A 42,058-nucleotide genomic window follows, 5' to 3' on the forward strand; every position below is an offset into this window, starting at 1 on the left:
ACGCCCGACGCATCCTGTTGCACGCAGAAAGCGGCTATTTCTTGGCGGTATAAAGCAGCTTTTCGATGGTATCGAGGAACACACCCAACTGATTGCGCAGGCTTTCCGACTGATCGGCAAGACGACTGGCCATGTCGCGTGTGGTATCGGCAGCCTCCCCGGTACGCCCGGCCATATCGGAAACCACGGTGATATTGTCGGTGACTTCCTGTGCGCCGCTTGATGCCTGTTCGACATTGCGCGTGATGTTGGTCGACAAGTTCGCCTGAGTTTCGACATTGCCCGAAATCGTGTCCGAACGTGCCGCAAGATCATCGATCACACCTGCAATTTCGCGGATCGAGCCGACCGATTGTTCAATCGCGGTCTGAATGTCCTGAACCTTTTCCTCGATGCTTTCGGTTGCCTTGCTGGTCTGGTTGGCAAGTCCCTTGACCTCGTTGGCAACCACGGCAAAGCCCTTGCCGGCTTCACCGGCGCGCGCAGCCTCGATCGTCGCATTTAGCGCAAGCAAGTTGGTCTGAGCCGCGATGTCGCGGATAAAGCTGACCACTTCAACGATCTCGCCAGCAGCCGCTTCCAGCTGTCCGATACGACCATCGGTTTCCTGGGCAAGGCCGTTGGCACGATTGGCGATCTCAACCGATTCACGTGCCTGTTCGGACACATTGCGGATTGCCTCGTTCAGCTCTTCGGATGCGGCCGAAAGTTCGCTGACATTGGCCGCCGTCTGGCGGGCTGCCGCGGCAACGTTGGTTGAACGTGAACTGGTTTCATGGGCGATGGAATTGGCGTCGCCGGATGCCTCGGAAAGGGCGGATGCGGCATTGGCAATGTCATCAACCGCGGCAAAGGAACCGCTTTTGAATTCACCAAGAATGTCGGCAAACCCGGAAAGTTTCTGTTCAATCGAGGCACTTGCGGCATTAATCCGCTTGGCCGAAGACAGGTAATCCCCGACCAGCCCGGTTTCGACGATGCGCCGGTAATAACGGTTTTCGGAAACCGCCCCCATGGATGCCGCACTTTCGCGCAGGAACGCATCGTTGCGGTCAATCAGCCGGTTGATCGCAATAAACAGTTCGCGCATGTCAGGATGACTGTCGACATTGGTAATACGGGCTTCGTAATCACCATCGGCTGCGGCCAGGACCACGTCCAGTGCCTTTTTGATACCTGATTTTGAACTACCAAACAGCGACATTAGAACCTCAAACCTTGTGTTTCCGGGAACCGCTTTGCGATCCTCTAGAGACTTTGAATAAACTCGTCGTACGACATGCCCATATCAGAAAGCTTCTGTGACAAGGCCTCGGATGCGGCTTTCATGCCATCCTTGCGGTTGGGCAGGCTTTCCTCGATTTTGCGAAGTTCCGCATAGAGAGGAATGATCGTTTCGCTCAAAACCTTTGGATCGGGCACCCGGCGATTGGAATGATATCCAACCACCTTGTGATTGGCGTCAAAGGACGGCGTCACGTGGGCATAGACCCAATAATGATCCCCGTTTCTGGCCATATTCACGACATAGGCAAAAATCTCGTGACCGGATGAAATCCGGTCCCACATAAGCTTGAAAACGCTGCGCGGCATATCCGGATGTCGGATCAGCGCATGCGGCTTCCCCAAAACCTCACCTTCCGAATAATCAGAAAGGCGCAAAAACACCTCATTGGCGTAGGTAATATGCCCTTTGAGATCCGTCTTGCTGACGATCAACTCGTCCGGTTTGAAATGACGTTCCCGCCCGGACGGCTGAATGCCTGAAGGCTTGTCGCTCACCTTTTAAACCCCGATATTTTGTTTTTATTTCCATACGCACCTGCAATTGTAAGCTGCAGGCAGGATGCATTAATCGATTATCATGTAAAAATGATCGTGCGAAGCCAAATATTGGGTTTCCGCACGCTTCTTTCTCAGTAGCTAACAGACTAATCTGGAATTATTATTGGATAAAGTATTATCAGGATGATGAATATTCAACCTCTGCTTGTTATCATCCAAATTGCGCAGACCGACCTTTTGTAAACCGATGAGTTGCAGAAGCCTTGTGCAAAGAATTGCGATCACAAAGGTTGCGCCGGACATGAATTAATCACCTTTGCAGGTATTTCATGTATCATCGTTGCAAACGGGAACCGTCAGGGACACACCGATGTCGAAAGATCTTCGGAATTTTCCATATCGTGTCGTTATTCACGAGAAACATTCCGCCCAAGCTGTGCTGGACTGGCTCGACATCAATGTCATGAGCAAGAACTGGACGATGGGCATTCGGAATATCGAACTCCCGCGCGGCGACCAGAATGCCCCGATTGTCGATATGGTGATCTATTTCAATCGCCGCGAAGATATGGAACGCTTCCGCGACAAGTGGGCCGGTAAAACCCGCGAACACAAGGTCAAGCTGCATGGCTGGCGCGCAGCACTCTATGCCCTGCGGCATCCAAAAACCGAGATGATCGCTTATGAAAAGTCAGACGAACCAAGTCGGCCCAATCCCAAGAAGCCATCCTGACAAACCGTCATAAGAAAAGCCCCGCGCAAGCTAATGCACGGGGCTTCGTCATTTAACCGATCCGGATGGATCGGAAATCCGACTTATTTCGGCAGTTCGGCATCAATGCCTTTGATGTACCAGTCCATGCCAAGAAGCATTTCGTCGGTTGCATCTTCGCCTTCTTTAATGCGCAGTTCGCCCGCCTGATCATAGATCGGACCGGCAAACGGATGGATTTCACCCGAAGCAATTTTGGCTTCGGTTTCTTCGGCCAGTGCTTTCACGTCGTCAGGCATGTTGGTGTAGGGTGCCAACTCAACCATGCCGCTGTCGATACCACCCCAGGTGTCCTGGGATTCCCAAGTACCGTCCATAACTGCTTTGGCACGCGATACATAGTATTTGTCCCAGTTATCAACAATCGCGGTCAGCTGTGCCTTCGGAGCGAACTTGATCATGTCAGACGCCTGACCGAAACCAAGCACGCCACGGTTTTCAGCAACCTGAAGCGGTGCCGGGCTGTCGGTGTGCTGAACCATAATGTCTGCACCCTGGTCAATCAGGGCCTTGGCAGCATCGCCTTCCTTGCCCGGATCATACCAGGTGTTGGCCCAAACAACCTTGACCTGAACGTCCGGGTTGACCGACCACGCACCAAGCATAAAGGAGTTGATGCCACGGACAACTTCCGGGATCGGGAAGGAGCCGACATAACCAACGATGTTCGACTTGGTCATTTTACCGGCGATCACACCAGCAACATAACGGCCTTCATAGAAACGTGCGGCATAGGTGGACAGGTTGTCAGCACGCTTGTAACCGGTTGCATGTTCGAATTTGACATTCGGGAACTGCTTGGCAACTTTTTCGGTCGGGTTCATGAAACCGAACGAGGTGGTGAAGATCAGGTTGTGGCCGGTCTGGGCCATCTGACGGATCACGCGTTCAGCATCGGCACCTTCCGGCACGCTTTCGACATAGCTGGTCGATGCGGCATCGCCGAGTTCAGCTTCGATGGCCTGACGGCCAATGTCGTGACGGTAAGACCAGCCATGGTCACCAATCGGGCCGACATAGATAAAACCGGCCTTAACGTCTTCGGCCTGGGCTGCACCCATGCCGGTTGCGAGGGCACCAACAGCCGCAACGGCGGCAAGTGTGCGCTTCACGAGGCTTGCATTCATAGTTTCAGTCTCCCTGTTAGACACTCAATCAGGATTTATACGTAATTCCTGATCGCAATCAATGACGCGTTCCTGCACAAACCAAATCTCAGACAAACCGGCCAAGCCCTGCCCGGCTTGTGTGAGGTTTGGCAAGTACAGTCTTCCTCCCGTCGTCGGGCCGAAACATCATTTAACGTGTTCCGGTCCCGCAGTTAAGGCCACCAAAACCCTATTGGGCGGCCCTGAACGCCTGACCGATACAGGCCGGCGCATTCAGTCTGATTTTCGCACGGTCGCTTGAAATAATCACCAGCACGATCACAGTCGCCAGATACGGCAACATCGACATGAACTGGCTTGGCACATGAATGCCAGCCCCCTGCGCATGCAACTGCATTACAGAAATCAGGCCAAACATATAGGCCCCGGCAACCAGACGCCCCGGACGCCAGGTGGCAAACACCACCAGCGCCAGCGCGATCCAGCCACGACCGGCTGTCATGTTTTCCGCCCACATCGGCGTGTATGAAAGCGACAGATACGCGCCACCAAGGCCCGCCATCGCGCCGCCAAACATGGTGGCAAGATAGCGAATCTTGATCACCGAATAGCCAATCGCATGCGCCGAATGATGGGAATCCCCAACAGCCTTAAGAATGAGACCCGCACGCGATTTAGACAGGAACCACGCGATGCCAATCACAGCCGCGATTGACAGATAAACCAGAAAATCCTGCCCAAACAGGATCGGGCCGATGATCGGAATGGCACTGATGCCCGGGATCGAAAGGGCTGGCAGCGGATCAATCGCAAAGCCGACAAATCCAGATCCGACAAGTGCTGAAAAACCAACCCCGAAGATCGTAAGCGCAAGACCCGTCGCCACCTGATTGGCCATCAGCGTCAGGGTCAAAAATGCAAAGATCAGCGACATCAATGTGCCCGCCGCAACCGCAGCCAGAATACCAAGAGAAGCCGATCCGCTTGATGCCGTCACCGCAAAACCGGCAATCGCCCCAACCAGCATCATGCCTTCAACACCAAGGTTAAGCACACCGGATTTCTCGGTAATCAGTTCACCCGATGCCGCCAGCAAAAGCGGCGTGGAGGCGGTGATCACGGTCAAGATAAAGGGAACAATCCATTCCATTATGCGGTTCTCCCTTTTGCCGCGATGGAGCCGAAACGAATGCGGTATTTGGTCAAAACATCACTGGCCAGCAGGAAGAACAACAAGATCCCCTGGAAAAGCCCGGTCACAGCATTGGGCAGGCCGAGTGTAATTTGCGCCAGTTCGCCACCAAGATAGGTCAGGGCCATGATCAAACCGCCAAACAGAATGCCAACCGGATGCAAACGCCCAAGGAAGGCCACGATAATCGCGGTAAAGCCATAGCCCGGCGAGATCGATGGCTGAAGCTGCCCGATGGGGCCTGACACCTCAAACAAACCGGCCAGACCGGCCAGCGCACCGCCCAGAAGAAGGGTAAACCAGACCATGCGTTTTTGACGGAACCCGACATGGCGGGCGGCCTGCGGGGCCTTGCCGACAACACGTAGCTGGAACCCGATCACCGATTTTGACAGCAACAACCAACCGGCAATCACGACGAACACGGCAACGGCCGTACCAAGATGCACACGCGATCCTTCAAAAATGATCGGAAGCAAACCGGCATCCGGGAACGGACGGGATTCCGGGAAGTTGAAGCCTTCCGGGTTACGCCAAGGACCATGCACCAGGAAGCTTAGAAACAGCGTTGCAACATAGGTCAGCATCAGGCTGGTCAGAATTTCATTGGCGTTAAAGCGCGTGCGCAGCAATGCCGGGATCGCCCCCCAAAACGCACCGCCCAGCGCGCCCAGCACAAACATGGCCGGCAGCAAAAGCACGCTTTCGCTGTCATGGAAATAAAGTGCCAGCCCCCCGCCGAAAATCGCCCCCATGGTCAACTGGCCTTCAGCCCCGATGTTCCAGACATTGGCCCGGAACCCCATGGCAAGACCGACCGCAATGATGACAAGCGGGGTCGCCTTCACAAACAGCTCGGAGATGCCATAGCTGTTATTGATCGGCAGAATGAAGAACGTATAAAGCGCGTCAAACGGGTTCTTGCCCATAAAGGCAAAGATGATCCCGCCGACGACAAGCGTCATAAGGATTGCCAGAACCGGCGACAGATAAACCATCGCCTGTGAATGCTGGCGACGGGGTTCAAGCCTGACCAACGCGACCTCCCTCTACTTGCGTGTTGTTCGCCGGGGTCGCGTTGCCTTCAAGATCATGAAGCCCCCCCATCAACAGACCAATTTCCTCGATGCTGACATCGGCCATCGGACGCGGTTTGGACATTTTGCCCTCCGCCATCACAACCACCGAGTCACAGATGGCATAAATCTCGTCCAGGTCCTGCGAAATCACCAGAACGGCCGTGCCCTTGGCCGCCAGATCCAGCAATGCCTGATGAATGGCACTGGCCGCCCCGGCATCAACGCCCCAGGTCGGCTGGGAAATCACCAGAACACCCGGGTCCTGCAAAATCTCGCGCCCGACGATAAATTTCTGAAGGTTACCGCCCGAAAGCGATCCGGCCTCTGCCCCCGAACCGGTGGTACGCACATCAAAAGTCTTGATGATGTTATCGGCAAACGACTTGGTCGGGACTTCGCGGATCAACCCACGGGCCGAAAGCGCCATCCGCCGGAATGCGGTCAAAAACCCGTTTTCCGACAGGCTCATGTCCGGTACAGCACCATGTCCGTTGCGTTCTTCGGGAACAAACGTCGCGCCCAGACGACGGCGGCGGCGCGGGCCGAAATGCGCAACCGACTTGCCATCGATCTTGATACTGTCCGGGGCCGCTTGCTGTTCGGTTTCACCGGCAAGGGCACGGAACAGTTCGTTCTGACCGTTCCCGGCAACCCCGGCAACGCCCATGATTTCACCACCGCGGACCTCAAGATTAATGCCCTTAAGGTCGGTGCCAAACTGTTCATCGCTTTCAAGCGACAGATTGGAAACCGCAAGCCGCACATCGCCAAATTCGCGGGATTTACCCCGATCCGGCGCGGTCAGTTTCTGGCCGATCATCATTTCGGCCATCGATTTTGCGGTTTCTTCGCGCGGGTCACAACCGCCAACAACCTTGCCACCGCGCAGCACAGTCGCCTTCTGGCACAGGGCCTTCACTTCATGCAGTTTGTGGCTGATATAAAGGATCGCACAGCCTTCATCGGCCAAACGACGCAGCGTCTCAAACAGCTTTTCGACTTCTTGCGGTGTCAGGACCGAGGTCGGCTCGTCCAGGATCAGAAGTTTCGGGTTCTGCAACAGACAACGCACAATCTCGATGCGCTGACGCTCCCCAACCGACAGCGTGTAAACATGACGATCCGGATCAAGCGGCAGGCCATAGGTTTTTTCGACCTCAAGCACCTGCTTGCGCAGCGCATCCATATCGCGCACGTCATTCATCGCCAGCGCAATGTTTTCAAGAACCGTCATGGTTTCAAACAGCGAGAAATGCTGGAACACCAGACCGATCCCCATTTCGCGCGCATCATGCGGGCTTGCGATCGTGACCGGCTTGCCTTCCCAGATCAGCTCACCCTCATCGGCCTGCAGCACGCCATAGATGATTTTGACAAGCGTACTTTTGCCAGCACCGTTTTCCCCCAACAGCGCATGGATTTCACCAGGCTCGATACGGAAACTGATATCGTCATTGGCCAGACAGCCCGGAAAGGCCTTGGTCACGCCGCGCACTTCCAATTGCGCAGGCCCACCAGCCCCCTTCACGGTATTTGCCCCGGCTTCACCGGTCGTTGACGTCACTGTTGCCACCCCCATTTAGCGATATGTCTTGCATCCAGCACGCGGTTTTACCGCATAACGCATTGCAGTCAAACGGTCTCAATATTCGATCTTGTCGGCTTTGGCATCCCAGGCGGCAAAAACTTCGCGCGCTTCGGGCAAATCGACATGCACAATTGGCAATGAACGATCTTCGATCGGCTTTGCCACCTCATCATACAGAAACTGATCATCAAATCCGATGGCAGCAGCATCTTGGCGGCCATTGGCATAATAGATCTTGTCAAGGCGGGCCCAATAGATCGCAGACAGGCACATCGGGCAAGGTTCGCAACTGGTATAGATTTCACAGCCCGACAGATTGAACGTGCCAAGCTTGGCACAGGCCGCGCGAATGGCGCTGACCTCGGCATGCGCCGTCGGGTCGTTCTGGGATGTCACATTGTTCCATCCTTCTGCAATCACTTCGCCATTACGAACAATGATTGCCCCGAACGGACCACCGCATCCCTCATCCATCTTTTGCCGCGACAAATCCACGGCATGGCGCATATGGCCCTTGGCGTCACACACAGCCAATCTCTCCTCTACGAAACCTCTGGTCCGGTTGCCCGAACCGCCTGACAGGCCGTCATTGCGCGGCCCTTTATCATTAATGCCACCTTCAATGAAGGTGTTTCACTCAACCTAACCCGTCTGATGCGGATTTTGGCGTTTGCGTCTGCGCCATCTGTGCTTCGCGCACCGATAACACCTGTGCGGCAACCGATGCCGCGATCACCACCGGCTGTTTGCCGGTAATGCCTTGAATTCCAATCGGAGTGGTCAAACGACCGATTTCAACCGGGCTCAACCCCCGATCAGAAAGACGTCGGATAAAGCGTGCACGCTTGGTTTGGCTACCGATCATGCCAACAAAACCAAGATCATCGCGCACCAAAGCCGCCCGGCAGATCTCGAAATCAAGCGCATGGTTGTGCGTTAAGATCAAAACATGCGCCCCGGCCGGGATATCAGCGACCTCAGTCTCGGGCTTATCACTTTGACAAACCTGAACGTTTTCGCCTTCAACACCTGCCAGAAACTCATCACGCGAATCGATCAGGTGAATATCAAACGGAAGCGGCGCCAAGGCCTGCACAACCGCCTTGCCAACATGCCCGGCACCAAAAATCCACATTGGCGTGCGCGCGTCATCAAGGCGCAAACAAAGCGTTTCCACCCCGTTTAACGTAACAATCCCGCCACGCGCGCTCCCAAAACTGCCTGATAACATCTTGGCATGCGCGCCACTTACGCGCCCGATGTCGCTGCAATCGGTCGGTACGGTCACCCAATGGCCATCGGCACGGATTGGTGCGGTTTCGATTTCTTGCAAAACCGTGCGCAGCGTTTCTTTCTCCACACCGCGCAACAGATGAAAACCAACCTCGACCGAGCCACCACAACATTGTCCAAGACCGGGACCAAGCGGAAACCGGGCGATCTCGGCAACGGCCATCTTGTCAGCACCCGCGTCAAAACCTTCGCGCACCCGGCGTGTGACCTGATGTTCAAGGTTGCCTCCACCAATCGTGCCCGAAATCGCATCCGGCGTAATCAGCATAAAGGCGCCGACTTCCCGCGGTGTCGATCCGCGAATGGCCGCAACACTGACCAGCATCACCGGACCTGGTTCGGACAACAGCCTGATATGATCGCGCCGCGACAGGGTCATGACCTATTCCCCCGCCATTGAATGGGCTGCATCGGCCGAATGCGCGTTCTCGATCATGCGCTTGGCGCAATCGGCCACGGCATGCAAAACCGCCTCGGGCGTTGCCGGGGAATCAAGGGCCGGGACAACCTTGTGATTGGCAACCGATGCCACCGCATCGGCAATCGCCCGATGCACGGAAATCGCCAGCATCAAGGGTGGCTCACCAACCGCCTTGGACCGGTGAATGGTTTTTTCAACGTTTCGTCCGGACGACCACAGCTCCATGCGGAAATCTTCCGGTCGATCCGAACATGCAGGGATTTTATAGGTCGACGGCGCATGGGTGCGCAGACTGCCCTTGTCGTCCCACCAAAGTTCCTCGGAGGTCAGCCAGCCCATCCCCTGAATGAAGCCACCCTCAATCTGGCCAAGATCAATCGCCGGGTTCAGCGACCGTCCGACATCATGAATGATATCAACGCGCGTGACCTTGTATTCGCCGGTCAGGGTATCAATCAAAACTTCGGAACACGCCATGCCATAGGCAAAGTAATAAAACGGCCGTCCCGATGCGCTTTCGCGGTCATAATGAATTTTCGGTGTGGCGTAATAGCCCGTGGCCGACAGCGACACGCGCGCCAGATAGGCCTGCTTGATCAGATCGGCAAAGGCCAGCTCTTCCTTGTCGCCGACAATGATCTTGCCCGGCACAAAGCGCACCGCACTTTCCGCCACACCATATTTCTCGGCGGCAAAGGCAATCAGCCGGTTCTTGATCGTCATCGCCGCATCACGTGACGCCATGCCGTTCATATCCGCCCCGCTGGAGGCCGCGGTTGCAGATGTGTTGGGGACCTTGCCGGTGTTGGTGGGCGTGATCTTGATCTGATCGAGATCGATCTGGAATTCCTCGGCCACGACCTGGGCGACCTTGATAAACAGGCCCTGCCCCATCTCGGTCCCGCCATGGTTCAGATGCACCGACCCATCCTGATAAACATGGATCAGCGCACCCGCCTGGTTCAGGAAGGTGGTGGTAAAGGAAATCCCGAATTTCACCGGCGTCAGCGAGAGCCCCTTTTTCAAAACCGGGCTTTCGGCATTGAACGCCGTAATCTCGTTGCGGCGCTTGCGATAGTCGCTGGCTTTCAGGATATCGTCGGTCAGCTCCGAAAGGACATTGTCTTCGACCACCATGTGGTATGGCGTCGTGTTGCGATCCTTGGTGTCGTAATAGTTGGCAATGCGCACATCCAACGGATCACGCCCGACAGTCATGGCGATCTCATCAATGATGCGTTCAATCGCGACCATGCCCTGCGGCCCGCCAAAACCACGAAACGCCGTATTGGACACAAGATTGGTTTTGCAGCGGTACGACCGGATTTCGACGTCGCCAAGGTAATAGGCATTGTCGGTATGGAACATCGCCCGATCGGCAATCGCGGCTGACAAATCAGCCGAAAAGCCGCAGTTGGCCGCGTATTGAAGATCAAGGCCGCAAATCCGCCCGTCATCATCAAAGCCGACATCGTAATCGACAATGAAATCATGGCGCTTGCCGGTCATGACCATGTCGTCATCACGATCCAGACGGAACTTGGCTGGACGTCCGGTTTTGGTTGCAACGATGGCGGCCAGTGCCGCCCATTGCATCGCCTGCGTTTCCTTGCCGCCAAAGCCCCCGCCCATGCGGCGCACCTCGACCGTGACCGCGTTGGCCGGACGGCCCAGCACATTGGCAATATTATGCTGCACTTCCGATGGATGCTGGGTGGAGCAATGCAGCAACACATCACCATCCTCACCCGGAATGGCAAAGCTGATATGGCCTTCAAGGTAAAAATGGTCCTGCCCGCCAATCTCCATCCGCCCGGCATGGCGATGTTTGGCGCGTGCCAATGCCGATTTGGCATCGCCCTGCTTCATCACATGCGGCGGTGCGACGAAAAGCTGCTTTTCCAGCGCCACGGCAACATCCAGAACCGCTGGCAGTTCTTCATATTCAATCTCGGCCAACTTGGCGGCCGCGCGCGCCTGTGCCCGGGTTTCCGCCGCCACGCAAAAGACCGGCTGGCCATAAAACTGCACGATGCCATCGGGCAGAACCGGTTCATCATGGGTATGCGCTGGCGAAACGTCATTGACGCCGGGGATATCATCGGCGGTCAGAACACACACCACACCGGGGGCAGAGCGGACCTTGGACAGATCCATTTTGGTGATCTTGCCATGTGCGATGCTTGATGCGCCCGGTGCAAGATGAAGCGTTCCAAACGGCTCGTTGATGTCATCAATATAAACCGCCTCACCCGCCACATGTTTCGGGCCGCTGTCATGTTTGGGACTGGATCGCACACCACCGCTCAGTCCCGCGGTCGGTGCAATCACCTCGTCCATATCGGCTTTCAAAGCTTGATCAGACATGGGCCGCCTCCTTGCCAACAAGGCGGGTGGCAACGTCCGGCGCATTGGTTTCGATAAACAGCTTGGTTAAAAGGTTCTGCGCCACCAGCATGCGATATTCCTTCGATGCCCGCATATCGGTCATCGGTTCAAACTCGCTGGCCAATGCCATTTGGGCCGCATTAAGGTTGGCTTCATTCCAATCCTTGCCGACCAGGGCCGCTTCGCACTTTTTCGCACGCATCGGTGTGCCTGCCATGCCGCCAAAGGCTGCACGGAATTCCGAAACCTTGCCATCATCAATCTTGATCGCAAAGGCCCCGAGAACGGCGGTGATATCCTGATCAAACCGTTTGGAGATTTTATAAGCCTTGAACACCAATCCGCTGTGCGGTTTGGGCACAATCACGCTTTCAACAAACTCGCCCGCTACCCGGTCCTGTTTGCCATAGGTGATAAAGAATTCTTCGAGCGGCACTTCACGACGCACATCGCCCATGCGCAGCACGATCTTGGCCCCCAGGGCAATCAAGGCTGGCGGCGTATCGCCAATCGGCGATCCGTTGGCAATATTGCCACCCACGGTCCCGGCATTGCGGATTTGTCTTGAGCCAATCCGGCGCACCAATTCACCAACATCGGCGGCCACCCGACCCAGCGCCGCGTGCGCCCGGCTATAGGTCACACCGGCCCCGATAATCAGCGCATCTTCGGTTTCATAAACCGATTGGATATCGGCAACGTCGCCAATGTAAATGATCGGATCCAGACGCTTGAGCATCTTGGTCACCCAAAGACCAACATCCGTCCCCCCGGCCAGAACCGTGGCATCCGGGTGCGCCACCAAAAGGGCGGCCAATTCATCAGACGTGCGCGGTGCGAAATAACGCCCGGCGGGATGTTCAAGCGCCAGCGTGCCTTCGCCTTCGACCATCGCAGTCAATTTGGCGGCAATATCCGCCCGGCGTTTTTGCTCCACGCTATCATTGGCAGCGACACCACCGGCCTTGCGCGCGGCCTCGATAATCGGGCCATAGCCGGTGCAACGACACAGGTTCCCGGCAAGCGCATCATTGATCGTACCACGGTCATCCTCGCCACCATCCAGCCACAGCTGATACAGGCTCATGACAAAGCCCGGCGTGCAGAAACCGCATTGCGATCCGTGGGTATCGACCATCGCCTGCTGCACCGGATGCAGGGTACCGTCCGTCGATTTAAGATGCTCCACCGTCAAAAGCTGCTTGCCATCAAGGGTTGGCACGAACTGGATGCAGGCATTGACCGTGCGATACGCCATGCCGCCCTTGCCATCCGGTTCGCCCAGCACAACCGTGCAGGCCCCGCAATCACCCTCGGCACAGCCTTCCTTGGTTCCGGACTTGCGCTCGGCCAGGCGCAGATATTCAAGAACCGTCATCTGCGGATCAATATCGCGCAGCCTGCGTTCCTCGTCGCCGAGCAAAAAACGGATATCAGAACGGAAGGATCCGGTCGCACTTGCCATGTCTGTCCTCAGCTACCGCGATAGGTGGAATAGCCGAACGGCGACAGCAACAGCGGCACATGGTAATGCGCCTGCCCATCAGAAATGCCGAACCGGATCACGACCTGATCGAGGAATTTCGGATCGGGAAGCTCCGTACCGCTGGCATCAAAGTAATCACCGGCATGGAAAACAAGCTGATACTGGCCGGGTTTGAAAGAGGCCCCCTCAAGCATCGGGCCTTCGGTGCGGCCATCGGCATTGGTCACGGCTTCGGCAACCATGTCATCATGGCCGTTGCCAAAGCGATGCAGCTCAATGCGGATTCCGGCGGCCGGGCAGCCTTTTGCCGTATCCAGTACATGGGTGGTCAGTCGTCCCATGCCGGGCCTCCTCTCTGAATGTACGATCTCTATTCATTTTCGGTGGTCTCTCGCTTCTCCCCGTGGTCGGCATTCTGTTTGTGTTTTTGTGCCGAACCATTTTTTAAGCGATTTAAAAAGGGTCGCATTAGGACCCACCCTCGGGAAAGAGGGGATAACGTGAAACTATATCAACAAATCTTTGAAAAACGAAGACAACAGTTTCAGGCATTATGAACGGAAACACAGGAAAAACGCCGTGAAAGACCGCGAAAAACGTGGCCCCGATCTGATCCCGTCCAGGAACATTATCAAAACAGCCTTGATAGTGCGGCACGTCGTTGGCCCAGCATCCGCAGGTTTCTTTCTTGCTGCGCTGCGGCCGATGGTTAATGCTACACCAAACAGGCCCGACAACAAAGCCGGGCGTACGGGATCAATCCCACAGAATTCAGGAGAAGGTTCGCATGAACGACCAGACATATGCGCGTGATTTGATTGGTTATGGTGAAAACCCGCCCAAGGCCAACTGGCCGAACAAGGCGCGCGTTGCTGTTCAGTTCGTGCTGAATTACGAAGAAGGCGGCGAAAACTGCATCCTGCATGGCGATCGCGCGTCCGAAGCCTTCCTGTCGGAAATCATCGGTGCTGACATGCGCGAAGGTGTCCGCCATATGAGCATGGAGTCGATCTATGAATATGGCTCGCGCGTTGGCGTCTGGCGCATTCTGAACCTGTTTCGCGAACGTCAGATCCCGATTACCATCTTTGCCGTTGCCATGGCGCTGGCCCGCCATCCCAGGGTCGGCGAAGTCGCCATGAAGGACGGTCACGAGATCTGCTCGCACGGCTATCGCTGGATTGATTATCAATACATACCAGAAGATCAGGAACGCGAACACCTTCACAAGGCGATCGAGATCATCAAAAACGTCACCGGCGAACGTCCGCTGGGTTGGTATACCGGCCGCACCAGCCCCAACACCCGCCGTCTGGTGGCTGAGGAAGGTGGCTTCCTCTATGACGCCGATGATTACAGTGACGAACTCCCGTTCTGGAGCACCCAGACAGAAACCCCGCACCTGATCGTGCCCTACACCCTTGATGCCAACGACATGCGCTTTGCCGCCATGCAGGGCTTCAATTCCGGCGAACAGTATTTCCAATATCTCAAGGACAGCTTCGACACCCTTTATGAAGAAGGAACCGAAACCCCGCGCATGATGTCGATCGGCCTGCATTGCCGTCTGGTCGGGCGTCCGGGCCGTTTCGCAGCGCTCAAGCGCTTTGTCGATTATGTCCAGAGCCACGATAATGTCTGGTTTGCCCGCCGGATTGATATCGCCCGTCACTGGCGCGAACATCACCCGTTTGGCGGCGAATAAATAAACACAAGGTCCCAATGACAGAAACCACCCAATCCCTGTTTGAAACCCGCCCGCCCAGCACACTCGCCGAGAGCGCGTTCGTGTCGCTTTATGGCTGGGTTTACGAACATTCTCCGTGGGTCGCCCATCAGCTTTATGAACGCGGCATCGCCAAAAACCTCGATGACCCTGCGGCCCTTGCCGATGCCATGGCGGCCATCGTCAATGGCGCGGTTGATGACGACAAACTCTCGCTTCTGCGCGCCCACCCCGATCTTGCGGGCAAGCTTGCGCTGGCCGATTTGACCGAGTCATCACAAAGCGAACAAAAGGGTGCCGGGCTTGATCAATGCACACAAGGTGAACTTGCCCGCTTTACCGAACTTAATGATCTCTATAAACAGAAGTTCGGCTTTCCGTTCATCTTTGCCGTCAAGGGTTTCCATCGCACCGATATTCTCGAAGCGTTCGAGCGGCGCGTGAAAAACGACCCGGAAACCGAATTCAATGAGGCGATCGCACAGGTTCACCGCATTGCCAAATTGCGGCTCGAAGCGCTGTAGGGTTAACCACAGCACCACGAGCAGCAAACACCTGTGACCGCCAGATAATAAACGACCATTTCAGGATAAAAAGACCATGAGCCATCAGGAAAACACCGACGCACCGGAATTTGCACGGCGCTTTGTCAATCTGGCCGACGAACGTCTGGGCGCAGAAGCAATCTTTGCGACCGACGACTTCTTCGCCGACAAGCAGCGCATGCTGCAAACCGCCGACGCGGTGTTTTATCCTGACCGCTATGACGATCACGGCAAATGGATGGATGGCTGGGAAAGCCGCCGCAAACGGGTCGAAGGCCATGATTATTGCGTGGTCCGTCTGGCAACATCGGGCCGCATTTACGGTGTCGATATCGATACCAGCCACTTCACCGGCAACTTCCCGCCGGCCGCATCGCTTGAAGGCTGCTATTGCCCAAGTGGCGATCCGACCGGCGACACCAAATGGCATGAAATCGTTGCTCCCATGGGCCTTGGTGCCAGTGCGCATCACTATGCCGACGTCACGTCGGAGGCGATCTATACCCATGTGCGCCTGCATATCTATCCCGATGGGGGTGTCGCACGTCTGCGCGTTTATGGTCGTCCGAACCGCGACTGGACGGAAATGGCTGCCAAGGGCGAACAGGTCGATCTGGCCGCCATGATCAATGGCGGTGTGGTTGTTGGCTGGTCGGATGCCCATTACGGCAACCCGAATGCCATTCTGGCCCCGGGTCGCGGGGTTAATATGGGCGATGGCTGGGAAACCCGTCGTCGTCGCGAACCGGGCAATGAATGGCTGATTGTCGAACTGGGCCACCCGGGCGAAATCGAAAAAATCATCGTCGACACCTGCCACTTCAAGGGCAACTATCCCGACCGCGTTTCCATTCAGGGTGCGTTTGTCGACGGCGAAAAGGACAAGTCGCTGCGTGCACGTTCGATGTTCTGGTCGACCATCCTGCCTGAAAGCAAAATGCAGGCAGACCATATCCACGAATTCGATACATCCGCACTTACCGTCAATGGTCCGGTGACCCACCTTCGTGTCAACTCGATCCCCGATGGCGGCATCAGCCGTTTGCGCATTCTCGGAAAACCGACCAAGTAACGGGGCAGGGTCATGCAGCTTCCCATCGAATATCTGACCCCTGATGCCTTCGCCCCGTTTGGCGAGGTGATCTCGACCACCACCGCACGCGATACCTACAAGATCAATCAGGGCACAACGACCCGGTTTCATGATATCTCGCGCGTTGATGTCGGGGATGAGGGCGGCGCCCCGATCATCAGCATCTTTCGCGGCACGCCGCGTCCAAAGCCTATTGAAATCAAGATGATGGAACGCCACCCGCTGGGCTCGCAGGCCTTCATCCCGCTTGCGGGTCAGAAGTTCCTGATTGTCGTCGCGTCGGGCACTGAAACGCCAAAACCCGAAGACCTGCGCGCGTTTCTTTCTGATGGCACACAAGGTGTTACCTACGCCAAAAACGTCTGGCATCACCCGTTGCTCGTGCTTGAAGAAGACAGCGATTTTCTGATCGTGGATCGCAGCGGTCCCGGCAACAACCTCAATGAAGTCGACCTGCCGCTGGTCGATGGCGAGGTCATCACCCTTGATTGGGCATAACCCGCCTTAAGCAGAAATCAGACAAAGACCTTGCAGGTAGCTGTGCAAATCGGCGCTGTTACCTGCAACATACCCTGCCCCGGCATCGCGCAGAATGTCGGCATCCGCATCGCTGCGATGCGCCCCGCCCAAAAACCCGACAGACTGCATGCCTGCTGCCTTGGCTGCCACGATGCCGGATGGGCTGTCTTCGATCACCAGACAATGTCCTGGCATCCAGCCGCACGAACTGGCCGCCAGCAGGAAAACGTCCGGTGCCGGTTTGCCGCGCGCCACTTGCTCTGCGGAAAACACCCGATCTTCGAAGAAGCCTTCAAGACTTGTAAGACGCAAACATTTATCGAGCCGCGCCAGATCACTGCCCGACGCCAAGGCAATCGGCACTGACAGCTTGGTCAAAAGGTCCGGAATACCGGCAATCGCCCGGAGATGGGTCTCAAAGGTTCGGGCCAGCTCCGCTTCGCACCGTTCCTGATAGGAAACTGCATCAATATCGGCAGAAAACCGGGTATTGAGCGCGGCAATCATCTCGCCATAGGTCACGCCGCCAAAATCACGCGCCAATTCGCTTGCCGTGATCTTAACGCCATAATCTGGCAACAGCTTTTCGTCGACAGCAAAAGACAAAATCTCGCTATCGATCAGAACACCGTCACAATCAAAGATGATGTGCTGGATCATGCAAACCTACTGCGCCGGGGCCGCCGCCCCGCCATTCAGGTCCAATGCCAACAAGCGCTTCTGAATGGTCTGCGACAGAACCGGGCCAGCCCCCGCCTCCAATGCGCGCTGGTAGGCCGCGCGGGCCATTTCAGTCTTGCCCATCGCCAGCGCATTATCGGCGAAATGCGCGATATGCTCGGCTGTTGGCATTGCCTTGTTGGCACGGATAAAGACTTCTTCGGCTTCCTGATAACGGCCTTGTCGATACAGGATCAGGCCATAGGTATCGAGCGCACCGGCATCATCCGGGGCCACCTGCAAGGCTTGCTTTGACAGGCGTTCGGCTTCCTGCAGGTTTTCGCCCCGCACCGCATAATGATAGGCCAGCCAGTTCGCCGCCCCCATATTGCCCTGCCCTGCCGCCTGATAGGCCTCGGCCGTCATGGTATCGCGGTAAGATGTGATCACGCTTTCAATCGCACTTTGATCAAGCCCATCCACCCAGGTCAGCCCGACCCGCACCGCCTTGCACCCTTGTGCATTGGCCTGCTGGCACATGGCAACCGCTTCCTCGACTGCGCCAATCACCGTGGCATTCGGCCCGGCGGCATATTCCTTGCCCGCCGCATCGCGCGCCATGGCCTTGAAATCAATCATCGCCCGATAACGGTCATCAACCTTTTGCTCGGTGGGCGCAGCAAACATATCCTGCGCCTCCCACTTCGGCGCAGTTTCCCCACAGGCGGCAAGACCCAAAAGCAAACCCAAACCAAGAAAAGGCGCAAAAGCACGAACAGATGAAATAACGCGATGGGACAAGGCGAACGTTCCCTGCTTGATGAAAACCAGACCAGAACCTTAGCGGTTTTGCGTAAGACAGATATTAACAAAGCACGACAAATTCACAGCCGGAACTTGACATGAATACTACTGGGTAGCACCATCTATCCAACAAAGGAGAACATCAATGACCGTGAAGTCGTCTATTTCTCTGACAGATAGCCAAAACGCCTTTGCCCGCGAACTGGTCGCACAGGGAAAATATCCCAGTGTTAGCGCCGTGCTGCAGCAGGGCCTTGAGTTACTGCGCCATAAATCCGAAACCGATTCTCTTGAGACCGAGGCGCTTAGACAGATCATTACAGCGCGGCGCGAAGGTAAGTTCGTCTCGAACACAGAGATGAAAAACCAGATTTCAGCAATCGCGACCAAGAAACGTGCATCGCATGACCTATGAGGTCATCTATTCGGCAGATGCCGAACGTGACTTTGACCTGATTTTCGACTTTCTGTTTGAAAGCTATGTCGGCTTTGGTGAAAACCCCGACAGTGCCGTTTCCCACGCTCAGCAGCGCCTTCTCGATATTCATAGCGACATCGAAAAACTCGGCAACACCCCTTTTTGCGGCACCTTGCATGACGCAATATTACCCGGACTTCGTCACGTAACACTCGGCCGCGCCATTGTCTGGTTTGACGTGCCTGAGGACGCACAAACAGTCCGCATCCTCGCCATCTTCTTTGGCGGTCAGGATCACGTACGCCATATGCTTGCCAGACTGTTACAATAGTCAGATTTCAAAAGAAAAAGCCGCCGGGATCATCAATCCTCGGCGGCTTTAACAAGCTGGCGTCAAACGCCAATATCAGGGCAACAAGCCTGCGGCTTTACGCGCGGCGTTCTGCGATCATCTTTTTGATTTCGGTGATCGCAAGCGCCGGGTTCAGGCCTTTCGGGCAGGTGTTGGTGCAGTTCATGATCGTGTGGCAACGATACAGGCGGAACGGATCTTCGAGTGCGTCGAGACGTTCACCGGTATATTCGTCACGCGAATCTGCCAACCAGCGATATGCCTGCAACAGAACAGCCGGGCCGAGGTAACGGTCGGAGTTCCACCAATAAGACGGGCACGCAGTCGAGCAGGAGAAGCACAGAATGCATTCCCAAAGACCATCAAGCTTCGCACGTTCTTCACGCGACTGCAGACGTTCGCCATCCGGCGGGGTCGGGCTGTCGGCCTTAAGCCACGGCTCGATCGAGGCGAGCTGCGCATAAGGCTGGGACAGATCCGGCACCAGATCCTTGACCACCGGCATATGCGGCAGCGGATAGATCTTGACTTCGCCCTTGATGTCTTCGATCGGCTTGAGACACGCAAGCGTGTTACGGCCATCGATGTTCATCGCGCACGAACCGCAAATGCCTTCACGGCAAGAACGGCGGAAAGTAAGCGTCGCGTCGATCTCGTTCTTGATCTTGATCAGCGCGTCGAGAACCATCGGCCCGCACTTGTCGAGGTCGATGTCATAGGTGTCGGTACGCGGGTTGTCGCCACTGTCCGGGTCAAAACGGTAAATCTTGAACGCACGGACATTCTTCGCGTCAGCCGGCGCAGAGAACGTTTTGCCCTCTTTGACGACCGAATTGGCGGGAAGATTGAATTCTACCATCTCTCAAATCCTCTCTTGCCGCGCCTTAATAGACGCGCTCTTTCGGCTCGATATACGACACTTCATCGGTAAGGGTGAAGTTGTTGACCGGACGATAGGTCAGATCAACGCCATAGCCCTTCTCGGTGTCGACCGTCGCAATCGTGTGCTTCATCCAGACTTCGTCATCACGTTTCGGGAAATCTTCGTGGGCATGTGCACCACGCGATTCATGACGCGCTTCTGCCGAATTCATGGTTGCAGCGGCACAGGTCATCAGGTTCTCAAGCTCGAGAGTCTCGACCAGGTCCGAGTTCCAGATGAGGGAGCGATCCGAAACACCGACGTCGGGAAGCGTCTTGGCGGTTTCAGAGAGCTTGTCCTTGCCTTCTTTAAGGATTTCCGAGGTCCGGAACACGCCGCAGTTACCCTGCATAACGCGCTGCATTTCCAGACGGATATCAGCCGTCGGACGCGAACCTTTTGCCCAACGCAGACGGTCAAAGCGTGCAATCGCCTCGTCGCCATCGGTGGTTTTAAGCTCCTTGAAGGATGCCTTGGAATCGACCACTTCAGCGGCATGCATGCCGCAGGCACGGCCAAACACAACAAGATCAAGCAGCGAGTTCGTACCCAGACGGTTTGCACCGTGAACCGAAACGCAGGCTGCTTCACCAGCGGCCATCAGGCCCGGAACAATCGCGTTCGGGTCTTTGGCGGTCGGGCGCAGAACCTCGCCCTTATAGTTGGTCGGGATACCGCCCATGTTGTAATGGACCGTCGGCAGGACCGGGATCGGTTCCTTGGTCGCATCAACACCGGCAAAGATTTTCGCGGTTTCGGTAATACCCGGCAGACGTTCCCACAGCACTTCCGAACCAAGATGTTCAAGGTGCAGGTGGATGTATTCGCCGTGTTCGCCAACACCACGACCGTCACGGATTTCCTGTGCCATACCACGCGACACAACGTCACGCGATGCAAGGTCCTTAACGGTCGGCGCATAACGTTCCATGAAACGCTCGCCTTCGGAGTTGGTCAGATAACCACCTTCACCACGGGCACCCTCGGTAATCAGGCAGCCTGAACCGTAAATGCCGGTCGGGTGGAACTGAACGAATTCCATATCCTGAAGGCCAAGGCCCGCACGGGCCACCATGCCATGACCGTCACCGGTGCAAGTATGGGCCGAGGTGCAGCTAAAGAACGCACGGCCATAACCGCCAGATGCCAGAATGACCATCTTGGCGTTAAAGCGATGCAGCTCACCGGTATCGAGATCCCAGGCCACCAGACCTTTGCACGAACCGTCTTTGTCCATGATCAGATCAAGGGCGATATATTCGACAAAGAATTCCGCTTTGTGCTTCAGGCACTGCTGATAGAGCGTGTGCAGCATGGCGTGACCGGTACGGTCAGCTGCGGCACATGCACGTTCAACCGGCGCCTTACCGTGGTCACGGGTGTGGCCACCGAACGGACGCTGATAGATTTTGCCATCTTCGGTCCGCGAGAACGGCATGCCGTAATGTTCAAGTTCATGAACCGCCGGAACGGCGTTACGGCACATATATTCGATCGCGTCCTGGTCACCGAGCCAGTCCGAACCCTTGACGGTGTCATACATATGCCACTGCCAGTGATCCTCGGACATGTTGCCAAGCGATGCACCGATACCGCCCTGGGCAGCAACGGTGTGCGAACGGGTCGGGAAGACCTTGGTGATACATGCGGTTTTAAGGCCGGCTTCAACCGTACCCAGTGTCGCGCGCAAACCCGCGCCACCCGCACCCATAACAACGACGTCGTAGTTATGGTCGATAATTTTATAAGATTCACTCATTGGCTCAGGCTCCGGCAAAAACGATACGCAGGACTGATACGATGGCCGCCACAGACAAGAACGCTGCGACCGCCTTGATCAGCATCAGCGAGATCACTTCTGCTTTACGGTTATGCACATAATCTTCGATCACAACCTGCAGGCCGTGCGTGAAATGCACGGCAACGCTGACGATCATCAGGATCATCATGGTTGAATGGAAATACGAGCTCAACCAAGCGTGAACGGCATCGTAATTCGCCGTGTGCCCGGCAAGTATAGAAACAATGAACCAGATGCCGAGCGGAAGGTTTGCAGCAGCCGTAACGCGCTGGGTCCACCAGTGCGAAGAGCCACTTTTGGCAGAACCGAGACCGCGGACACGGCCCAGATCGGATTGCATCTTCATGACAAGTTGTCCCCTCTTGCCCGGCCTTAGGCCAGACCGATGATCCAGGTGAGAATGGTCAGCACGACTGCCGCGCCAAGGACGATCGGGTTGCCTTTGGCAGCACCCTCATTCGTCAGGCCGCGACCGGTATCCCAGACAAGGTGACGGATCCCGTTGCAGGCGTGGTAATAAAACGCCGCCGTCCAACCGAACAGCAGCAGCAGACCAAACCACGAGGTGAAAAATCCGTGATAGCCGTTAAAGGCTTCACGACCAGCGCCGGCACCAATCAGCCAGGACGCCAAAAATACGAAACCAATGGCAAGGCCGACACCCATCACGCGGAAGGAGATGGACATCTTTGCCGTCATCGGAAGCCGGTACACCTGCAAGTGCGGAGACAGCGGCCGATTGGCTTTGCTCATAGCGGAATTGCCTCTTCTCAAAGTAGCTGGCGGGAAAGCAGGGTTTATTTACCCATGCAGCGGGTTTGAGTCAATCTGAACCCCTTTGTAAACCAAAGAAATCAGTGACAAAACGCCTCAACTGCCTCCGTTAAACTACGTAGGTTGACCTCTCAGACACCGTAAACACCCTGCGGGAAGGGCGCTGCGAAGGACACGGGCCCTTCACACACGGCGTAACGTGCTTTTAGCAATCGCACAATTAGACCTTCTTACGCAAGGAAACAGACTTGCGATCAGGTCCAACTCAAAGAGACATGAGGATTATTTCCCCCGCGATCAACTCTGGACCAGCATGTTTACAACCATCTGATCGTTTTCGGGCTGGTCAATCCAGAACGGCCTGAAGGTAATCTGGTGAAAAATCCGTCCGCACTTCGCACCACAGCAATTTGTGGTCCGACATTTGGTGTTTGCGATAGTACCGTTTGAAATAATTGATCTTCTGATCGCGGTCCCGCAGATCACCGTCACTGTTGCGGTCAAATTGCGTCCCCCAGACATCATCAAGATAATGTTCTGCATCCGCGTCACGATAGACGACATCAAACATGTCAAACACGCCAGATCGCAACAGCCGGAACCGATCATCCGCCAGCCGAAAAGCAATCTGGTCATAATGCTTGTTGCCTGTCAGGTTCGATGGCAACTCCTTGATGGGGGCAGGAACGATAAATCCGGCACTCTCCAGTGCCTCCATCGTTTTATGCTCTGGCGAGACGATGTTGAAATCACCAAGCAGGATATAATTGGCAGCCTTGCCATGGGCTTCCTGTTCGCGCACCTGCCGTGCTTTGAGGAATGACGCAATTTCGCGAATTTCATCGCGTCGCTGGGCCATCTCCGCGCTGGTGTCGGATGCATTGCCGTAAAAGATATGCACAGTGCAAAGCTTGAACCGAAACCATCCTGACTGAAACGCCACCGCAAACGGCGTGCGGGCAAATTGCACGTGATCCTTTTGCGTCTCGGAACTTCCGGGAATGGCGATCTCCTGGCCTTTGGGCAGTACAATTTCACCAGCCTCACGGCGGAACCAGACTTTTGATTTGCGATAAGCGAACGCCAGTCGCTCGCTATTCCCCGGCCCGCCTTCGGTGGTATCCGTCACAATATAATCCCACGCACCACCAAGGTGATCGCGCATCAGCGCGTCTAGCGCATCAAGGTTGTCATTCACCTCTTGAATGGCGACCAGATCGAAATGATCGATGATTTCAGCGATATACATCATCGACTCGGTCTCACGGGTATAGGCCCCGCCATTGCCAAAATGCATCAAGTTCCAGGTCGCAAAACGCAGGCTCTGTGTTTCGGCCTCTGCACCCTCGATAATTTCCGATTTCAGGCGCGCCTTAAGACGCAGCAACGCTTCGGCCACAAAGCGTCGATGCACAGCGGGTTCGATATCCTGGATGGGCTTAACATTGGTCATCGCAAATCTGCCTGATCGTTCAAGGTGAATAAGAAAGCTTACCTTATTCAACCTTGAATTAAAGTGACAGTTTGCAAAACAACCTTAATGTGATCCGCCGGGTCAGCGCGGGATCAGCACCGTGTAGTCAAAATCAAGCAACACATCAGACTGATACTTGCCATCCGCGTCTTTCAGCGGGAAGTCACTCGCCTGACGATCGCGCACCGCCACCAGACGCAGGCGAAGCGCGCCCAGATCACGGCGACCGGGCAGCTCAAACTTGCCCAGAACTTCCGACCAGGCAAAAATCGTATCCCCGGCAAAGGCCGGATTGGCGTGCGCACCGGCATTGATCGCGGCAATCCGGAACGCATTGCCAAGCCCGTTGAATGAAAGGGCACGGCACAGCGAAATGATATGCCCGCCATAAATCAGACGTTTGCCAAACCGACCGCCATTGGCCGCGACCTGATCGAAATGGACCTTGGCGGTGTTTTGATAAAGCCTTGTTGCGATCTGATGTTCGGCCTCTTCAAGGGTCATGCCATCGACATGATCGATCTTTTCGCCGACATAATAGTCATCCCAACGATGCGGTGATCCGGAAAGCTCGGTCGAATAGCCCGATACATCAAGTCCAACCGGGATCTGAAATGCCTCGGGCGCGACCACGCCGGGCAATTCCGGCAGGACCGTTTCCGGGGCCGGGGCACTCTCATCGCGTTTGCGCACCATGACCCAGCGATTGTAATTAAGCACCATCTCGCCGCGCTGATTGCGGCCGACGGAATTGACATACACCACACCGGTCTTGCCGTTGGAATTTTCCTTGATCCCGGTCACGGTCGAAACCGAACTGACCGTATCGCCGGGATAGACCGGAACACCAAACACGCCCCCGGCATAGCCCAGATTGGCCACCGCATTCAGCGACACATCGGGCACCGTCTTGCCAAACACCATGTGAAAGGCCAGCAAGTCATCGACGGGCGCGGCCTTATAGCCGATGCTTTGGGCAAACTCGTCAGACGACTGCACGGCAAAGCGCGGGCCATACAGCCCGGTATAAAGCGCCACATCCCCGCTTGTGATTGTGCGCGGGGTGGCATGGCGGATTTCCTGTCCGATCTGGAAATCCTCAAAATAATTGCCCGGGTTGGTCTTTGACATTCGATTGCCTCCCTGAAAGGCCGGATTTTCTGTAAAATACCGGTGCGCGCCAGTTTGGCTGTCTTGAATGCAGCCATTTTCGTTACTTGGCGCGACCTGTTTTGTCTGATGCTGTTGCGGCCCTCAGGCGGCGTCCATTTCCGCAATCAAATCGGCCATCGCGACCAGCTTCTTGGCCGACACCACATGCAGATTTTCAATCAGCTTGCCATCGACCACGACAACACCCTTGCCTGCGGCACTGGCTTCTTCATGGGCAGCAATGATTTTACGCGCCCATTCGATCTCGGCCTCTGCCGGGGCAAAGGCTTCATTGGCCGCTGCAATGGTTTTGGGATGAATAAGCGTCTTGCCGTCAAAGCCAAACGCGCGCCCCTGCTTGCAGGATGCAGCAAACCCGGCATCGTCGGACAGATCAAGATGCACACCATCAAGGATCGCAAGCCCATAGGCCCGCGCCGCCAACAGGCACAGACCAAGGCTGGTCACCATCGGCAGCCGGTCCGGGGTATGCGCACAGTTCAGATCCTTGGCAAGATCCGACGTTCCCATGACAAACCCGCCCAGACGCGGGTGCGCCCCGGCAATTTCCTTGGCATTAAGCATCGCAAGCGGGGTTTCCATCATGCACCAGATGGTCATGCCTGCGTGCGCGCCTTCGGCCTCCATGATATTGGCAACCTGGCGCACCGTATCGGCACTTTCGACCTTCGGCAGCAGAATGGCATCCGCCGATGTTTTGGATGCCGCAACAATGTCGGCATAGCCCCACGGCGTGTTCAGGCCATTGGTCCTGATCTGGATTTCGCGTTTGCCATAGCCGCCTTCGGCCAGCGCGCTTACAATCTGACCCCGCGCGCTATCCTTGGCATCGGGTGCCACCGCATCCTCAAGATCCAGAATAAGCCCGTCGGCCGGAAGGCTTCTGCCCTTTTCAAGGGCACGGGCGTTCGATCCCGGCATATACAAAACAGAGCGGCGCGGACGTGGGGCAGCAGCCATCAGGAATCTCCCGTTTGATAATATTCGTACAATATTTGATATTTATTTTTACGAAAATTACCCAAACTCGCTTTTCACTGCAAGCCACTTTTTGCGGTGCGGCATAGTGAGCCCGCCGCAGGCAGGGAATCATTAGCAACGCAGCAAGGTGTCCCTATTCCGGCTTGCCGAACAAACCGGTCATCAGCATGCTGGTGACTGATGGCACTTCATTGAGCGCCCGGCCATTGGCGAGAAACACCACCACCGTGTCCTGCTCCGGGAACCAGGAGAACTCCGCGGAATAGCCAAAATAGATCCCGTCATGGCCCCAGACCGAGCCCCAGTCGCTTGAGCCGATCATAAGCCCATAGCCATAAGACCCATCACCGGCAAAAACGGTATCGGTCGTTGCCCGCTCGATCGCGTTCGGCCCCAACAGCACACCCTCAACAAAAAGCGCACGGGCAAATTTGACCAAGTCCTCGGTCGTGGAAATCACCCCGCCATCGGCCAGTTGATCGCCGACATCGTAATCGGTGACGTCTTCAAGCTGACCGTCGCCATTGGCATCATCAAAGCCCCGGGCCAGTGATGCGGGCCGCGGATACCGGCCAAAGGATGTATTGATCATCTCGGCCGGTTCAAAAATCCGGCGGTTAAACACTGCCTCGATATGGTCACCCTCGACCGCCTCGATCATCACGCCAAGCAGGATGAAGTTGCTGTTCGAGGCAGCATAATTTGTGCCCGGCGCGAAATAGGCTTCCCGATCGGCAATCAACGGCAACAACTCGACATTGCGCCAGCCATGCTGCGGGTCGCGTCCGACCAGCTCGAAAAAGAACTCGCCATCAAGGTAATCGGGAATGCCCGAACTGTTGCGCAGCAAATCACGAATGGTCGCACGATCGGCATTGGCAATGCGGTCGCGGAAGGCCTCGGGCAGGTATTTACCAATCGGATCGGCCAGATCAATTCGCTTCTCGGATGCCAGTTGCAGGGTCACAACCGCTGTCATCATCTTGGTCAGCGATCCGATATAAAACTGCCGATCCCGCGTCATGCCGGTTTCGGGCCGGACACTGGCATAACCGGTCGCAGCATAGCGCACATTGCCTTCGCCATAGCCAATCGCCACCACCGCGCCGGGAAGACCAGCATGCTCGACATATTGATGCAGGAATTTTTCCAGCGGGTCAGATGGCGCGTCCTTGGTGCTTGCGCTTTGCGCCCATGCGGGATGGCTCGCGGACATGACAAATGCCACCGCCAATATCGCCATCGCACATGCGGGAATACGCCAGAATGCCGGGTTCAAATCGCTTTACTCATCCTGTCCAACCACGCCCAGCTTCGGGCAAATTGCTTTCCGCCCGGTTAATCCGGACTTTCCGAGAGCTTTGATATCCATGCCCTCAGCGACGCCTCAAGATCATTGGTGCGGACCGTTACCGGGCTTTCACCCGCTTCGTCATAAACCGGCGCGATCTCGGTCGTGTCCGGCCCGACATTTATGATGTAGGCATTCATCGCCATTTCCCAAGAGGGTTCAAGGCCTTGGCGCACCCGACCAACCCGCAAAAGCACCTCACTCGCCCATTGGTCCGCGCGCCCGATATCCATCACAAGACAAGCCGCAATCCGGTCATGCCCCGGATCATCAGTCACCTTGCCCGGCCAGTCGGGCAGCGGAAAATCACCGGCGGTCATTATAAAAAACTTTCATCACCTGCTGCTTGCTCCCCTTGCTCAATACAGCGGAAAGGCCGTGTTGATATTGCCCGCATTCGCCCCGTGACTGAGTGTGGCAAAGGCGATGTAAAACCGAACGTCTTCCGACGGGCCAACGCAGTATCCCGCCCCCGCCACCGATCCGCCTTCGGGTCGGTTAAACCCGCAAGATGCCCAATGCGGCGCGCCGGTCGGGCAGGCAACCTGATGGTCATAGGCATAAATAATCGATTTCTCGACCTCGGCCTGACTGCATGTGTCGGGGTACATGGTCGAAAATTTTGATGGGTTGGGTCCAGAGGGGTTCACCAGTGTGATGGTCGCGCCGTAAACACCGCTGGCATTTGGCGCCTGGGTTATTTTTACGTCGGCAACGCTGGCCGGATTGATGCCATCCGGGCGAGAATGAAAACCCTTGGCCCGATTGCCATCGACCTCACCGCAAAAGACATGCTCGATATTGATCGGCGGTGTGGTGTTACTCCAGTGCGGCTCGGCAGGGCAGGCAACCTGTGCCTGCGCGAACGCAATCGCCGGCAACACCATCCCGACAAAAAAGCAGAGGCAAAACCGTAAAAGCCCAGTCATCAAAGACCTCCTTCCCAGCACACCAAATCAAAGCTGCGAAAATTCAAGCCCGATCCGAAGGGCCAGCACACTGGCCGGCTCAAAGCGCATCGGCACCCCGCCAAGCTTCCCGCCATGCCACTGCGCCTTGGTCAGGACAAACGCCCCAAGTGGCAGGGCATGACTGCCCCGGAAATTGACCAGGGCGCGGATTTCCTTGGGCTTGCGGATTGCTTCATCGCGCCACAGGCAGTGATAGGCAAAAAGTGGCGTACCGGAGCGACGATCAAGGAAGACAAACGGCACCTCATATTGCCCCCAGCGCGCGTAATACAGGCTTTCCATCCCGACACTTGACGTCAGGAACTGGGTCTGGATCGCGGTTTCCGCCAGTCGTGTGATGGTGGCACTATCAGATGCCCGAACGCCAATCAAACCGGTGCGCAAGCCCGGATGAATAAGGTGCACCTTGAACGCCACTGCGCGCTGAAACGGTTTGGCGTCCTGATCCACACGTTCCAGACGGCGCACCAGCCAGGCACTTTCAAGATATTCAAGATACCGCCGAAGCGTGTTCTTGGCGATATCAAGCTCGCGCGCCAGCCCCTCGATCGAAAATTCCGAACCGGTGTTATAGGCCAGAAGCGCAAACAACCGATGCAAATCCGACGGGCTTGAAATGCCATGCAGGCCCGGCAAATCGGAATGAAGCGACCGGTGGATCGCCCCGGCCTCGCCATTGGCGGCATGAAAACCGCCTTCGTTGATATAGTCCTCAAACAGATCATTCAGTTCAATCAACCCGTCCGGCACATCGGCGGTATAGCGCCCTACATTGGGCGTTTCGGGCAAGACATCACTGGGTGCGATGCCTTTTTGCTCAAGATATTCGGCAAAGCTGAAAGGCGGTAAAAACAGGCTTTGGATATATTCCGCATTATCGCCCGCAGGTGCGAGCGCACTAACCGCTACCACGCGCAACATCGGGTCGGCGGCGAGCAACTTGATCAGGCTGGCCTCCCAGTCGCGCTGATAGGACACCTCGTCAATAAACAGCCAAAGCGGATGATCGGCCGAAATACCGCGCATGGAGCGCAGCAACTTCGGCAAACGCGGCAGATCAACTTCAAGAAACAGCGGATGTTCAAGCGAGATATAGCAAACATGGCGTCTGGGCGTGTCGGCATTCAAAAGCTCTGCAACGGCCTGGCGCATCATCACGGTCTTGCCGACCCCGCGCGGGCCCGTCAGAACAACCGCCTTCTGGCCGTCATTCTTTTCGATCGCCGCCCAAAATCGCTTGAAAAACGCCCGCTGCGGCAGGCCTTGCACCTGATCATCGGTAACGCCATCCCACCACGGGTTATCAAGCATCAAACGATGCAGAAAATCCTGTTCGCCGGGATGCTCGATCATGGTCGTCATATGGTGCTCCCCAAAAGCTGCCTGCCCTATAGCGCACTATATGGGCAATTTTTCCGACTTTGCCGGAAAAACCTTTAAATTAGGTATAGTGATAAACGCTATTTGGGGGTTTTGCCGCAAGGAACTGCAAACAAAAGAAAAACCGGACCTCCTGAGAAGTCCGGTTTGATGTTTGACGACGGTTCTTCGGGTCAAGACCCGTGCTAACGCGAGGGGGGATTCGGGGTAGCTGTTAAAACCGCCGTCAATCTCGTCAAAATGCTCGGCTCGTGCTTAGGCCTTCGGCCCATCCGTTTTGGTATCGTCCGGCTTGCTGTCTTCATCGGCCTTACCGGCTTCGTCATCCTCTTTCATCTTTTTGAATTCGGATGCCATGTGGTAATCGCCAGATGCGACAAAGCCTTCCATCGAACCGGTGCGCCGTTCCAGATCGTCAAACTGCTCGCGCAGGTCTTCCATCCAGCTTTCTTCATAATCAACACCAACTGTCGGCCGCTCGTTTGCGGCATCGGCCGTGCTGTTGTTCTGGCGGGCGGCACGTCCGGCCGATGTGCTTTGACCGGCACCGCGTACTTTACCGCGCAGAGCATCAAACCACTGCGGATGATGCACATAGGCCCATGCCAGACCAAACAACATCACGCCGACCGGGAAGCTGAAGATCAGAACCAGAATGAAGGCGATCAGCACCCCTTTGCGCGGAATGCCAAAGGCTTCTGAAATGCCGCGCGTGGTCCGGCCGATCACACCATGACGCCTGGAACCGTCCGGGTTGTGCCGTGAGCCACACCCACAGCGCGAGCGTCTTTTGTGACTGCGCCCAAAACCGTCTCCGGCAGTAGCTTGCTGAGCAGTCATATCCTGTTCCTCCATTCGGCAACCTCGGCATCTAACAGGCGTTCAAGTGTTTCGACACGCGTTTCGAGTCGCTTTGCCCGTTGTTTCAGACCGGCCACCGCTTCCTTTTCGCGGGCTGTCTGTTCCGGGCTTTGCGGGCGTTGCTCGGCCTTCATGCGTTTCCAAACCGTGATGTAATGAAACACCACCCAAACCGGGCCAACAACGGCGATCAAAACGATAAGAGGTACGGCAATCGCCCACATATTCGACATCTCGTTCTTTCAAGCAGGTTCACACGTCGAAACACGAAAACCCGTTACTTATTTGTCTTTTTTCGCGTCGCTTTTCACGCGTGCTTTCAGTTCCTTAAGATCATCCTCGATCCCGAGCTCGGCCTCAAGGTCTTCGAACTGTTCCTCAAGGCTCTGTCCGCGACCAAGGTCCCAAGAGTCCGCACTCGCTTCAAGTTCGTCAATCCGGCGCTCCATCTGCTCATAGCGCAGAAGTGCTTCGTCGATCTGACCGGAATGCAGCTTTTCTTTCATTTTGACACGCTTTTCAGCCGTCTGCATGCGGATTTCAACCGTACGCTGTTTCGCCTTGGCTTCGTTCAGCTTGTTCTGAAGCTTATTGAGGTCCTCGTCATACTTGCCAAGGGTTTCCTCGATCACTTCCAGCTCCCGCTCAAGCACAAGGCTCTGATCGGCCAGACGACGGCGCGCCATCAGTGCGCCCTTGGCCAGATCATCACGGCCCTTGGAAACGGCAAACTCTGCCTTGGTGTCCCATTCGACCTGACCGTCATGAAGTTTCTTGAGCTTGCGCTCGACTTCCTTCTTATCCGCAATCGCCTTGACGGCGGCGGAACGCACCTCAACCAAGGTGTCTTCCATTTCCTGGATCATCAACCGCACCATTTTCTCCGGATCTTCGGCACGATCCAGAAGCGAGTTGATGTTGGCATTTACGATATCGGACAAACGCGAAAACACGCCCATTGTCTGATCTCCTTAATTAATCGGGGGACGCTACAAATTCTGCACTCTGTATTTCAAATGCCGTGCCAGTTTTGAAATCCCCTAAAATCAATGATTTAATCAATCATCAGACTTTTTGTTTAACTTTTATCGCGACAATATTGTCGTTTTTCGATAACGTTTTTCGCGAAATGGATAGCTTGCAACCGATATTGGGTGAAGACCCCGTTTTTCTAGCCGCCCTTGAACATGTTTCACGTCTGGCGCCGATTGAGCGACCGTGTCTGGTGATTGGCGAACGCGGCTCGGGCAAGGAACTGATTGCCGCCCGCCTGCATTACCTGTCGCGCCGCTGGGGTGGACCACTAATCAAGGTCAACTGCGCCGCCCTGTCTGAAACCCTGCTTGATACCGAACTTTTCGGACACGAAGCCGGGGCGTTTACCGGGGCGACCAAACGCCATATCGGGCGGTTCGAACGTGCGCACGGCGGCACCATCATCCTGGACGAAATCGCCACCGCCAGTCCGGTGGTGCAGGAAAAGCTTCTGCGTGTGGTGGAGTATGGTGAGATCGAGCGTGTCGGCGGCTCGGAAGTCATCGAAGTCGACACCCGCGTCATTGGTGTGACAAATGAAAATCTGCGCGAACTGGCCAAAACCAACAGGTTCCGCGCCGACCTGCTTGATCGCCTCGCCTTTGACGTGATCGCTGTCCCGCCGCTTCGGCAAAGGTCTGATGATATCCTGTTACTCGCCGAACAGTTCGCTCTTGAGATGACAAAACGCCTTGGACGCAGCGTCTTTCCGGGCTTCTCGCGCAATGCCGCCGAACAATTGCTTCGCTACCCTTGGCCCGGCAACATCCGCGAGCTGCGCAACGCGGTTGAACGCAGCATCTACCTGTCCGAGGACGCCGAAACCCCGCTGGCCCACATCACCATCGATCCGTTCGAGGATATCTGGTCCGAGACCGACCGCGACACGCCGACACCTGTGCCAGAAGCCGCCACGCCGGAACCAGACACAAATATCGACTTCAAAACACAGGTCGCCAATTTCGAAATCAAACTGCTTGAACAGGCCCTGCGCCAAAACGCCAACAACCAGACCGAGGCCGCCAAGGCGCTTGATCTGAACTATCACCAGTTTCGCAGGTTACTGGAAAAGCACGGACTTCTGCCCGGGCGTCAGGATTAAGGCCGATGTATCAGCCAAGAACACCGAACTATCGCAAAAGCGATCCGGTGATGCGATGGAACCTGCTGGACCGGGTGTTCTTTGCCTGTGGTGCCTGCCACATACTCGCCCACGCCTTTATCAAGCGATACAGCGCGATTGGCGATTTTACGGCACTTTGGCTTCACCCGAAAAAACAACCATCCGGGCAATCACATTGTCGTCGCCCACGATGACTGGGTGTTTGATTATCATGGCTACAGCAAGCGTACAGCATTCATCAGCCATTGCATCCGCCGGGCCAGACAGCGTTGGCCGGACTGGGACGTCGAAATCAAAGAAATCCCGCACGACGTTTTGATTTCCGAACCCAAGTCGCGCCAGATCGATGGATTATGGCTTCGCGAACCCAAACAGTTCCTGCATGACGCCCTGCCACGCGCGGAACGCTTCCTTGAACGCTTTGCCCCGCCACCGATCTAACAATCAGCCGACGCGCACCCTCGTCAATCGGCCAATGCGCGCGCAATCACCATCCGCTGGATATCAGACGTGCCTTCATAGATCTGGCACACCCGCACATCGCGATAGATGCGCTCGACCGGGAAGTCCTTGAGGTAGCCGTATCCGCCATGGATCTGGATCGCGGCCGAGCAGACTTCCTCGGCGATTTCGGAGGCAAACATCTTGGCCATACAGGCCTCGGTCAGACACGGCTTGTGATCATCGCGCAAGGCAGCGGCGCGATGGACAAGCAACCGGGCAGCATCGATCTTGGTGGCCATATCGGCCAGACGAAACGCCACTGCCTGATGTTCAATGATTTTCTTGCCGAAGGTTTCGCGTTCGTTGGCATAATCCTTGGCGGCCTCGAACGCCGCACGCGCCATGCCAACCGACTGGGCAGCAATGCCGATCCGCCCGCCTTCAAGGTTGGCGAGTGCAATCTTGTAGCCCTGCCCTTCCTCGCCCAGCATGTTCTCGGCTGGCACCCGACATTCAACAAACGTGATCTGGCAGGTGTCAGAGGCATTCTGACCAAGCTTTTCCTCAACCCGGGAAACAACATATCCCGGCGTGTCGGTCGGTACGATAAAGGCGGAAATGCCACGCTTGCCCGCATCCGGATCGGTGACGGCAAAGACGATGGCGACATCGCCCTCGGACCCCGATGTGATGAATTGCTTGGCGCCATTCAGAACCCAGTGATCGCCATCGCGAACCGCCCGGGTGCGCAGCGCACTGGCATCTGATCCCGCTTGCGGTTCGGTCAGGCAGAACGCCCCGATCTTTTCACCGCGCGCCATCGGGATCAGAAATTCCTGCTTTTGCGCCTCGGTGCCGAATTTCAGGATCGGCATGCAGCCAACAGAGTTATGCACCGACATGATGGTCGAGGTCGCCCCGTCACCAGCGGCAATTTCTTCAAGTGCCAGCGCATAGGCGACATGATCCATGCCCGCCCCGCCATATTCATCGGGCACCAGCATGCCCAAAAAGCCAAGCTCGCCGAGCCCTGCGATGGCTTCCGCCGGGAAGGTATGGTGGATGTCCCATTTTGCGGCATTGGGTTTGAGTTCGTTTTCGGCGAACTCGCGCGCGGTATCGCGCACCATGATCTGATGTTCTTCCAACCGCATGACGGCCACCCTCCCACTTTACGTTTCATGGGCGATGTCCGGTCCTGCGATCAGAAGATCGTTTTCATCAGACCGGGCTTACTCTTCGCCCTGAACAAATTTGTCCTGCGCGGCATCAAAGCGCCACAGGATCCCTTCTTTCATGCCGTACCACCAGCCATGCAGCTTGAGGTCACCGGCCTCGACCCGTTCCTTGATGAACGGGAACGACATCAGGTTTTGCAGCGAGTTACGGATCGAATGACGCGATACCTTGTCGACATCCGGGCCATGTTCGAGACAACATTTCGAAATGCTGACCCACTCGCCGATAAAGTCGCGGTCCGGCACCTTGCCCGCTTCGCCGTGCTCGACCAGAGCCTCCATGCCACCGCACGCCGAATGGCCCAGAATGACGATGTCCCTGACCTTCAGATCACGCACCGCAAATTCGATCGCCGACGACGTCCCGTGGTAATTCTCATCGGGCTCATAGGGCGGGACAAGGTTTGCCACGTTACGGATGACAAACATTTCGCCCGGTTCGGCATTGGTCAGGATGGCGGGATCAACGCGGGAATCAGAACAGGCAATCAGAAGAACTTCCGGTCGCTGGCCCATATTGACCAGGTCCTCGACGCGTTCCGGGCGCTGATCATAATACATCGCCTTAAAGCTCTTGAACCCGGCAAGCATCCGATCAACGGTTGGCTTTGACATCTCGCGAAGTCCCCTATTCTGTCATAACGCTGTCGACAAAATAGGACCAAATTGCCCAAGTTGATAGCCCCCATTCCAACCTTTTGAACCGTTCTAAACGTGCGATCTCCTTTGTTTCGCAGACAACCAAACCCTGACGTTCCTAGAAACGATCCGCGCGCAGCACCTGACAGTCACTGATTGTGACAACGCCGATATGACGATCCACCACCTCGAACGCGGCCTCAAGCATCCGGTCAAGCTTCTCAGGACGGATGATGCAGATCACCTGAACCATGCCGCCGCCCCGCGACACGGTATCATCGCGGCTCCAGCTGCCTGACCGACCCGATCCGCCAAGTACTGGCAGCACGGAAAAGCCGGTAACCCCCGCCCCCTCAAGCGCCTGACGCAGGCGGCTTTCCATAATGGCTTCGATAATGATCGCCACGCGTTTGGCATCATGCTTTTCCATGGGATTAACCTCCGTGAACGGCGCTGGCCATCGCAAGATAAAGCGGAATGCCAAGCGTCAGGTTGAAGGGGAACGTCACGCCAAGCGACAGCGTAAGATAGACCGACGGATTGGCCTCTGGCAGGGCGACACGCATGGCCGCAGGCACCGCGATATAACTTGCCGAGGCGGCCAGAACCATCAACAACACTGCCCCACCAAGCGACAGGCCGATAATCAGCGCAAACGCCAGTCCAAGGCACGAACCAATCACCGGCATCAACATCCCGAAAACAAGCGGTCCCGGACGCAGCACCGCACGCCCCTGCTTAAGGCCACGCCCGGCAACCAGCCCCATATCCAGCAGGAACAGGCACAGGACCCCCTGGAAGGGCGAAACAATCAGGGCTTCGATCTTGGCCATGCCTTCGGCACCGGTGATCCAGCCGATAAAGAAACTGCCGACCAGCAGGACGATGGAACCATTGAGCAGGATTTCACGGATCAACGCGCCATCCATCCGGCCCTTGCCACCCGATGACACCAGCAGCAGGGCCGAGAAGATGGCAGGTGCCTCCATCGCGGCAGCCACCGCAACCATGTAACCCTCTGCAACGATGCCCGAACTTTGCAGGACCGAGGTTGCCGCGACAAAGGTCACGATCGAGATCGAGCCATAATGCCCTGCGACCGCAGCGGCATCTGTTCTGCTAAGTTGCGAGATCCAGCGCAAAAGCGCAAAGGCAATGAAGGGCAAGACAAAGGACAGGATCACGCCCGCCATCAGGGTCATGCCAAGTGTCAGGTCTATCCCGTTATTTGAGACCGCCACCCCTCCCTTGAAGCCAATGGCAAACAGAAGATAAAGCGAAATGCCTTTGGCGACGGCTTCCGGGATCGTCAGATCCGATCGCGCAAGGGCAGCCCCCACCCCCAGAACAAAGAAAAGAACGATGGGCGACAGAAGATTTTGCGCCGCCAGGCTCAACACATCTTGCATGGCTGTCCCTTGACTATGATACCCCGGTGTTGGTGTCGCGCAAGCAGCCGCGCCCCTGCGCCAAAACCGCAATTCCGATAGCAGGATCACGGTTTTCTGTCATCAGAAAGCCGAACGGTCTGATCACAGGGGCGTAACTTCGTTCACATAATTTACCAAAAACTTAAAGCAGCTCGATGGCAACCGCCGTGGCCTCACCGCCACCAATGCAAAGCGACGCCACACCCTTGGTCCCGCCATGAGTTTTAAGCGCATGGATCAGGGTTACGAGTAACCGCGCACCGGTGGCACCTATCGGATGGCCGAGTGCACAGGCACCGCCATGGACATTGACCTTGCCGTGATCAAGTTCCAAGTCACGGATGGCGGCCATGGCGACCACGGCAAAGGCTTCGTTGATTTCCCAAAGATCGACATCGTCCTTGGACCAGTTGGCTTTCGCCAGCACCTTTTTGATCGCGTCAATCGGGGCCGTCGTGAACCAGCAGGGTTCCTGGGCGTGGGTCGACTGACCAACGATTTTGGCAAGCGGCTTAAGCCCGCGCTTTTCGGCTTCCGACGCGCGCATCATCACAAGGGCCGCAGCGCCATCAGAAATCGATGCCGAATGTGCAGCCGTGACCGTGCCATCCTTGGCAAAGGCCGGACGCAGGGTCGGGATTTTTTCAGGCCTCGCCTTGGGTGGCTGTTCATCGGCGTCAATCGTGACTTCGCCCTTGCGGGTGTTAAAGGTCACCGGGGTAATTTCATCGGCAAAATGGCCGGACGTGGCGGCATTCTGCGCCCGCGTCAGCGAGGTAATGGCATAGTCATCCTGCTCTTTGCGGGTAAAGCCGTATTTTTCGGCTGTCGCCTCGGCAAAGGTGCCCATCGAACGGCCCTTGTCATAGGCATCTTCCAGGCCATCGAGCGCCATATGGTCATAAACCATGTCATGACCATATTTGTGGCCCGACCGCATTTTCGGAAGCAGGAACGGCGCATTGGTCATACTTTCCATGCCACCGACCACCATGACATTGGCGCCACCGGCGACCAGCGTATCATGGGCAAACATCACGGCCTTCATGCCCGATCCGCACATCTTGTTGATTGTGGTCGCCCCCGCCGCACGCGGGATGCCTGCATGCCAGGCAGCCTGACGCGCGGGTGCCTGCCCCTGACCGGCGGGCAGTACATTGCCCATGATGACTTCATCAATATCATCGGCGCTCATACCGCCGCGCTCAAGCGCTGCCTTGATGGCAACACCGCCCAGCTCGGCGGCGGTCACGCTGGCAAAATCCCCCTGCAGGCCGCCCATTGCGGTGCGGGCACAGGAAACAATGACGATCGGATCAGAAGTGCTCATGGTATGGGTCCGTTTGTTCGTGGGACGAAGTTTCGGGTTTCAGCTCAGAACTCAGGCGGTTTCGCCAAACAGTTCGCGGCCAATCAGCATGCGGCGGATTTCACTGGTCCCCGCACCGATTTCATAAAGCTTGGCATCGCGCAGCAAACGGCCGGTCGGATATTCATTGATATAGCCATTGCCGCCCAGCGTCTGAATGGCTTCAAGCGCCATCCAGGTTGCCTTTTCGGCAGCATAGAGGATCACACCCGCCGCATCCTTGCGCGATGTTTCCCCGCGATCGCACGCCTTGGCGACTTCGTAAACATAGGCACGACACGCATTCATCGTGGTGTACATATCGGCGATCTTGCCCTGCATCAGCTGGAACTCGCCAATCGCCTTACCGAACTGTTTGCGTTCATGAATATAGGGCACGACCACATCCATGCAGGCGCGCATGATCCCGGTGGGACCAGCAGCCAGAACCGCGCGTTCGTAATCAAGGCCGCTCATCAAAACCCGCACACCGCCATTAAGCTGGCCCAGAATGTTTTCCTCGGGCACTTCGCAATCCTGGAATACGAGTTCGCAGGTGTTGGAACCCCGCATCCCCAGCTTGTCGAGCTTTTGTGCCGTCGAGAAACCCTTGAACGTCTTTTCAATGATAAAGGCGGTAATGCCCTTGGGCCCGGCATCGGGATCGGTTTTGGCATAGACGACCAGAGTATGGGCATCAGGGCCGTTGGTGATCCACATCTTGTTGCCATTAAGGATAAAGCGATCGCCCTTTTTCTCGGCCTTAAGCTTCATCGACACAACGTCCGATCCTGCGCCCGGCTCGCTCATCGCCAGCGCCCCGATATGTTCGCCGCTCATCAGTTTGGGCAGGTATTTGGCCTTTTGCTCGGGCGTGGCGTTGCGTTTGATCTGGTTGACGCACAGGTTGGAATGCGCGCCATAGGACAGCGCGACCGAGGCCGAAGCACGGCTGATTTCTTCCATGGCGATCACGTGCTCAAGATAGCCCAGGCCGGTGCCGCCGTCTTCTTCGGACACGGTCATGCCCAGCAGGCCAAGATCACCGAATTTGCGCCACAGATCGTTGGGGAACTGGTTGCTGGCATCAATCTCGGCCGCGCGCGGGGCGATTTCGGCCTCGGCAAAAGACGAGACGGTTTCGCGGATTGCCTCCGCGGTTTCGCCAAGATCGAATTTCAGTCCGGGGAAGTCGAAAAATGCCATGTTACTATTCCTGCCCTGCGCAATTTGGTTATTTGATAAAAGTGAATAATCAGCCCGATTATGCGGCGCTGGTGAGTAATTCCGGCGGAAGCTTCATCACCTTGAGCGTCTGAAGCGAGGTCGCACAGAGGACCGTTTCAGTATTCCTCATACCAAAGACATCGATACGGGTGACAATGATCGACCGACCGCGTGAAACCACCTCGCCAACCGCACGCAACTGATCGCCCATGCCCGGTGCAACGATGTTAAGTTTGTATTCAATCGTCAGCATGCCCTGATCGGCCTCGACCAAACTCCAACCGGCAAAACCCCCGGCGATATCGGCGAGCCCGGCGATCAGACCGCCATGAAAATAGCCGTTATGCTGCAACAAATCAGGGCGTGTTGGCACAATCACCTCGACCCGGCCCGGCTTGACATCAGAAACCTCGGCCCCGATCGACAGATTGTAGGGCTGCTGGGCGAAACGCCGGCGCACTTCGGCGACGTAATCGGGATTTTGCGGTTCAAACGAGGCCATGTCGCGATCCTGTGATGAAACCGGCGCGATGAGGATCAAACACACCGGGATATAACGCGACTCTGTTGTAGTTGACGTTAACGTTAACGTCAAATTAAATCCGCATAGCTATACCGGTTTTTTGATGCGCCGGGCAGCATCGCGACCAAATCGCCGTGGAGCTGCGGATATTCGACGGGTTCGGATTGCAGTTCGCGCGCTGGACGTGGAAAAGCCCCATGATTTCAGCGGCATAGATTAAATATGAGCAATCCTCACATTTTTAGTGTCGCAATTATCGGGACAGTTTGTTCACGGTGCGACAGAGGCATCCCGCGTGTGGCGCGGCGACAAGCTCCGGCTGGTCTGACCCTAGTTTGTCTGACCCCAGTTTGCCTGACCCGAGTTGGTTTGACCCTGGTTGGTCTGGCCCCAGTTGGCCTGACACCTAGCTTGTCTGGCCTCAGTTAGTCTGGCCCAGTTGGTCTGGCTCTAGCTTGTCTGACCTTAGTTGGTCTGGGCTCAGTTGGTCTGGTCGCCCCATTCCCGGATGCTGGCTTCGAGCATTTCGGTCATCACATTGCGGGAGACGAGATCGAAGACGGCACGCGAGAGGCGGCCGCGCAGTTCGCCGGTGTTGCATTCGGATTTGTGCGACATGGTCAGATAGAGGTTTTCGGTGCTGACCGGGGTGTCGTAACTGCGGATATTGGTGATGTTTTCGTGGGCGGCCACGGCCTTGCCGGGGAATTCTTCGTAAATCAGGTATTCCGCCCGACCAAGCGAGAGCATCTGCAAGCCCTGTTCGAGGCTTGGTACTTCGCTGATGGTCAGATTGTGGCGGGCATAGGTGTCAAACGCCTGCCCGAAACTGTTATTGATCACGGTCAGGCCATCAATCCCGACAAGATCGGACCACTGGCTGTAGCGCAGATCAAGATTGTCATGCGTCCAGATCACGGTGCGCGTGCCCTGAAAGGCCGGATAGAAGTAATCCATATATTCGAGACGCGGCAGGGTCAGGAACGCACCGGCGATCAGATCGATCGTTCCGTCGCGCATATGTTGCTGCACCCGGCCCCAGTTGCCCGAATAAACGACGTTGACTTCAATACCGGCCAGTTCACCGGCCCGTTTGATAAAGTCGGCAGCAGCACCTTGCAGGGTCTGGCCATCCTTGGCCACCCAGAGATAGGGCGGGTAATCCGGATTGCCCGACGCAACCAGACGCGAACAATCGCGCTGCCCGTCGGCATCGGAAACAGATCCGCTTTTGCCCGACTGTGCACGCACAGATCCCGAGCCAACAACGGTCGCCAAAAGCACGGCCAGAAATGCAATTCTGATGCTCATCATTACCACTCTTCCTCTGCCTGCATTTCCGAGCCCGGAGGCACACAGAACAGATACCTTACGCTTAGGTGTAGTAAATTTAGACCAATTACACACTTCAGAATAGGTCTAAACAGTTATACGTTACAAACCCGTGCGGGAAACACAGGCCAAAATAGCGAGGGACCAGCTGTTTCCAGCCGGTCCCCCTTTAACAATGTCCCTGTGAAGTGCTGCGCACCGGCATGACGTAAACGTCTATGCCGTTCCCCGGCGCAGCCCCCATACAGTACCCGCAATACAGCGGGGCAGAATTATGCCGAACGGCGTTTCATGCCCTGGTTGCCACCGCGACCTTCGCTGCGACCACCTTCGGCACGACGCGGACGGTCGTTGAAGTCACGACGTGCACCGTCGCGCGCACCAGCACCATCTCGGCCACCATCGCGACCGCGGAAGTTACCACCACGATCACCACGCGGCTTGTCGGCAAAGCGACGTTCGTCACGGTTGCCGCCTTCGCCGCGACCCTCACCACGGGGGCGGAAGTTGCCACCGCGGCCGCCACTGCGCTCTTCACGATCGCCGCGCGGTGCACGGTCATCGTTGTCAAAGCGCGGCTTGCGGTCATTGCGGAAATCACCGCCATCACGACGCGGACGATCATAGAAGTCACGACGTGCGCCATCACGGCCACCATCGCGTGCCTCATCACGACCACCGAAACCGCGTGCTGCGCGATCACCTTCGGCGCGGGCACCATCACGGCCACCGAAACCACGACCGCGACCACCGTCACGATTGTCACCACGGGCACCATCGCGGCCGCCATCACGACCACCG

44 protein-coding genes and 1 pseudogene are annotated in these 42,058 nt (G+C 56.3%); 9 read left to right on the forward strand and 36 right to left on the reverse strand.

Annotated elements, in window-relative coordinates; translation table 11 throughout:
- Nucleotides 1-34: 34 nt before the first annotated feature.
- Together TH4_RS03760 and TH4_RS03765 are read right to left on the reverse strand one after the other, a co-directional pair.
- Nucleotides 35-1,204: a methyl-accepting chemotaxis protein gene (locus tag TH4_RS03760; protein WP_064779939.1), complete on the reverse strand. Its 1,170-nt coding sequence runs from the start codon at nucleotides 1,202-1,204 to the stop codon at nucleotides 35-37.
- A 44-nt stretch (nucleotides 1,205-1,248) separates the two neighbouring features.
- Nucleotides 1,249-1,782, reverse strand: a complete 534-nt coding sequence (locus tag TH4_RS03765; protein WP_064779940.1) for a PAS domain-containing protein — start codon at nucleotides 1,780-1,782, stop codon at nucleotides 1,249-1,251.
- Between the two features lie 373 nt (nucleotides 1,783-2,155).
- Here TH4_RS03765 and TH4_RS03770 point away from each other — a divergent pair, with 373 nt between their 5' ends.
- Complete coding sequence (locus TH4_RS03770) at nucleotides 2,156-2,518, forward strand: hypothetical protein (protein ID WP_064779941.1); 363 nt, start codon at nucleotides 2,156-2,158, stop codon at nucleotides 2,516-2,518.
- Between the two features lie 83 nt (nucleotides 2,519-2,601).
- On the opposite strand, the gene TH4_RS03775 is transcribed toward TH4_RS03770, so the two are convergent.
- The 9 genes from TH4_RS03775 to uraH all read right to left on the reverse strand — a co-directional run bounded on the left by TH4_RS03775 (nucleotide 2,602) and on the right by uraH (nucleotide 13,454).
- Nucleotides 2,602-3,684 (reverse strand): BMP family ABC transporter substrate-binding protein, encoded by a 1,083-nt coding sequence (locus tag TH4_RS03775; RefSeq protein ID WP_209272098.1) that lies wholly within the window; start codon nucleotides 3,682-3,684, stop codon nucleotides 2,602-2,604.
- 211 nt (nucleotides 3,685-3,895) lie between these two features.
- Nucleotides 3,896-4,816 carry an ABC transporter permease gene (locus tag TH4_RS03780; RefSeq protein ID WP_064779942.1) on the reverse strand — a complete coding sequence of 307 codons (921 nt, stop codon included), beginning with the start codon at nucleotides 4,814-4,816 and terminating at the stop codon, nucleotides 3,896-3,898.
- The gene (locus TH4_RS03785) at nucleotides 4,816-5,895 is read right to left on the reverse strand and encodes an ABC transporter permease (RefSeq protein WP_120224104.1); all 1,080 of its coding nucleotides are present in this window, start codon (nucleotides 5,893-5,895) and stop codon (nucleotides 4,816-4,818) included. The genes TH4_RS03780 and TH4_RS03785 overlap by 1 nt, the downstream gene beginning before the upstream one ends.
- Nucleotides 5,882-7,516 (reverse strand): ABC transporter ATP-binding protein, encoded by a 1,635-nt coding sequence (locus tag TH4_RS03790; protein ID WP_064779943.1) that lies wholly within the window; start codon nucleotides 7,514-7,516, stop codon nucleotides 5,882-5,884. Before TH4_RS03790 ends, TH4_RS03785 begins: the two co-directional genes overlap by 14 nt.
- A gap of 63 nt (nucleotides 7,517-7,579) precedes the next feature.
- Nucleotides 7,580-8,053: a nucleoside deaminase gene (locus TH4_RS03795; RefSeq protein WP_209437383.1), complete on the reverse strand. Its 474-nt coding sequence runs from the start codon at nucleotides 8,051-8,053 to the stop codon at nucleotides 7,580-7,582.
- Nucleotides 8,054-8,162: 109 nt separating this feature from the next.
- On the reverse strand, nucleotides 8,163-9,197 hold the full coding sequence (xdhC, locus tag TH4_RS03800; RefSeq protein ID WP_064779945.1) for a xanthine dehydrogenase accessory protein XdhC: 1,035 nt from the start codon (nucleotides 9,195-9,197) through the stop codon (nucleotides 8,163-8,165).
- Between the two features lie 3 nt (nucleotides 9,198-9,200).
- Complete coding sequence (xdhB, locus tag TH4_RS03805; RefSeq protein ID WP_064779946.1) at nucleotides 9,201-11,606, reverse strand: xanthine dehydrogenase molybdopterin binding subunit; 2,406 nt, start codon at nucleotides 11,604-11,606, stop codon at nucleotides 9,201-9,203.
- Entirely contained in the window at nucleotides 11,599-13,092 is a 1,494-nt protein-coding gene (xdhA, locus tag TH4_RS03810; protein ID WP_064779947.1) for a xanthine dehydrogenase small subunit, read from the reverse strand. The genes xdhB and xdhA overlap by 8 nt, the downstream gene beginning before the upstream one ends.
- Nucleotides 13,093-13,100: 8 nt before the next feature.
- On the reverse strand, nucleotides 13,101-13,454 hold the full coding sequence (uraH, locus tag TH4_RS03815; protein ID WP_064779948.1) for a hydroxyisourate hydrolase: 354 nt from the start codon (nucleotides 13,452-13,454) through the stop codon (nucleotides 13,101-13,103).
- Nucleotides 13,455-13,900: 446 nt separating this feature from the next.
- Here uraH and puuE point away from each other — a divergent pair, with 446 nt between their 5' ends.
- The 4 genes from puuE (at nucleotide 13,901) to TH4_RS03835 (ending at nucleotide 16,975) form a co-directional block, all read left to right on the forward strand.
- The gene (puuE, locus tag TH4_RS03820; RefSeq protein ID WP_064779949.1) at nucleotides 13,901-14,818 is read left to right on the forward strand and encodes an allantoinase PuuE; all 918 of its coding nucleotides are present in this window, start codon (nucleotides 13,901-13,903) and stop codon (nucleotides 14,816-14,818) included.
- Nucleotides 14,819-14,835: 17 nt separating this feature from the next.
- Nucleotides 14,836-15,363, forward strand: coding sequence for a 2-oxo-4-hydroxy-4-carboxy-5-ureidoimidazoline decarboxylase (uraD, locus tag TH4_RS03825; RefSeq protein WP_064779950.1), 528 nt, complete (start codon nucleotides 14,836-14,838; stop codon nucleotides 15,361-15,363).
- Between the two features lie 76 nt (nucleotides 15,364-15,439).
- Nucleotides 15,440-16,456 (forward strand): allantoicase, encoded by a 1,017-nt coding sequence (gene alc / locus TH4_RS03830; RefSeq protein ID WP_064779951.1) that lies wholly within the window; start codon nucleotides 15,440-15,442, stop codon nucleotides 16,454-16,456.
- A 12-nt stretch (nucleotides 16,457-16,468) separates the two neighbouring features.
- Entirely contained in the window at nucleotides 16,469-16,975 is a 507-nt protein-coding gene (locus TH4_RS03835) for an ureidoglycolate lyase (RefSeq protein WP_064779952.1), read from the forward strand.
- A gap of 6 nt (nucleotides 16,976-16,981) precedes the next feature.
- Here the strand turns inward: TH4_RS03835 and TH4_RS03840 are convergent, their stop codons facing one another.
- Both TH4_RS03840 and TH4_RS03845 read right to left on the reverse strand, forming a co-directional pair.
- Nucleotides 16,982-17,656, reverse strand: coding sequence for an HAD family hydrolase (locus tag TH4_RS03840; protein ID WP_064779953.1), 675 nt, complete (start codon nucleotides 17,654-17,656; stop codon nucleotides 16,982-16,984).
- Between the two features lie 6 nt (nucleotides 17,657-17,662).
- Nucleotides 17,663-18,343: a tetratricopeptide repeat protein gene (locus TH4_RS03845; protein WP_245227721.1), complete on the reverse strand. Its 681-nt coding sequence runs from the start codon at nucleotides 18,341-18,343 to the stop codon at nucleotides 17,663-17,665.
- Nucleotides 18,344-18,605: 262 nt separating this feature from the next.
- Here TH4_RS03845 and TH4_RS03850 point away from each other — a divergent pair, with 262 nt between their 5' ends.
- Nucleotides 18,606-18,875: a ribbon-helix-helix domain-containing protein gene (locus tag TH4_RS03850; protein ID WP_064779955.1), complete on the forward strand. Its 270-nt coding sequence runs from the start codon at nucleotides 18,606-18,608 to the stop codon at nucleotides 18,873-18,875.
- Nucleotides 18,865-19,209 (forward strand): type II toxin-antitoxin system RelE/ParE family toxin, encoded by a 345-nt coding sequence (locus TH4_RS03855; protein WP_064779956.1) that lies wholly within the window; start codon nucleotides 18,865-18,867, stop codon nucleotides 19,207-19,209. Before TH4_RS03850 ends, TH4_RS03855 begins: the two co-directional genes overlap by 11 nt.
- 97 nt (nucleotides 19,210-19,306) lie before the next feature.
- Here TH4_RS03855 and TH4_RS03860 read toward each other — a convergent pair whose 3' ends face one another.
- The 14 genes from TH4_RS03860 to pspA form a co-directional block, all read right to left on the reverse strand.
- On the reverse strand, nucleotides 19,307-20,089 hold the full coding sequence (locus TH4_RS03860) for a succinate dehydrogenase iron-sulfur subunit (protein WP_008888450.1): 783 nt from the start codon (nucleotides 20,087-20,089) through the stop codon (nucleotides 19,307-19,309).
- Nucleotides 20,090-20,114: 25 nt separating this feature from the next.
- Nucleotides 20,115-21,911: a succinate dehydrogenase flavoprotein subunit gene (gene sdhA / locus TH4_RS03865; RefSeq protein ID WP_064779957.1), complete on the reverse strand. Its 1,797-nt coding sequence runs from the start codon at nucleotides 21,909-21,911 to the stop codon at nucleotides 20,115-20,117.
- A gap of 4 nt (nucleotides 21,912-21,915) precedes the next feature.
- Entirely contained in the window at nucleotides 21,916-22,299 is a 384-nt protein-coding gene (gene sdhD / locus TH4_RS03870; RefSeq protein WP_008888452.1) for a succinate dehydrogenase, hydrophobic membrane anchor protein, read from the reverse strand.
- A gap of 26 nt (nucleotides 22,300-22,325) precedes the next feature.
- A complete protein-coding gene (gene sdhC / locus TH4_RS03875) occupies nucleotides 22,326-22,706 on the reverse strand; it encodes a succinate dehydrogenase, cytochrome b556 subunit (protein WP_008888453.1) in 381 nt (126 codons plus the stop codon).
- 367 nt (nucleotides 22,707-23,073) lie between these two features.
- Nucleotides 23,074-24,180: an endonuclease/exonuclease/phosphatase family protein gene (locus tag TH4_RS03880; protein ID WP_064779958.1), complete on the reverse strand. Its 1,107-nt coding sequence runs from the start codon at nucleotides 24,178-24,180 to the stop codon at nucleotides 23,074-23,076.
- 102 nt (nucleotides 24,181-24,282) lie between these two features.
- Nucleotides 24,283-25,332: a MaoC family dehydratase gene (locus tag TH4_RS03885; protein ID WP_064779959.1), complete on the reverse strand. Its 1,050-nt coding sequence runs from the start codon at nucleotides 25,330-25,332 to the stop codon at nucleotides 24,283-24,285.
- Between the two features lie 123 nt (nucleotides 25,333-25,455).
- On the reverse strand, nucleotides 25,456-26,334 hold the full coding sequence (locus TH4_RS03890) for an HpcH/HpaI aldolase/citrate lyase family protein (protein ID WP_064779960.1): 879 nt from the start codon (nucleotides 26,332-26,334) through the stop codon (nucleotides 25,456-25,458).
- A gap of 154 nt (nucleotides 26,335-26,488) precedes the next feature.
- Entirely contained in the window at nucleotides 26,489-27,571 is a 1,083-nt protein-coding gene (locus TH4_RS03895) for a serine hydrolase domain-containing protein (protein WP_245227722.1), read from the reverse strand.
- Nucleotides 27,572-27,693: 122 nt separating this feature from the next.
- Nucleotides 27,694-28,026 carry a hypothetical protein gene (locus tag TH4_RS03900; protein WP_064779961.1) on the reverse strand — a complete coding sequence of 111 codons (333 nt, stop codon included), beginning with the start codon at nucleotides 28,024-28,026 and terminating at the stop codon, nucleotides 27,694-27,696.
- 39 nt (nucleotides 28,027-28,065) lie between these two features.
- Nucleotides 28,066-28,635, reverse strand: a complete 570-nt coding sequence (locus TH4_RS03905; RefSeq protein WP_083996961.1) for an EndoU domain-containing protein — start codon at nucleotides 28,633-28,635, stop codon at nucleotides 28,066-28,068.
- Nucleotides 28,636-28,662: 27 nt separating this feature from the next.
- Nucleotides 28,663-30,039, reverse strand: coding sequence for an ATP-binding protein (locus TH4_RS03910; protein WP_008888466.1), 1,377 nt, complete (start codon nucleotides 30,037-30,039; stop codon nucleotides 28,663-28,665).
- Between the two features lie 273 nt (nucleotides 30,040-30,312).
- The gene (locus tag TH4_RS03915) at nucleotides 30,313-30,786 is read right to left on the reverse strand and encodes a PspC domain-containing protein (protein WP_064779963.1); all 474 of its coding nucleotides are present in this window, start codon (nucleotides 30,784-30,786) and stop codon (nucleotides 30,313-30,315) included.
- A gap of 107 nt (nucleotides 30,787-30,893) precedes the next feature.
- Nucleotides 30,894-31,151, reverse strand: coding sequence for an envelope stress response membrane protein PspB (pspB, locus tag TH4_RS03920; protein ID WP_245227723.1), 258 nt, complete (start codon nucleotides 31,149-31,151; stop codon nucleotides 30,894-30,896).
- A gap of 48 nt (nucleotides 31,152-31,199) precedes the next feature.
- Nucleotides 31,200-31,877: a phage shock protein PspA gene (gene pspA / locus TH4_RS03925; RefSeq protein WP_008888471.1), complete on the reverse strand. Its 678-nt coding sequence runs from the start codon at nucleotides 31,875-31,877 to the stop codon at nucleotides 31,200-31,202.
- Nucleotides 31,878-32,047: 170 nt separating this feature from the next.
- Here pspA and pspF point away from each other — a divergent pair, with 170 nt between their 5' ends.
- Together pspF and TH4_RS03935 are read left to right on the forward strand one after the other, a co-directional pair.
- Nucleotides 32,048-33,055, forward strand: coding sequence for a phage shock protein operon transcriptional activator (gene pspF / locus TH4_RS03930; protein ID WP_064780040.1), 1,008 nt, complete (start codon nucleotides 32,048-32,050; stop codon nucleotides 33,053-33,055).
- A 138-nt stretch (nucleotides 33,056-33,193) separates the two neighbouring features.
- Nucleotides 33,194-33,517 (forward strand): hypothetical protein, encoded by a 324-nt coding sequence (locus TH4_RS03935; RefSeq protein ID WP_245227724.1) that lies wholly within the window; start codon nucleotides 33,194-33,196, stop codon nucleotides 33,515-33,517.
- A 23-nt stretch (nucleotides 33,518-33,540) separates the two neighbouring features.
- Here the strand turns inward: TH4_RS03935 and TH4_RS03940 are convergent, their stop codons facing one another.
- The 9 genes and pseudogenes from TH4_RS03940 to TH4_RS20755 form a co-directional block, all read right to left on the reverse strand.
- Nucleotides 33,541-34,674 (reverse strand): acyl-CoA dehydrogenase, encoded by a 1,134-nt coding sequence (locus TH4_RS03940; RefSeq protein ID WP_064779964.1) that lies wholly within the window; start codon nucleotides 34,672-34,674, stop codon nucleotides 33,541-33,543.
- 78 nt (nucleotides 34,675-34,752) lie between these two features.
- Entirely contained in the window at nucleotides 34,753-35,373 is a 621-nt protein-coding gene (locus TH4_RS03945) for a carbonic anhydrase (protein WP_008888479.1), read from the reverse strand.
- Between the two features lie 142 nt (nucleotides 35,374-35,515).
- Nucleotides 35,516-35,827: a P-II family nitrogen regulator gene (locus TH4_RS03950; RefSeq protein ID WP_007088811.1), complete on the reverse strand. Its 312-nt coding sequence runs from the start codon at nucleotides 35,825-35,827 to the stop codon at nucleotides 35,516-35,518.
- Between the two features lie 4 nt (nucleotides 35,828-35,831).
- Nucleotides 35,832-36,806, reverse strand: a complete 975-nt coding sequence (locus TH4_RS03955; RefSeq protein ID WP_064779965.1) for a sodium-dependent bicarbonate transport family permease — start codon at nucleotides 36,804-36,806, stop codon at nucleotides 35,832-35,834.
- Between the two features lie 163 nt (nucleotides 36,807-36,969).
- The gene (locus TH4_RS03960; RefSeq protein WP_064779966.1) at nucleotides 36,970-38,157 is read right to left on the reverse strand and encodes an acetyl-CoA C-acyltransferase; all 1,188 of its coding nucleotides are present in this window, start codon (nucleotides 38,155-38,157) and stop codon (nucleotides 36,970-36,972) included.
- A gap of 51 nt (nucleotides 38,158-38,208) precedes the next feature.
- The gene (locus TH4_RS03965; protein WP_064779967.1) at nucleotides 38,209-39,381 is read right to left on the reverse strand and encodes an isovaleryl-CoA dehydrogenase; all 1,173 of its coding nucleotides are present in this window, start codon (nucleotides 39,379-39,381) and stop codon (nucleotides 38,209-38,211) included.
- A 58-nt stretch (nucleotides 39,382-39,439) separates the two neighbouring features.
- Nucleotides 39,440-39,904: a PaaI family thioesterase gene (locus TH4_RS03970; protein WP_008888483.1), complete on the reverse strand. Its 465-nt coding sequence runs from the start codon at nucleotides 39,902-39,904 to the stop codon at nucleotides 39,440-39,442.
- Between the two features lie 501 nt (nucleotides 39,905-40,405).
- Entirely contained in the window at nucleotides 40,406-41,239 is an 834-nt protein-coding gene (locus TH4_RS03975; RefSeq protein ID WP_064779968.1) for a substrate-binding periplasmic protein, read from the reverse strand.
- 290 nt (nucleotides 41,240-41,529) lie between these two features.
- Nucleotides 41,530-42,058: pseudogene (locus tag TH4_RS20755) on the reverse strand (DEAD/DEAH box helicase); the annotation flags it as partial.

This window comes from Thalassospira tepidiphila MCCC 1A03514, from assembly GCF_001662875.1.
Taxonomy (GTDB): Bacteria; Pseudomonadota; Alphaproteobacteria; order Rhodospirillales; family Thalassospiraceae; genus Thalassospira; species Thalassospira tepidiphila.

Bases quoted from the DNA above. Each gene is read 5' to 3' on its own strand.
- TH4_RS03760 (WP_064779939.1), bottom strand. From the start codon at position 1,204: ATGTCGCTGTTTGGTAGTTCAAAATCAGGTATCAAAAAGGCACTGGAC.
- TH4_RS03770 (WP_064779941.1), top strand. From the start codon at position 2,156: ATGTCGAAAGATCTTCGGAATTTTCCATATCGTGTCGTTATTCACGAG.
- TH4_RS03775 (WP_209272098.1), bottom strand. From the start codon at position 3,684: ATGAATGCAAGCCTCGTGAAGCGCACACTTGCCGCCGTTGCGGCTGTT.
- TH4_RS03780 (WP_064779942.1), bottom strand. From the start codon at position 4,816: ATGGAATGGATTGTTCCCTTTATCTTGACCGTGATCACCGCCTCCACG.
- TH4_RS03790 (WP_064779943.1), bottom strand. From the start codon at position 7,516: ATGGGGGTGGCAACAGTGACGTCAACGACCGGTGAAGCCGGGGCAAAT.
- xdhC (WP_064779945.1), bottom strand. From the start codon at position 9,197: ATGACCCTGTCGCGGCGCGATCATATCAGGCTGTTGTCCGAACCAGGT.
- xdhB (WP_064779946.1), bottom strand. From the start codon at position 11,606: ATGTCTGATCAAGCTTTGAAAGCCGATATGGACGAGGTGATTGCACCG.
- xdhA (WP_064779947.1), bottom strand. From the start codon at position 13,092: ATGGCAAGTGCGACCGGATCCTTCCGTTCTGATATCCGTTTTTTGCTC.
- uraH (WP_064779948.1), bottom strand. From the start codon at position 13,454: ATGGGACGACTGACCACCCATGTACTGGATACGGCAAAAGGCTGCCCG.
- puuE (WP_064779949.1), top strand. From the start codon at position 13,901: ATGAACGACCAGACATATGCGCGTGATTTGATTGGTTATGGTGAAAAC.
- uraD (WP_064779950.1), top strand. From the start codon at position 14,836: ATGACAGAAACCACCCAATCCCTGTTTGAAACCCGCCCGCCCAGCACA.
- alc (WP_064779951.1), top strand. From the start codon at position 15,440: ATGAGCCATCAGGAAAACACCGACGCACCGGAATTTGCACGGCGCTTT.
- TH4_RS03835 (WP_064779952.1), top strand. From the start codon at position 16,469: ATGCAGCTTCCCATCGAATATCTGACCCCTGATGCCTTCGCCCCGTTT.
- TH4_RS03840 (WP_064779953.1), bottom strand. From the start codon at position 17,656: ATGATCCAGCACATCATCTTTGATTGTGACGGTGTTCTGATCGATAGC.
- TH4_RS03845 (WP_245227721.1), bottom strand. From the start codon at position 18,343: ATGTTTGCTGCGCCCACCGAGCAAAAGGTTGATGACCGTTATCGGGCG.
- TH4_RS03850 (WP_064779955.1), top strand. From the start codon at position 18,606: ATGACCGTGAAGTCGTCTATTTCTCTGACAGATAGCCAAAACGCCTTT.
- TH4_RS03855 (WP_064779956.1), top strand. From the start codon at position 18,865: ATGACCTATGAGGTCATCTATTCGGCAGATGCCGAACGTGACTTTGAC.
- TH4_RS03860 (WP_008888450.1), bottom strand. From the start codon at position 20,089: ATGGTAGAATTCAATCTTCCCGCCAATTCGGTCGTCAAAGAGGGCAAA.
- sdhA (WP_064779957.1), bottom strand. From the start codon at position 21,911: ATGAGTGAATCTTATAAAATTATCGACCATAACTACGACGTCGTTGTT.
- sdhD (WP_008888452.1), bottom strand. From the start codon at position 22,299: ATGAAGATGCAATCCGATCTGGGCCGTGTCCGCGGTCTCGGTTCTGCC.
- sdhC (WP_008888453.1), bottom strand. From the start codon at position 22,706: ATGAGCAAAGCCAATCGGCCGCTGTCTCCGCACTTGCAGGTGTACCGG.
- TH4_RS03880 (WP_064779958.1), bottom strand. From the start codon at position 24,180: ATGACCAATGTTAAGCCCATCCAGGATATCGAACCCGCTGTGCATCGA.
- TH4_RS03885 (WP_064779959.1), bottom strand. From the start codon at position 25,332: ATGTCAAAGACCAACCCGGGCAATTATTTTGAGGATTTCCAGATCGGA.
- TH4_RS03890 (WP_064779960.1), bottom strand. From the start codon at position 26,334: ATGGCTGCTGCCCCACGTCCGCGCCGCTCTGTTTTGTATATGCCGGGA.
- TH4_RS03895 (WP_245227722.1), bottom strand. From the start codon at position 27,571: ATGTCCGCGAGCCATCCCGCATGGGCGCAAAGCGCAAGCACCAAGGAC.
- TH4_RS03900 (WP_064779961.1), bottom strand. From the start codon at position 28,026: ATGACCGCCGGTGATTTTCCGCTGCCCGACTGGCCGGGCAAGGTGACT.
- TH4_RS03905 (WP_083996961.1), bottom strand. From the start codon at position 28,635: ATGACTGGGCTTTTACGGTTTTGCCTCTGCTTTTTTGTCGGGATGGTG.
- TH4_RS03910 (WP_008888466.1), bottom strand. From the start codon at position 30,039: ATGACGACCATGATCGAGCATCCCGGCGAACAGGATTTTCTGCATCGT.
- pspB (WP_245227723.1), bottom strand. From the start codon at position 31,151: ATGTCGAATATGTGGGCGATTGCCGTACCTCTTATCGTTTTGATCGCC.
- pspA (WP_008888471.1), bottom strand. From the start codon at position 31,877: ATGGGCGTGTTTTCGCGTTTGTCCGATATCGTAAATGCCAACATCAAC.
- pspF (WP_064780040.1), top strand. From the start codon at position 32,048: ATGGATAGCTTGCAACCGATATTGGGTGAAGACCCCGTTTTTCTAGCC.
- TH4_RS03940 (WP_064779964.1), bottom strand. From the start codon at position 34,674: ATGCGGTTGGAAGAACATCAGATCATGGTGCGCGATACCGCGCGCGAG.
- TH4_RS03945 (WP_008888479.1), bottom strand. From the start codon at position 35,373: ATGTCAAAGCCAACCGTTGATCGGATGCTTGCCGGGTTCAAGAGCTTT.
- TH4_RS03950 (WP_007088811.1), bottom strand. From the start codon at position 35,827: ATGGAAAAGCATGATGCCAAACGCGTGGCGATCATTATCGAAGCCATT.
- TH4_RS03955 (WP_064779965.1), bottom strand. From the start codon at position 36,806: ATGCAAGATGTGTTGAGCCTGGCGGCGCAAAATCTTCTGTCGCCCATC.
- TH4_RS03960 (WP_064779966.1), bottom strand. From the start codon at position 38,157: ATGAGCACTTCTGATCCGATCGTCATTGTTTCCTGTGCCCGCACCGCA.
- TH4_RS03965 (WP_064779967.1), bottom strand. From the start codon at position 39,381: ATGGCATTTTTCGACTTCCCCGGACTGAAATTCGATCTTGGCGAAACC.
- TH4_RS03970 (WP_008888483.1), bottom strand. From the start codon at position 39,904: ATGGCCTCGTTTGAACCGCAAAATCCCGATTACGTCGCCGAAGTGCGC.
- TH4_RS03975 (WP_064779968.1), bottom strand. From the start codon at position 41,239: ATGATGAGCATCAGAATTGCATTTCTGGCCGTGCTTTTGGCGACCGTT.